We start from the raw sequence: 56,115 nt of genomic DNA on the forward strand, positions 1-56,115 counted from the left end.
CTGCGCTTTCGCTCCTTGCCGCTGGTCAAAACGATCCAAACCAAATTGACTTCATTTATGAGTCCGTACCCTAGGGTCCGAACCCGTGAGTTAGCGGTCGCGATCCTGCGGTTGCAGCCGGGCGGGTTGTGGAGATCCGCTTCGGGCGTCGTGTAGCATCCAGCCGCTCGGTGTTTTGCCTGTGACGCGCGAAAACTCCCGATTGAAATTCGACTTGGTGTTAAATCCGCTTTCCAGCATCGCGGTCGTGACCGTCGCGCCGTCCTGAAGGCATTTGCAGGCGTGCTGGATCCGGTACTTGTTGATGTAGCGGGACACGTTCTCGCCGGTTGCCTTGTTGATCGCCGTTGACAGTTGTTTGGCGGGAACCCTGAGACGATGCGCCAGAGCAGCGAGGGTCAGACCTGGATCAAGATAGAGTTGTCTTGCAACGAGCAACGCGTCGAGGCGCTCGACAAGGCTGATTTCAAGCTCCGTGACTGGTTCGTTGAGTGCCTGTGTCCCGGTCTCACCCGCCGGGTCGGGGCTGGCCTGTGGTCTTCTCAAGTCCGGTGACAGGCTGAGCAGTCCGATCGCAAGCAGCGAGGCGACCGATCCGGCACTGATGATCTTGGGGGTCCAGCCCGGGCTGCCGCCTTGAACGGCGAAGGCAATTATGACGTCTGTCAGGGCGGAGAACAGCAATGCAATGGCAATGGCTGCCCAGATCCGCTGGGGGATCGCGCCGGATCCAAGACTGACCAGCGGGAGCGCGTCTTTATGGACCTGAAGGCTAACAAGCAAGGCCAAACCGTAGCCCAGGAAGGTCGCGACAATGACCGTATCGAGGGTGACCGGCGCAAAGAGAGCGCAAAAGAAGACGAACGCGGGGCCCAGCAAATGCAGCCAGTCGCGGCTCAGCGCGATCGGGCGAACGGACGCAGTGACAAAGGCGACGTAAGCAAGGGGCGGGATTGTTGATGCCAGGACCGGCTGCAGCTTGAAGGCGGCAGACAGGCCGTAATACTGGCCGAGAGCGACCACAAGGTTCTGCAGGGCGCATACCAGCAAAAGCGCAGAGAACAGCACCGGCCGGTTTCCTGCGAGCATTGCCTGGACGAACAGAAAGCCAAGCACAAGAGCAACGATCAACGGCAGGGGCAAAACAATCATTTTCGTCTCGGATAAAACAACGACAAGACAACGCGATAGGACAAATACCGGTTCAAGGCGACCTAAATCCGGATTTAGGACGCCAGGTCAGGGCGGTGGTGCGAGAGAACGATCATCCAATCCTCAAATGCACACTGAAAAGGATGTCTGACCATGAAGCGTTTTCTATTTGCTCTTTCCGTGTTGTCGGCAAGCTTCGCCGCTGCAGATGCCAGAGCCGACGATGGCGAGTTGGCCGGTTTTGATCGGTTTGCGGTCTCGGCCACACACAGGCCGTCGCTGATGCAGGGATCGATCTGGTATCCCGTAGGCACCAGAACCTACGCCGGGTTTGTCGGCAAAAACCCGGTTTTCAAAGGTGTCAAGGCGATGGTGGGTGCCGGCGTGAAAAGGGGCCGGTATCCCGTCTTGCTGTTTTCGCATGGGTCGGGCGGCAACATGGACGTCTTGTCGTGGATGTCGTCGGCGCTGGCAAAGCGTGGCATCATTGTTGTTGGCGTCAATCATCCCGGGTCGACCTCCGGGGATTCTTCGCCGCGCCGGTCCCTGCAGCCTGCCGAGCGCGCGGCCGACCTCAGTGCTGCTCTCGATCATCTGCTGGCCGATCCGTATTTTTCGCGATTCGTCGATCAGGACCACATCGTTGCGGCAGGTTTCTCGCTTGGAGGCGCCACAGCCCTGTCCCTGGCCGGTGTCTCCTTCGATGCGAAGGCTTATGCCGGTTACTGCGAACGTCTTGAGGGCAAAGCCCAGGACTGCCTGTTTTTTGCCAAAGGGGGCGTGGACCTCAAGACAATGGCGGATGGCCTGGAAGAGAGTGGGTTGGACAGCCGTGTCGCAGGCGCAATTGCGATCGATCCCGGTTTCACATTCGCGGTCGACGAAGACGGCCTGGCAGAGGTTTCAATCCCCATACAACTGATCAGCCTGGGCCGGGAGAACCTTTGGCCGGCGACGAATGTCAGCGAGACAGGCAGCAATCTGATCGGCAAACTCAAGAGCGCGAGCCACGTCACTGTGTATCCCGCGCACCATTTTACCTTCCTGCCCGAATGCACGGAGCGAGGCGCCATGTTGCTTGAAGAGGAACAGGACGACCCGGTCTGTGATGATCCCGAAGGAACAGACAGGGCCGACATTCACAAAAAGATCGCCGACGCCATGAGCGATTTCGTGTTGCAGCTCAAATAAGCAGCTGCGGCATGGCGCCGGATAGGAGCTGATTAAGTGCTGTAGACGGCCTTGTCCGGCTGCTCTGCCAGAAGGGCTGACTTCAGCTTCTCCATGGCGCGGCTTTCGATCTGGCGCACGCGTTCCTTGGAAATGCCAAGCTTTGCGCCGAGCGATTCAAGTGTCGCCCCGTCTTCGGACAGCCGGCGTTCCTTCACGATCCTGAGTTCGCGTTCGCTCAGCACCTTGAGCGCGGATCTCAGCCATTTGCTGCGGCGCTCGGCATCGATGTTTACGGTTACGATCTCATCCGGCAGCGGTGCGTCCGACACCAGAAAATCCTGGCGATCGGCGCTGGAGCCTTCGCTGTCGGTGACTGGAGCGTTCAGCGATGTGTCCGGCCCAGACAAACGTGCCGTCATCAATGCGACGTCCGACTGCTTCACGCCAATGGCGTCGGCAATTTTCTGGTGCAGTTCGCTGTCCGTCAGTGGTGTCTGGTTGTTGGACAGTTTCGCACGCAATCTGCGGAGGTTGAAGAACAGAGCCTTCTGGGAAGACGATGTACCGCCACGTACGATCGACCAGTTGCGCAGGATATAGTCCTGAATGGACGCCCTGATCCACCATGTCGCATAGGTTGAGAAGCGCACTTCGCGAGCAGGCTCGAAACGGGCCGCAGCTTCCAGCAGGCCGACATGACCTTCCTGGATCAGGTCGCCGAGCGACAGGCCGAAATTGCGAAAACGCGAGGCAACCGCGATCACGAGGCGCATGTGCGAGAGCGAAAGTTTTTCCAGCGCCTTTTTGTCCCGCTCTTCCCGCCAACGGATGGCAAGTTGCTGTTCCTCTTCTCGCGAGAGATAAGGTGCCTTCATTGCCGCCTGGACCAATTGCCGCTTTTCGCTTCCGGACATGAGTGACGCTCCGATGTGTTATCGGGGTAAATACGTATTGAAACGTAGGTTAGATCACTTGACGGCCGCTATGGGGCAGAATTTTTGCACTTTAATGTGATCAGCGCGCGAGCGAATTGGTGCACCAAATGCGTGCTGTTCAGCGGCGAAAATTGGTCGGAAAGAAAAAGGCCCGGCGATTGCCGGGCCCTTGATGTGCTATTCGAAAGAAAGATCTTTCACTCTCAGGCAGCTTCTTCCTTGTCTTCGTCTTCGTCAGCCTCTGCTTCAGCGGCTGCCTTCAGGCGGCTCGGAGACTTTGCAAGGTTCTGTTCGATCTGCTTGACAGCCTCGGTTTCCGAACACTTGTTCACGGCTGCAATTTCACGCGCCATGCGGTCGAGGGCTGCTTCGTAAAGCTGCCGTTCGGAATAAGACTGTTCCGGCTGACTTTCGGACCGGTAGAGGTCGCGAACAACCTCGGAAATCGCGATCAGATCGCCGGAATTGATCTTTGCTTCATATTCCTGAGCGCGACGGCTCCACATCGTCCGCTTCACACGCGGGCGGCCGCGGACCGTCTCCAGGGCTTTCTTGACCGCTGCCGGGTCGCCGAGCTTGCGCATCCCAACAGATGCGATCTTTGCAACCGGGACGCGAAGGGTCATCTTGTCCTGTTCAAAAACAATGACGAGCAACTCCAAAGAGTGACCCGCAACGTTCTGCTCTTCTATAGCGGTAATCTGGCCGACGCCGTGCGCCGGATAAACGATGTACTCGCCCGTTTTGAAACCTTGACGCTGCGCGGTCTTTTTGGTGTTCGTTGCCATGCTCGTATTCTCTCCTGCGCAGTAATCGGTCCATTCGAACCGGTGTTGGGCCGTGATACGGCCCCCTGTTTTTATGCGACACGAACCCCGCCGAGCGATCCGATGTGGAACGCCTGTTGATATGCGGCGTGTCAGGGCTGGTCAGTCGTCGATTTCCACTATAGAACCTTGATCAGTCATAAAAGCTGCCGGGAGCCGACGTTTCCGGTTTCCAAGGATCCGGAACACGTTTTCAAAACTCCGTTTTGGGGGTTGTTCTCGTGGTTGGCGACTATCTTTTAGATATAACATACTTTTGTGGAAAATTAAAGCACTGCGCTTCCGTGGTGCACAATAGCCCTAGAATCAGGCATTCTGCACAAATATAGATCATTGAAATTTCTAATAGAATTCAGGTTGCAGGCCGCAAGTTTCCGCATGCGGCAGACTGCCGCATACGTAACTTCGAGCGAATCAAGCCGGCGGATTTGGAGAAAAATGCTCCGCAAGCTTGTTTTCTTTACCGTCGAATTCTTCAGCCTCGGGAAGCGGATCTTTCTTCTCTGTAATGTTCGGCCACTTCTCGGAGTATTCGGCGTTCAGCTCGATCCATTTTTCAAGCCCTGGCTCCGTATCCGGCAAAATTGCCTCGGCCGGACATTCCGGTTCGCAAACACCACAATCGATGCATTCGTCCGGGTTGATGACGAGCATGTTCTCGCCTTCATAAAAACAATCAACGGGGCAGACTTCGACACAATCGGTATATTTGCACTTGATGCAATTGTCTGTGACGACGTAGGTCATCGGGTTCCTCGCTGCGCGCCGTCGCGAACCGTTTGGGACGCGTAATCCCTGTTCACCCGGCAGTCGTTGTCGTGCGTCTCAGCCCGATATGGGGCGCACGGTTAAATCTCTGATCGGTGTTGCGTATCGTTTTTGGCTGGAACGCGCAAGCGCCCAGGATGACGCAATCAGTGCCGGAAAGAGAAAGTTATTCCGTTTTGGCGTTCGAAGCCGGAATTCGGTTTAGTTTTCACTCCGAAACGCATCCAGCTTGCGCCGGTCGCGTTTTGTCGGCCGTCCCGCACCCGCTTCGCGCTGCCCAGGCGGTGGCGGCGGCGGGTCCTTTTTCGGTGGCGGCGGTGGTGACAGATCCTCGTACAGCTTGCGGGCCTCCACAAACGGGCCGCGCCGGGATCCAAGCGCCACGATCTTCAGAACGAGCACCTTTCGTTCAAGCACGATCGTGAGAACGTCGCCGACCTTGATGGTCTTGCTGGCGGACGAAATCTTGTCCTTGTTGATGCGGACATGACCTGTTGTTGCGAGTTTTTGGGCAAGAGAGCGGGACTTGGTGACCCTGGCGTACCAGAGCCACTTATCGATGCGCAGGCTGCCGCCGCTCGTGTCGGTGGCGGGGTGTTTGCCGTCTGCCGAAATTACTTCTTGTCCTTGTTGTCCATATCCGCCTTGAGCGCCATCAGCGCCGCGAACGGAGAATTCGGATCGATCGGTTTGTCCTTTGGCGGGGCGCTGCGGCGGTTGCCGCCGTCAAATCCCCTGTTGCCGCCGTGCTGTCCGCCGCGATTGCGGTTCGGGCCGCCTTTGCCGCCGCCCTTGCCATGACGTTTTTCGCCGTGACCGCCTTTCGGGCCCTGGCCATGTCCCTTGCGGTTGTCGCCGCGCCGTTGGTCCTGCCGGCCACGCGGGCGTCGGTCGTGCCGGCCCGGGCGCCAGATCTCGATCGTCACGGTTTCCATTTCGACAGCGTCGGGCGCACCGGCATCCGCCGCTTCCGTGACATCGCCGGTTTCTTCCGCGACTTTCTCATCAGGCTTGTCTTCTTCGGCGGCCTGTTCCTGCGGCTCGTTGCTCTCGGAGACGGGTGCGTTTTCCTCAGCGGGTGCGGTTTCGGATGATGGCGCGGCGTCGGAATGGTCTTGCGGCGCCGACTCTTCGACGGCGGCCGCCGATTCCACAGCCGGGGCGTCTTCAGCCGGAGTTTCGGCCGCAATCGTTTCGGACACCGATGCTTCTGCTTCCGGAGCATCCGATGACGCTTCCGGTGCAGCAGCTTCAACCGCCTCCGGCGTTTCTGAGCCAGCATCCGTCGACGACGCGCTGGTGTTTTCCTCACCGGACGGCTGGTCTTCGGCAGATGGTTCCGTGGCCGGCTTCACCGTAACCGGACGCTGAACTTCCTTTGTCTCGACACGGTAGCCGAGTGATTTCAGCACGGCTGAAAAATCTTCCCCGGCGCACCCAAGTAGCGAGGTCATGGCAACGGTCACCATGAAGCCGCCGCCTTGCTCGATGGCGCCTTCAGGCGGGCTGACCTCCGCGTCGAGCGGTTTCCAGGCGATCAGCGGCCGGATCAGGTCGGCCAGGCGTTCCAGAATATCGACGCGGACAGCCCTCGGGCCGCAGACCCGGAAGCCGACGACTTTGTAAAGGGCTTTGTCGACGGTCTCATCGACCGGGATTGAGGTCCGCCCGGACGCGGAAAGCTGCGGCAGGTCGGTCATGCCGTTCATATCCAGCGAACCGTGCTTGAGCGCCCAGAGCTGGGCAAGCAGCTGGCTTGGCGCCGGTTTCAAAAGCGCGGGGACAAAGACAGTATAGGCACCAAAGCGCACGCCGTGCTTTCTCAGGGATGCGCGCATGTCCTGATCCAGCTGGCGGATTTCGTCTGCAGCGTCCTGACGCTCGAGAATGCCGAGACCCTCGACAATGCGGAATGCGATCCCGCGTGCCAGCCCTTCCAGGCCCTCACCGGTCTTGAGGTCAACAAGCGGCTTCAGCAACGTATCGACCTGCGCCTTGACCCAAAGATCCAGCCGGTTCTGCACGGTGTCGCGCACCGGGCCGGTCAGGTGCTCGTCAGCAAGCAGCAGAACGGTGGGAGCAAGGACCTCCTCGCCGGCAACAAGCTTGGCAACCGGTTCACCGCGCCAGCGGATTGCGCCTTCGGACGTCAGCACGAAGTCGCTGTTTTCCGACTTGCCGAGTTTTTCAGCGCGGGATTCGATTTCAGTCGTCAGCGCCTTTTGTGCCGCAGCGCGAACGGTTTTGCCGTCGGGCCCTTCTGCCGCGGCGTCGGGAGCGAACCGGAAGCCAAGCAGGTTCCCGATGTGCTGACCTTCCACGAGCACATCGCCGCTCGATGTAATTTCTGCTTCCAGCATTGCGTTCTCTCTCAAACGTCGCATCAATACGCTCGTCCGCCGGTCCACAAAGCGCTGCGTCAAGCGCTCGTGAAGGGCGTCCGATAACTTGTCTTCAATGTCGCGCGTTTCACCCTGCCAGTGGGCCGGATCGGCCAGCCAGTCGGGACGATTGGCGACATATGTCCAGGTCCGGATATGTGCGATCCGGTTTGCAAGTGTGTCGATATCACCATCTGTGCGGTCTGCGAAGGCCAATTGACGGGCGAACCAGTCATCCGCAATCCGATTGTCGTCGATGAGATGGGTGTAAATGGTGTTCAGCAACTCCGCATGGTTTGCCGGGGCAATCTTGCGATAGTCGGGGACCTGACAGACATCCCATAACAATTCGACCGCTTTTGCACCCTTTGCCTTGTCAGAAATTGCGGGATCGCGCAACAAATGTTCAAGAGCAACGATGTCGACACCAACCGGTGCCCTGGTAAGGCCGTCCTCGCGAGGGACCAAATCGAGGCTCTGCCGGAGCGTGTCCTTGGACGAAAAATCCAGCGAACTGTTGCGCCATTGCAGCACTTTCAAGGTGTCGAAGTGATGACTTTCAATCTGTTCGATCAGGTTGTCGTCCAAAGGATCGACCCGCCCGGTAACGCCAAAGGTACCGTCCTGGGTGTGGCGCCCGGCACGTCCGGCTATCTGTCCAATTTCCGAAGGTGTCAGTTGCCGGTACTGATAGCCGTCATATTTCCGGTTGCCGGCAAAGGCGATGTGGTTAACGTCGAGGTTGAGGCCCATACCGATGGCATCGGTCGCCACCAGGTGATCGACATCGCCGTTCTGAAACAGTTCCACCTGCGCATTTCTGGTGCGCGGACTGAGCGAGCCAAGGACGACCGCCGCGCCGCCGCGCTGGCGCCGGATGAGTTCGGCAATCGAATAGACTTCGTCTGACGAGAAGGCGACAACTGCAGACCGGGCCGGAAGGCGCGACACCTTTTTCGAGCCGGCATATTCCAGGATCGACATGCGCGGGCGGGTGACCACGTTGAGCCCGGGAAGCAGTTTCTCAAGCAGCGGACGCACTGTTGCGGCGCCGAGCAGCAGAGTTTCCGACCTGCCGCGCAGGTTGAGAATCCTGTCCGTAAAGACATGGCCCCGGTCCAGATTGCCGGCCAGTTGCACTTCGTCGATCGCGACAAATTCTGTCTCCAGATCAAGCGGCATGGCTTCAACGGTGGAGACCCAGAAACGCGGGTTCTCCGGGATGATTTTTTCCTCGCCGGTGATCAGCGCGACCGCGTCCGGGCCGGCCCGTTCGGCGACGCGTCCGTAAACCTCGCGCGCCAGAAGGCGCAGCGGTAAACCGATCAGACCGGATTGCTGCGCCAGCATGCGCTCGATGGCCAGGTGAGTCTTTCCGGTGTTGGTGGGACCAAGAACTGCCGTCACGGTGCGGGACCTGGCTGACGGTGGCAGCGGCATCGTTTGAGGACGGGGCATGGAATTGATTGTATTCGGCTTTCTTCGGGCTCTGCGCCTAGATCTAGTGCCGCGTATCTAGCATAGGCTGACCGGCGATGTCGCCATTTCTTTTGCCAAATCGCGGCATAAAACGGCGGGGTAATTTTCCTGTGGAGAACGACTCTGGAACAAACCGAAACCGAATCGCTGACTCTCGGTGATTCAGGATTTGTTCCCTACGATATGTGGTCTGTTTGCTGCGCCATGGTACAAAATCGTGAATCTGCTCAACAGTTTGAGTCGTCCCTTCAAATCAGTCCCGATTTTTGCGAAAAGGCTGTCAAGCCTTAATTTGGCGTTAATTGCCGAACCGGCCGGGTTCAGGCCTGCGTTTACCTCAGGACATGACGTGAACGAATCCCGGACGAATCGCTGACTCTGCAATGTATCGGGTTTGTTCACGCTACATCTAGTAGGTCAGGGCGTCCGTGCTTCAATCAGGAGAGCTCTCGCCACAAGCGAATTCGTCACGACGGGGTTTGCGTGCGGAAATTCGTGTCCGGGCGTCCCAATCCGGTGCACGTTGTTTACGCTGTTTTTAGGGCGGTTTAAACGCAAGTTCGATCCGTTTTGCTGCAGTGCAAATTTTTTGTAAGTCTGGTTACATTCGTAACTTTCGGCAATTTCGCCCGCATTTTCCGGGGGTTACCCGTGCACGCGCAAAATATTTTCCAAGTTAAAAAAAAGGACACTCTTTCTGCCCCTTTCCATCTGCTTTCGACCAAAGTAGAAAACGTTCCAAAATCGGCCTTGCATTTGCGTAAAATTAGGGGAGAGGGCGTTTGGCGATAACAAAAATTCTCGTTGCGAACCGGTCCGAGATAGCGATCCGTGTCTTTCGGGCGGCCAATGAACTCGGTCTGAAGACCGTTGCGATCTACGCCGAACAGGACAAGCTTGCGCTGCATCGCTTCAAGGCGGACGAGGCCTATCAGGTCGGCAAGGGTCTTGGTCCGATCGAAGCCTACCTTTCCATCGACGAGATCATTCGTGTTGCCAAGCACGCCGGAGCCGATGCGATTCACCCGGGCTACGGCCTGTTGTCGGAAAGCCCGGAATTCGTCGATGCCTGCGAGACGGCAGGCATTACGTTCATTGGCCCGAGATCGGAGACAATGCGCCGACTTGGGAACAAGGTCGCGGCACGCAACCTTGCGATCGAAGCCGGTGTTCCGGTGATGCCGGCGACCGATCCGCTTCCGGACGACATGGAAGAGATCAAAAGCCAGGCCCAGGACATCGGTTATCCGGTGATGCTCAAAGCCTCCTGGGGCGGCGGTGGCCGCGGCATGCGGGTCATCCCGGATCAGGCAACGCTGGAAAAGGAAGTGCTGGCTGCAAAGCGTGAGGCCAAGGCCGCTTTCGGCAAAGACGAGATTTATCTTGAAAAGCTTGTGCAGCGCGCGCGCCATGTCGAGGTGCAGATCCTCGGCGACGGCGAGAATGTCGTGCATCTTTTCGAGCGCGACTGCTCCATTCAGCGCCGCCACCAGAAGGTGGTCGAGCGCGCACCGGCGCCTTATCTGGACGAAGCCAAGCGGCAGGAACTGTGCGAATACGGACTGAAGATCGGCCGCGCGGTGAACTATCGGGGTGCGGGCACGGTGGAGTTCCTGATGGATGCCGACACGGGCTCCATTTACTTCATCGAAGTCAATCCGCGCGTGCAGGTGGAGCATACGGTGACCGAAGAAGTCACCGGCATCGATATTGTGCAGGCCCAGATCCACATTGCTGAAGGCGCCAAGATCGGAACGCCGGAAAGCGGTGTTCCCGCACAGGAGAACATCCGCCTCAACGGCAATGCCCTTCAGTGCCGCATCACCACGGAAGATCCGGAACAGAACTTCATTCCGGACTATGGCCGTATCACCGCCTATCGCGGCGCGACCGGCTTCGGCATTCGACTGGATGGCGGAACAGCTTATTCCGGAGCGGTGATTACCCGCTTTTACGATCCGCTTCTTGAGAAGGTCACGGCCTGGGCGCCGACAGCGGAAGATGCGCGCAAGCGCATGGACCGCGCGCTGCGCGAATTCCGGATCCGCGGTGTGGCGACCAACCTCGTCTTTCTGGAAAACATCATCGACCACGCGGACTTCAGGGCTAACAATTACACGACGCGGTTCATCGACGAGACGCCAGCGCTGTTTGAACAGACCAAGCGCCAGGACCGGGCCACCAAGCTGTTGACCTATATCGCCGATGTGTCCGTGAACGGGCACCCGGAAACGAAAAACCGGGCGCGGCCGCCGAAGGATGTCGCAGCCCCGATCATTCCCGATTTCGGCGACGACAAACCTGCCGGGACACGCCAGTTGCTCGACGAACTCGGGCCAAAAGGTTTTGCAGACTGGATGAAAGGTCAAGAACGCGCGCTGATCACCGACACGACGATGCGTGACGGTCACCAGTCACTCCTGGCGACCCGCATGCGCACCCATGACATCGTCAACATCGCGGACGCCTACGCGGTCGGCCTTCCAAGCCTGTTTTCGCTCGAATGCTGGGGCGGAGCGACGTTCGACGTTGCCATGCGTTTCCTGACCGAAAGTCCCTGGGAAAGATTGCACCTCATTCGCGAGAAGGCGCCGAACATCCTCTTGCAAATGTTGCTGCGCGGCTCAAACGGGGTTGGTTACACCAATTATCCGGACAATGTCGTCAGGTTCTTCGTGAAGCAGGCCGCAGAAAACGGCATAGACCTCTTCCGCGTGTTCGATTGTCTCAACTGGGTTGAGAACATGCGCGTTTCTATGGATGCCGTGCAGGAGGCAAATAAGCTTTGCGAGGGCGTTCTTTGCTACACCGGCGACATGCTGGACAGCGCCCGGCCGAAATACGATCTGAAGTACTATGTCGGGCTGGCGAAGGAGCTGGAGGCGGCAGGCGCTCATATTCTCGGCATCAAGGATATGGCCGGCCTGCTCAAGCCTGAGGCGGCCAAGGTTCTGATCAAGACCCTGAAGCAGGAAACCGATCTGCCGATCCATTTCCACACGCACGATACGTCCGGCATCGCAGCGGCAACTGTTCTTGCAGCCGTCGATGCAGGGGCCGATGCGGTCGACGCCGCAATGGACGCCCTGTCCGGCCTGACGTCGCAGCCATGTCTTGGCTCGATCGTCGAAGCCCTGCGCGGCAGCGAGCGTGACACGGGGCTCGATGCGAAAACCATTCGCCAGATTTCCTTCTACTGGGAGGCCGTGCGCACCCAGTACCGGGCCTTTGAAAGCGATCTGCGCTTCGGCGCATCCGAGGTTTACCTGCACGAAATGCCCGGCGGCCAGTTCACCAATCTGAAAGAACAGGCACGGTCTCTCGGACTTGAGACCCGCTGGCACGAGGTCGCCCAGGCCTATGCCGACGTCAACATGATGTTCGGAGACATCGTGAAGGTGACGCCGTCTTCGAAAGTTGTCGGCGACATGGCTCTGATGATGGTCAGCCAGGGGCTTTCGGTTGAAGAGGTCGAAGATCCGGGCAAGGACGTCGCGTTCCCGGACAGCGTCGTAAAGATGCTTCACGGTGACCTCGGGCAGTCACCCGGTGGCTGGCCCGGCGCGTTGCAGTCCAAGGTGCTGAAGGGCGAAGAGCCGATCACGGTGCGGCCGGGATCGCTGCTGGAAGACGCGGATCTTGAAGCGGAACGGGAAACGGCGGCAGCGGCGACTGGGCACGACATCGATGATATCGAACTTGCCTCCTACCTGATGTACCCGAAGGTTTTCACTGATTTTGACAAGGCACAGCAGCAATATGGGCCGACCTCGGTTCTACCGACGCCGGTCTATTTCTACGGACTGGAATCAGGCGAAGAAATCTTTGTTGACCTGGAGCCCGGCAAAACACTTGTCGTGCGCTGTCAGGCGGTCGGCGAAACCGATGAGAAGGGCGAGAAGAAGGTTTTCTTCGAGCTCAACGGCCAGCCGCGCAACGTCAAGGTTCCGGACCGCGCCCACGGTGCGACCGGCGCCGCGGCCATGCGCAAGGCAGAAGACGGTAACGCGGCGCATGTCGGTGCACCGATGCCTGGCGTCATTTCCACGGTCGCCATCGCTGCCGGTCAGGACGTGACGGCGGGTGACGTGCTTGTTTCCATCGAGGCCATGAAAATGGAAACCGCGCTCCACGCGGAACGGGATGGCAAAGTCAAAGAAGTACTGGTCACGCCTGGTGCGCAAATTGATGCAAAAGACCTGCTTGTGGTCTTCGATAACTGATCGAGAAAAGGTGAGCAGATCGCACTTTCATGCGATCTGCTTGCTATTAAATTGTATTTTCAAATCAAATACTAATCGTTCACGTGAATTCACGTCACATCACGCCTTATGTGAATTGTAAACAGCCTCTCTCAAGCCGGAAACTCTTGCCGCCAGGCCTTTGAAAAAAGGCGTTAGCTTAGGGAGAGCACAATGAGGAAGCTATCAGTTTGGCTGGGCGGTGCAATCGCATCCCTTGTTTTCACGACATCTGCACATGCAGCATGTGATGTTCAAAAGCCGGGTTATGAGTTGACCGGCGACGAAGCAGAGGCCGTTTATGACTGCCTCAAGACCGACCTGCAGGCCGGTTATCAGAAAGGTCCCAAACGGTGGATCCCGGAAGCCTTTGTCAAGGACTACCCGGATTGGACCAAAGCGAGCGCGTTTCCGGCTGCGCCCGGGTTTCATGGCGGCCGCTTCCTGGTGACCTACGTGAATTCCATCGGCGCCGACGAATACCTGAAATACAAGCCTGAAAACGTCGTTGTTCCGGCGGGAACACAGATCGCAAAGGAATCTTTTGCGATTGACGATGATGGCAAGGTTACAAAGGGCCCGTTGTTCCTGATGGAAAAGGTTGCAGCCGGCAAATCGCCGGAAACGGACGACTGGTACTACATGATGGTCGCGCCCAACGGATCTCCGCAGGCGGTCAACGTCATCACGGCCTGTAGCGAATGCCACCAGGGGAACTTCGGTGAGCAGGGCGGGCTCGGGTATCCGGTCGAAGACGCCCGGATCAAATAGTCTTGTCTTTAAATCCCTGAACCGGGGAACGGCAGTTCGCGGAGACACCTCGCGGCCGTTTCCCGGTTGCTTTGATGTGCCGGGAGGAAGGTTTTTCCGGCTCATTCTGCCAATAAAGATTCGGGCTTGCATGATACATAAGTGAATGCTTATATGTTGTCATGATTGAGAACGACATTTTCCGTGCGCTCGCCGATCCGACCCGGCGCAGTATTTTTGAGAAGCTTGCGAACGGCGGCAAGAACGCAAGTGAACTGCGGCAAGGTATGGAAATCAGCCAACCCGCAATGTCCCAGCACCTCGCCATTCTTCGAAAAGCGCAGCTTGTAAGAGAGGAGCGCCAGGGTCGGTTTGTGAATTACTCAGTTGATCCCAAGGGTGTGACGCATATTGCGCAATGGTTTGCGAAGTATCGAGCCTTCTGGCCAGCACGGGTGGAGGCGCTCAAGGATTTGCTAAAGGAAATGGACCAATGACCGGCGTTGAAAGTGGCAACGAGGCAGATGGAATCGAACTCGACTTCGAAATCAGCGAACCTCCGCAAAAGGTCTGGAGAGCGCTGAGCATTCCGGAGTTTCGGGAAAAATGGCTTCCGGCAGAAAGTCTTGCAGAGCCTACGGCCAGCCGCGTGGTGCCCGGCCGGGAGCTTTGTTACCAATTGCGGGAGGACACGCCGCCATTTCTGGAAAGCACGGTAACGTTCCGGATCTCACCGGGTCCGTCGGGTGGAACCAGATTGCGCATAATACACCGACTGAATGATGCGAGGGCGGCGTCTTTGTCCATGGCTGCGGCCAACACGAACACCCTTCCGCTCAAGATGTCTGCCTGAAACGGCGGAAACCTGAACCAAATTGAAATGTCTGGAGTTCACCGATGCGCGAAGCGATGCAGCTCGTCCCCATGGTCGTTGAGCAGACCAACAGAGGAGAAAGGTCCTTCGACATCTACTCCCGCCTATTAAGGGAGCGGATCATTTTTCTGAACGGGGAAGTAAATGACGCGGTGTCGGCGCTTGTCTGCGCACAGCTGCTCTTTCTGGAGGCGGAAAATCCTGAAAAGCCAATCAGCCTTTACATCAATTCTCCTGGTGGTGTGGTGACGAGCGGGTTCGCGATGTACGACACCATGCGCTTCATCCGGGCACCGGTGGAAACCCTTTGCATGGGCACTGCGCGCTCAATGGGGTCTTTTCTTCTGATGGCAGGCGAACCGGGAAAACGCGCGGCGTTGCCCAATGCAAACATTCTCGTTCATCAGCCGTCCGGGGGTTTTCAGGGTCAGGCCTCTGACATTTTCATTCATTCGGAAGAAATTCAGCGGACCAAACACCGGATGACGCGGCTCTATTCGGAGCATTGCGGACGCTCATACGAGGAATTTGAGCAGGCGATGGACCGGGATCGTTTCATGACCGCAGAAGAAGCCCTGGACTGGGGCCTGATTGACCGGATTTTGAGCGAGCCTCGGGCAAGTCTGGAACCAACAGCCGAGCGCTAGCCTGGCGACCTACTCCGCCGCCTTCAGCTGTGAGTGCTGAACCGGTGCCTCGGCGGTTCCGATCCAAAGATCCAGAAAATCGTCGAGCCACGACTTCACAGCCGGGTCATAGACGAAGCGGCCGGCAAAATGGTCGCGGCGCTGTTGAGCACCGGGCAATTCCATGCGCGGGGCCGCTTTCGTCGTCCACTTGACCATCATCTGATGGGTGATTTCGGGGTGAAACTGAATGCCATAGGCAGCCGGGCCGACGCGTATGGCCTGGTTCGGATAAGTCGGGCCGGCGGCAAGGAGCTCCGCACCGTTTGGACAGTCAAATCCCTCGCGATGCCACTGATAGACTTTCTTCGGCCATGACATCAGCGCCTTACCCGCCTCCGTTGGCAGAAGGGGGTAATAACCGATTTCGACGAGATCATCCCGATGGCCGGCGACCGTGCCACCAAGATGCTTGACCATCATCTGGGCGCCGAGACAGATGCCGAGGAAGGGTCTTTCTTCCTGGAGGGGGACCTTGATCCAGTCGATTTCCTTTTGAACAAACCCGTCGGGGTCGTTGGCGCTCATCGGCCCGCCGAAAATCACTGCGCCGGCATGGCCTGACATCGTGTCGGGCAGGGTGTCGCCGAAGCGGGGTTTGCGGACATCAAGTGTAAAACCACGCTTGACGAGTTCCTGACCTACGCGACCTGGAGAGGACGCTTCCTGGTGAAGGATGATCAGGACTTTTGGGCGGTTGCCGACAGGATCGGATTGAAATCTCATGAAATGAATATGAGGGACGCTGCGAAAAAAATCGAGCCCCGGGCGCCCATCTGTTCAAAGAAATCGCTTCGATCAGAACTGCTTGCCGCGTTTCGGGTCCCTACCCTAGTCGCGGTCGGCGTCCTCAGGCGCTGTTTGGGCGACCTTGTGCCGAAGGGTCATGCGGTCGCGCGTGGACACGCCGAGGAGTTCGGCAACGCGCCAGATGGTGTTGTCCTCAAACTCGTGAACGTGGCCGTCTGCGTAGACGATCTCCCACATCATCTCGACAATGGCGAGGCGTTCGGTCTCGTCGGCAGTGCGTTTCAGAACTGACGTGAAACCATAAAGGTCGACGGCCTCTTCGTCGCGCTGCTTGGCAGCTGAGATCAGTTCCGTGGTTTCTTTTTCCGTCAGATCGTAATGCCTTTGGAGGATCTCGCGAAGTTTACTGCTTTCGCTTTCTTCGACGATGCCGTCGATATCGATCAGGTGGAACAGCAGAGCCGCGGCAGCAAGACGCTTGTCGTCTTCCGCAAACGTCTTTTTGCCGCTGTCACCGAACGTGATTTCCCGCACGAAGCTCTTGAGCGCATTCAGCATGTGTCTTTCCCCAGAGGACCGTTCAAGTGGCCTCTTTGCTAGCTATACCAAAATTTCCGTATCATCAAAGATTTGAGATCTGCTTCGTCTCCAAAATATGAGTAGTTTACCTTACAACAGCCAGTTAATTTTTTGGAATGTTTCTAAACTATTGATTTTTCTCAATTTAAAACTTGACACTAAGGCTCATGAAATGTTTTGACCGAAAGGCAGTCGGCGCTTTCTCGCGCTTCGAAATTTTCAAAACAGCAAACACAGGGCGGCGTTTTCCAGCCCGGTCGTGTTCGAAGGGGATGGACCCATGAAATCAATTAAATTTGGATTGTTGACAGCGACAGGCCTGTTCGTAACGCCTGCCATAGCTGCGGCACCGGCAGACATTTTGTCGAATTACGGCGATATTGCCCAGGCGAGCTACGCAGATTCTCTTGCAACGGCAAAAACGCTGAAAGGTGCTATCGACAAATTCCTGAATGAGCCCACCGAGGCAAATCTTGAAGAAGCGCGCTCGGCCTGGATTGAGGCCCGCAACCCCTACCAGCAAACGGAAGCCTACCGTTTCGGCAATGCCATCGTCGATGACTGGGAAGGCAAGGTAAATGCCTGGCCGCTCGACGAAGGCCTGATCGATTACGTTGATGCGTCCTACGGCACCGAGTCTGAGGAAAACCCGTTTTACGCAGCCAACCTGATCGCAAATCCGTCACTCAAGGCAGGCGGCGAAACCATCGACGCCAGTGAGATTACCGCCTCGCTTCTTGCCGACCAGCTTCAGGAAGCAGGCGAAGTCGAAGCGAATGTCGTCACCGGCTACCATGCGATCGAATTCATGCTTTGGGGGCAGGACCTGAACGGAACCGGTCCGGGTGCCGGAGCACGTCCGGCAACCGATTTTGACCCGGCCAACTGCACGGGCGGTAATTGTGAGCGCCGCATTCAATACCTGCGGGCCGTGACCGACCTGCTGATTTCCGATCTGGAAGAAATGGCCTCTGCGTGGGAGCCGGGCGGAGCGGCGCGTGAAGAGCTGGCGGCAAAAGGTGAAAACGGCGGTCTGGCGACGATCCTGACCGGCATGGGCTCGCTGTCTTACGGTGAGCTTGCTGGTGAACGCATCAAGCTCGGCCTGCTGTTGCACGATCCGGAAGAAGAGCATGACTGCTTTGCCGACAACACGCACATGTCGCACCTGAACGACGTGATCGGTATCCGGAACGTTTACTTCGGTTCCTATGCAAGCCCACTTGGAAACAACGTTTCCGGCGCGTCCCTTGCGGATCTCGTGGCTGAAAAGGACCCGGCGCTTGCTGAAGAAATGAAGATCAAGCTCGATGCCACGCTGGCAGCCTTCGAAGTCATGAAGGCGCGTGCGGACGGTGGTGAAGCCTATGACCAGATGATCGGTGAAGGCAACGAAGAGGGCAACGCCGTCGTTCAGGCAGCCGTTGATGCACTGGTCGACCAGACAGCTTCCATCGAGCGTGTCGTCAAAGTGCTCGGCCTCGACGAGATCGCGTTTGAAGGCTCCGACAGCCTCGATAACCCGAACGCTGTTTTCCAGTAAGCAAAGCCCGTCAGGCGGCTGACCTGCCGCCTGACCTTTTGCCTGCGTATTGGGGTGCACAGGTCACAGTCAGGATGCGATTCATGAGGCTGGGCCTCCCTTCGAGCGCGGTTAAGGGCGCTCTTTTGTGCGTGCTTGTCGCCGCGGTTCCCGCCGCCGCAGACGGCCCTTTGTCACATAGAGACGATTTGTCAGAAAAGGACAAAGCCAAGGTTTCCAGGGTGCTGCAAGCGCCGTCCGATTTCGAAACTCCCGAGTTGTTCGAGCCGATGCAGGGCGGTGCCGGGACATCAACCCGGCGGCCGAACCGGGACGCGTTTTCCCATTCGAACACAAACCTGACCTTCGAAGAACAGCATGATTTCAGGGTCGGTAACGGGCTTTTCAAGAAGCTTTGGGCGTCATCTCCCTCATCGACGCGCGCTTCCGACGGCCTTGGGCCGCTCTATAACGCGAGATCCTGCCAGGGGTGTCATCTGAAGGATGGTCGCGGCCGTCCGCCTCGACCTGGCGACAAGGCCGTCTCGCTGTTCCTGCGGCTCTCAATTCCCCCGCAAACGGAGGCGCAGGAAAAAGCGCTGGCAGCGCGCGAGATTCTGCGCGTGCCGGAGCCGACCTATGGCGGCCAGTTCCAGTCCTTTGCCGTGCAGGGCCTTCCGGGCGAAGGTCGGTTCGATATCGAGATTGAGGACATCGAGGTTCCCCTGAATGGTGGGGAAACTGCTATCCTCCAGAAACCAACCTACAAGGTGCGCGACCTTGGTTTTGGCGCCCTGCATCCCGACACGCTGATTTCTCCCCGCGTCGCGCCACCGATGATCGGTCTGGGTCTGTTGCAGGCCATCCACCCCGGAGATCTTGAAGCGCTGGCAGATCCCGATGATCTGAACGGTGATGGCATCTCGGGAAAAATCAGCCGTGTTCGGGATCCGGCATCAGGCGAACTCACGATCGGCCGGTTCGGCTGGAAAGCCTCAAACCCGACGATCAGGGCACAGACCGCGGGAGCGTTTTCCGGTGACATCGGCATCAGCACGCCGGACAAGCCGGACAACTACGGCGATTGTACAGAGGCGCAAACAGCGTGTCGGGCAATGCCGCATGGTGAACAGGAGCACCTGGGTGTTTCTGAGGCGCCCGATCCCGTCATGGATCTGGTGACGTTTTATTCAGAAAATCTCGCGGTGCCGATGCGCCGGGATGCTGACGATCCGGATGTCCTGAAAGGCAAGCGCATCTTCTATGAAAGTGGCTGCGTCTCGTGTCATCAGCCGAAATATGTCACCAGCCGGGATGCGGCAAATCCAGCTCACCGGTTTCAGTTAATCTGGCCCTATACGGACCTTTTGCTGCATGACATGGGCGAAGGTCTGGCTGATGACAGGCCGGTTGGAGATGCGAACGGCCGCGAATGGCGCACGCCGCCACTTTGGGGCATCGGACTGACGGAAACAGTGAACAATCACACCCGGTTTTTGCATGACGGGCGTGCGCGCAATCTTCTGGAGGCTGTTTTGTGGCATGATGGCGAGGCAAAACAGGCAAAGGACAAGGTCGTCGCGCTATCCCCGAACGACCGCCGGTCGCTTATCCGATTTCTGGAGTCGCTATGATGCGTTTTTTGGTGTTGGCAGCCATTGCCGCCAGTTTCTCAGTTCCGGCATGGGCAGTGGAAGTGAAGGCGCCGCTGGAGCGGATCATTTCAGACTACATTGTTCCGGCAAGTGCACAGTTTGCAAACACGGCCGCAGGCTTGCCCGACGCCGTGATGTCGGTTTGTGAGACTCCCGGTGAAGGCACGGTTGCATCGCTTGAGAAGGTCTATGCGCAAACCGTATTCGATTTTTCCAGAATTCACTTCCTGAGATTTGGGCCGCTTATTGAAAACGACCGTCTCAGCCGGCTGGCCTTTCTTCCTGATCCGCGTGGGATCGGACAAAGGCAGATCCGCAAGGTGTTTGCGTCCAGGGACGCCGGTGTGCTTTCGCCAGACAGTCTTGGAAGCAAGAGTGTCGCGCTTCAGGGATTGACCGCGTTTCAACTCATCGCATTTGACAAGAACGGAAGCATCGTTCTCGGCGCTCCGGGTGAGAACAAAGACTTCACCTGCGGCTATGCTGCGGCAATCGCACAAAACGTTGCGGCCATTGCAGAAAGTGTTGCGCGCGATTGGGCAAATCCGGACGGGTACCGGGCCCTTCTGCTGTCCGCAGGACCAGACAACGAGCGGTTCCGGACGACAAAAGAAGCCGTTGAAACTGTCTTCAACGGCCTGGTGACGGGGCTGATCGTTGCGCGTGATCAGAACATCTTGCCGGCGCTGGGCTCATCAGAAGCCAAAGCCAAGCCGCGCCGCTTTCCGTTTGCCCGGTCCGGGAACAGTATCCTGTTTTTGAAAGGCGAATTGAGCGGTCTCCGAGAAGCGCTCTTCAACATGAACCTCCAAGACCTGACGCCGGAAGACTTCCAGTGGATTTTCGGATCCCTGAGCTTTGAGTTCGCCAACGGCGAAAATTTGCTTGAACAGTTGAAGCCTCCCTTGCGGGAAACGCTTGGGGAGGACGGCAGCTACGCCAAGGTGTCCCTGCTGGCGATCACGATCAAATCGATCCGCGATACATTGGCCCTGGAACTGGCCGGTGCGTTGGCGCTCTCCGGAGGATTCAATGCGCTGGACGGCGACTAGCAAGAAGCCATTTTCCCGGCGCGGATTTCTCTCCGCGCTCGGCGGGCTGGCGGCTTTGCAGACCTTCACCAACTCTCCCTTGGCGGCAAACTTGCTTGACAAAAGGGCCGGTGACGATGCGCTGCTTTTTGCCAGCGCCTACAAGAACACAGACGGCACCTTTGGCATCGGAATTCTGGACGATTACGGCCAGGTCCTGGCCAGGATCTCGCTTCCCGGACGTGGTCACGGGATTGCCGTTTCGCCTGACAAAAGCCGATTTGTCGCCTTTGCACGCCGCCCAGGAACCTTTGCCATCGTTGTGCGTCCGTTCAAGGACGCGAAACTGGACGTGATCGTTTCAGAGCCGGGAAGGCATTTCTACGGGCACGGCTGTTTTTCGACGGATGGCCGGTTGCTCTATGCGGCCGAAAACGACTTCGCCAACGCAAAGGGTGTGATCGGCGTATATGACATGAGTGGTGACAGCGCAGTCAGGATCGGTGAATTCAGCACTTACGGGACTGGTCCTCACGACATCGCGCTCACGCCCGATGGACGAACGCTTGTCATTGCAAACGGCGGCATTGAAACCCATCCTGACCGGCCGCGCGAAAAGCTCAATCTCGACACCATGGCGCCTTCGGCCGTATTCGTTGACGTCGAAAGCGGTGATCTTGTTTCAGAACATGTCCTGGACAAGACGCTGCACCAGCTCTCCCTGCGGCACATGGCGCTGGACGCGTCAGGCCGGGTCTGGGTCGGCGGGCAATTCGAAGGACCGTTGTCCGAGACACCGCCACTCGTCGCTGTCTTTGAGCGTGATAAAGTGCCGACGGTGACACGAATTCCGGACAGCCTTGCTCCCATGCTTCAAAATTACATAGGTTCAGTCACTGCCAATCGCGCCGGTGATGTGATCGCCACTTCCGCACCGCGCGGTGACCGGACCCTCTTCTGGCGAGCCGAAACAGGCGCATTCTTGGGGGCCCAGACCATCGCCGACGGATGCGGCGTTGCACCGATCGACCAGGGCAATTTTCTGATCTCGGACGGCAACGGCGCGCTCTCCGTTGTTGTCGAACCGGACGAGCCCGCTGAAATCCTGGCACGTCCACCGGGCATTTCCTGGGACAATCATATGGTTGCGCTTTCTTGATTTAGCGGTTGTCCGCAGATCTCGCGGGCAGAAGCTTGCGAAAACGCCCTGTTTCCTGCTTTTGTCAAATTCGCGGTGCAGTGTGGGTGCGGACCAGTGCATGATTGGTCTACATTGGGGCCGATTCGCGAAGGGAGAAGCTCAACATGCGGCGGCTTTTGATCGGACTGGGCAGTCTGGTGATCCTGCTGGTGACGGTCGTTCTGGTCGTCCCGCTGTTCCTGCCCAAGGACGAGATCAAACGTCAGGTGGTGGAACAGGTCGACAATCGGCTCGGCTGGCGTGTCCGGCTCGACGGACCGGTTTCCCTGTCCCTGTTCCCCGGGTTTGCACTCGACGCGCAGGATATCGGTGTCTCTGGCGAAGCCGGCGCGGACGGGATCGAATTTGCCAAAGCCGATCGCATCACGTTCGGGCTTGGCTGGGGAGGACTGCTGTCCGGCAATATTCAGGTGACCGGCATCACCCTCGACAATCCGGACATTTATCTTGAGGTCGGCGCCAACGGGTCGACAAGCTGGGAACCGCGGCGCGCGCTCGGATCCGAAGCAACCGCAACGGATACAGCATCGGCGGATGCACCGGCGCCATCTGAAACAGCGCCCGAGGCGCAGGCGCAATCGGCTCAACCTTCGGGCTCCTATCTCAAGAGTGTCGGCGTTGACAGTCTCCAGATCAACGGGGGCACGCTCACCTATAAAGATGCGTCCTCCGAGGAACCGGTCAGGATCACAAGCCTCGATCTTGCCCTGACCGCTCCGGATCTGAGCGGCGACGTCGAGCTGACCTCCAGTTTTGTTTTTCAGGACACTCCGATCAGCGTTTCAGGTGGATTGACCAATCCGCTTGGCCTCACTGCTGGAGAGCAGGTCCCAATCCTGCTGACGGTCGCCACAGGCGAAAACACGTTGAGCGTGAGCGGCGAAACCGGTCTTGAGCCGGTCCGTGTGGAACTCGCAATCGACGCGGGCGGGCCCTCCCTCAAGGCACTCGCAGCGCTTGCCGGTCAGGAAATAGACGCAGATCCCGGCGCCTTTTCCTTTGACGCAAAGGTAACAGGCACGGAAGCGGCGATCTCGGTCGCGGATTTGCACCTTGTGCTTGGCCAGTTGTCTCTTGGCGGGGCAGCAGATGCAGACCTGTCCGGGCTCATTCCCGAAGTGTCCGGAAGGATCGTTCTGAAAGACGGCTCGATCAAGGATCTGTTGCTGTTTGCCGGACAGGACCTTCCTGCCAGCGGTAAACTGAGCGCGGATCTGGCGTTCGAAACCGTTGGTATCACCGGTTCGGAGCTTGTTGCAGGCCTCGACATGAACGGATCGATTTCGATTGCGGATGGTGAAATTGGCGGGTTGGGACTCTCTTCCACCGTTGGCGATGCCGACGCGGACCGTTTGACGGATCTGGCGCTGGACGTCGATCTTAAGGGGCTCGAAAGCCCGATTGCGATGAGCGGAGCGGTTTCCTGGCGCGGCGAGGCGTTCAGCATTACAGGCGAAGCAGACACGGCGAAACTGCTTGGTGGAACGTCTGCGCCTGTGTCCATGACCTTGAAAGGCAACCGGTTCGGTGCCGGGTTCAACGGTTTGGTGGCGCTGCCGGGCAATATTGATGGCGCGGTCAACATTGAAACCGCCGACCTTCGCGGCCTGATGGCCTGGATGGGCCAGCCCCTCGGCCAGGGCGGTGGTCTCAAGACCTTCAAGGCATCCGGCATCTTCGGTGTTCAGCCAGACGCGATCACATTCGAGGAAACGCGGTTCACGCTTGATGATACGTCCGGCGAGGCGAACGGCCGGATAGACCTTGGGGGCAAGCCCAAGGTGAGCGCACAACTGGCCTTAAGGGAGCTCGTTCTCGATCCCTATCTTGGCGATGCGCCCGGTTCCGGTGGCAGTTCGAACAGCAGTTCCGGGGGGAGCAGTAGCGGATCTTCCGGCGGCGCGAGTTCCGGTGGTGCGCCAGCTTCTACCTCTGGATGGAGTGCTGAACCGATCGACTTCAAGGGCCTCCAGGCTGTTGACGTCGACTTCAAGGTCACGACCCGGGAAATCCGCTGGGACAAGGTCAAGATCGACGAAAGCAGCCTTTCCACGACCATTCAGGACGGCGTCCTTACCGCAAATCTGGAAAGGCTTGCGCTTTATGATGGGGCGGGAACCGGTTTGGTGACCCTCAATGGAGCGAAGGAAACGCCGGAGGTTGCTGCGAAGTTTTCCCTCTCCGGTCTCAATGCCAACCCGCTTTTGAGTGACGCGGCAGACTTCGACTGGATTGAAGGCAAAGGGGCAATAAGCCTTGACGTGACCTCGGCAGGAGCATCGCAAAAGGCGCTCGTCGAAGGGCTGAACGGCACGGCCGATTTCGAATTCGTGGATGGCGCGATCCGGGGCATCAATATTCCGAAAATGGTGCGCGGCCTTTCGGTCGAGACTCTGCTGGGATGGCAGGAAAACCTGTCTGAAAAGACGGATTTCAGCTCGCTCGGAGCGACATTCGGCATCGAGAATGGAGTCGCCCGGACGGACGATCTTGCCATGGTTGGGCCCTTGCTGCGCATGAGCGGTCAGGGAACGACGGATCTGCCCAAGCAAAGCCTTAGCTGGCGGGTGGAGCCGAGCATCGTTCCGACCCTTGAAGGCCAACCGCCGATGCCGCGCCGGAAAGGCGAAGACAAGAAGATGGCCGGTCTCGGTGTACCGATCGTCATCGAGGGACCCTGGAGCGATCCGCGCATCTACCCGGATATTGCCGGGATCCTGAACAATCCGGAGGCGGCCTACAAGCAGCTTCAGGAAACGGGTGGCGAGCTGATGTCCATTCTGCAGGGCAACAAGGATGCACCGCAGGAACTCGTCGAAACTGCGAATGAAGTCATCGAGCGGGCCACCGGCGGGCGGACACAAATCGATGTTCAGAAGGTGATCGACGGCGAGGTGGACGACGAGGAAGTGCTCAAGGCGGTTGAAGAGGGCTTCGGCCTGCCAGCCGGTCTGCTCGGTTCGGTGCTTGGCCGGGACAAGAAAGAGGAAAATGGCAACTGACACTGCGTAGCCCGCTGCATTGACACTCCGCTTCCTGCGGCAGGTTCAGGATCATTCAAAGAGATCCACGCATTGTGAAAATCAGCAATGCAATTCTGAGGTATAGTGCGGTCGAAAGCACCACCTCTCATTGTTGGTTGGAGTGTCTCAATGCTGTTGCCAAATTCAGTTTCTGCAAAATTCATATTCCTGCTTGCCGCGTTTATTGCCGTTCAAACCTCACCATTGGCGTTTGCACAAGACGCATGGACGCCGGAGACGAGTTTGAAGGTCAATCGCCTGTCAGACCTTTCGTTTTCTCCTGACGACACAAAGCTGCTTTACGGTGTGAACAGCGTCGACCTCGCTTCAGACGCTTATCAGGCCGAATTCTTCGTTGCGCAGTCAGATGGCACAAATGCCAGAACCTTGCTGGAAAAGTCCGCAGATCATTCATCCCCGCAATGGTCGCCGGACGGGCGCTTCGTCGCCTACCTGTCCACCTCCGGCGGCACCAGCAATATCTGGCTTATCGATGCCGCCGGGGGCGACGGTAGACAGCTGACAGACCTCTCGAGCGAGGTGTCCAGTTTCAAGTGGGCACCAGACGGGAGCTCAATCGCATTCGTCATGGCGGATCCGGATTTCGTTCCGCCTCCGGTGCAGGATTCTGATGTTTTTGCCAAGAACCAGCTTTGGCTTCAAAAGCTGAAAGACAATCAAGCTGATGGAGCGGCGATCAGTCTGACGCCGGATGCGGATTTTTCTGTCAGTGAATGGAGTGGGAACTGGTCCTATGACTGGGCTCCTGACAGCAGCAGGATAGTTTTTGCCCATCAGGAACGGCCCGGGCTTGACTACTGGACGAAGGCCCAACTTTCCATTGTGGATGTCGAAACAAGAAAAGTCCGCAGCATCGATGCCGGGAATGAGCATTGGAAGTATTTTCCAAGATACTCACCAGATGGAAAGTGGATCGCGTTCATTAACGCGCCTGGTCCGTTCAAGTGGTCTTTCCTGTGGGATATCAAGTTGTTCCCGGTTGGTGGCGGGGATGTCGTCGACCTGCATCAATCCAAAAATCGGCTGCCGTTTCCCTGGGAATGGGCGTCTGATTCCCAAAGCCTTTACTACATTGAAAACGATCGTGTGACCTATTCCTTCTACACGATGCCAATTGACGGATCACCTTATTCAAAGGTGTTCGGATCGCCGCAGGATCTTGGCGTTCCGGGCCTCAATACGTATCTGACTTCGTCTTATGTGGACGTCAGTTCAAGCGGCGACAAAGTCGCTTTCATCGGCCAGACACATGCGCAACCTCCGGAAATTTACGTCAGTGAGGTCGCTCAATTCGAGCCTGCGAAGATTACCCGGCTGAATGGTGAATTTGAGGGTATCGGGGCACTGCGGACGGAACTGGTCGAATGGAGATCGCTCGACAACACACCCGTCGAGGGGCTTCTGAGCTACCCCGAAGACTTCAGGGACGGAGAAACCTACCCGCTCGTGGTGCAAATACACGGTGGTCCGAATGGCGTTGATTTCAACGAATACCTGCCGCTGATGAAGTTCTTTGCCACGGCGGCGTATCTTGAAAAAGGGTATTTCGTCCTGCGCATCAACTATCGAGGTACACTGGGCTACGGCAGGGCCTTCCGGGAGGGCCTGGTCGGCAATTTCGGTAGGCCGGATTTTCAAGATATCATGTCCGGCGTCAATCATGTGATTGCAGGGGGTCAGGTTGACCCAGAACAATTGTTTGTCGTTGGCCAGAGCAATGGCGGAACCCTAACGAGCTGGATCATCACGCAGACTGATCGGTTCAAGTCTGCTTGTCCGATTGCAGGTGAAACGGATTACATCAGTCTGGAGGGCACCAACGGGTACTTTCAGACCAGCTGGTATCTGGGCGGCAGCTTCATTGACAATCTGCAGATGTTTCTGGATCGGTCACCGATCTTCCACGTAAAGAATGTGCGGACACCGACTTTGATCCAGGGCGGCCTGCTGGATGACAATGTGCCCCATACGCAGCTGGAAGAGTTCTATCGTGCGCTGAAGCGGGCTGGCGCGGACGCGCAGCTTGTGGGGTATCCCAAGTCCGACCACGACTACTATCCGCCAAATCTTTACCTGCGGCTGTTGCACTCATGTCTTGATTGGACCGAAAAACACCGGGGTTCCAACCCCTAGAGCCTTGGCAGAGCGGGGAACAGCTGATCTTCTACGGCGCGGGGCTCAGAATCGACCGGCCTGGCGGGCAAGCTCGATGCCCGGACTGACGCGCATCAGCCGCATCTCGCCGAAGCTGCGGATCTCCTGTTTTCCGAGATCGTCCAGATGAAACTCTTCGACGAGGTATTCTTTCATGGTATCCGGCGCGACGACGGCCATGGGTTTGGCAAAGGCCTGGAGGCGCGCCGCGAGGTTTACGGCGGATCCGAAGACGTCATAAACATATTTCTGGATGCCGACGACTGACCCGACGGCAGAGCCTGTGCCCAGTCCAATGCGTGCTTCCCACTTGTACTGATGGCTTTGATTGCGGCGTTCCAGGTAGCGGATAAAGCGCACGGCGCAGTTGGCGACGGCACGCATGTGGTCAGGAGACGGCTCCGGCATTCCGGAGACAGCCAGATAGGCATCACCAATCGTTTTGATCCGTTCGCAGCCGAACTGCTCTGCGATCCGGTCAAACGCGGTGAAAATATCGTTCAGTTCTCCAAGCGTGACTGTTGGGTCGTGTGTCGATGAAAACCGTGTGAAATCAACGAAATCCAGCATCACCACGGAGACGCTCTCGTAAAGCTGGGGCGTGACGACACCGAATGTCTTGAACTCTTCGTAGACGGAGCGTGGCATCAGGTTCAGCAACAGGCGCTCAACGCGTTCCTTTTCACGCTCCAGTTCGCGCGTGTTGCGCTCAACCATCGACGAGTAACTGTCGATCATCGATTCCAGTTCCCTGATCCGGGTAATGTTCTGGCATTCGACCACGAAAAGATTGTTGCCTTCCGCATCAGCGCTCGAAATCGAGAGCGCGATCACCAGTGTCCGACGCTTCAGCTTTACGGAAATTTCTCCGGTAAACCGCCCTGTCTCGTTCACCGACTCGCGCACTTTCTCCATGTCGATGTCCATCAGGACATCCGGCAATGTCGCGTCCGGCTCGGGCTTGCCGAACCATTCCGCAAAAGGTTCATTGGTGAACAGGAATTGCAGGTTGTCACCGCGCACGACGGCTATTCCAACGCCAATGGCACGCAACAGCTGCTGGTTGATTGCCGTAATGCTCATACGACGCCCGCCGAGAGAATACTGGACCGCCGCGCTTCAATCTCCGAAATGACGATTTTGATGTCTTGCGGCTCGAAGCCATGCTCGGCGAGCGATTCCTGCAGGAGCCGGCTGACTTCGTCGAAATCCTCGTGGGTCAGCTGCAGGGACGCGTGAGCCCGTCTGAGACGCTCGTCGGAATAGGAAACCGGCCCGCCCAGAAGGGCGGAAATAAATTTGGTCTGATGATCGATGAGCTTGGGCATATCGATTTCGTCGAAATAGTCGCCGATCTGGTCGGAATCGAGAACCTTGTCATAAAAGGCCATTACGATCCGGCTGACAGATTTGAAGCCGCCATATTTATCAAAAAGCGCCTTGCTCATGCCAATGAAACTCGATTGATTACAAATTACAAAGAAGTAGAGACAGAGTAGGCCACAGGGGCCGTAAAGGAAAGTTGTTTAGAACTTTCTCGAAAAATTTAATTTTGCCTATTTCTTGATCATTCGGTTCCGATTGCTTTGAATGAACAAAACAGACCGTGTAACGGTTTGGCTGTGGTTGGGAAACGGCGCGAAGCGTGTTTTCTCAGTTTCCAGAGCAGACTTCATACATTCGCCAACAAGGATCCCAGCAACGCCGCAGGCTCGTCCTCGTGGACAAGATGGGCTGCGTTCTCGATGGGTGTGAAGGACTTTGCATTGAGAAGTTTGAGAAGCTGCCGTCCCTGTTCAGGGGGGATGAATGTGTCGCGCATCCCCCAGGTGATGTGAACGTCGAAATCGGTCGGTCCGTAAAGCTTCTGCGCTTCTGCTATGTTGCCATCGTCCGCCTGCGCAATCTGGCGGTAGAAGGCCGCCTTGCCGAGCTCGCCAGACCAGGGTCCGAAATAGATCTGGACCGCGTCTTCGCGAAGCGGATGATGTGCGGCTGCCTGGATGTAAGCGCGGAACAACGCTTCGTGGGCGTAATCCGGCAGGCCCGCAAATGCGGGCTCGTAATTCGCGACATGGGCATAAAACGGTGAACCGGAGGGCAGCACTGCCACTGCGTTCACCAGATGCAGCTTGCCGTACTCAATGCCATTGACAAAGTGCCCGCGCAGCGCCGCAAGGCCTCCAAAATCGTGGCCTATGACTTGCGGCCGGACAAGAGACCACTCCGCAATCAATGCTTCCAGGAGGTTGCTCTGAACAGATTCAGTCACGTTTTGAGAAGGCCCCTTTTCAGACAGGCCGGTCCCAAGCATATCGAAGTAGTAGACCTTGTGCGTCTTCGCCAGCCAGGGCGCAATTGCGCGCCAGGCCTGCGATGACCAGGGGAATCCATGGACGAGAACGATCGGCTCACCTTCGCCAATGGCACCCCAAGCGACGGACTGACCGTCAAAGACAAACCGTTCATTGAGGGGTAGCATCTGTTTCTCCATCAGATTGACAAATAGCAAATTTGCTATATGAATATAGATATGTCGAATCGAGAAGATCAAGTCAAGGCGCTTGCAAACGAAACCCGGATTGAAGTCCTGAGATTGCTGGATCGGCCAATGGATCACTTTGCCCATCAGGAGTCGGCAAACCCCGTTGAAACAGGGGTGTGCGTCCAGTTGCTTGCGGAACATTTCGGGATCAGTCAGCCGACGATGAGCCGGCATATTGAATTGCTGAAGCGTGCGGGTTTTATCCGTGCGCAGCGCAAGCAGAAATGGACTTATTGCAGGCGAGATGAAACAGCGCTTGCGGACTATGCAGGCTGGTTGAAATCCAGCTTGAATATCAAATCCGACTGACCGTCGTTCCCGCGCGAAATGCGGTGAGGACGGATCGGATTTTCAGTCGCAGAAAGCTTCGCGGAAAAGAAGGAAGACGTCCACGTCAGTTCTGAATCGACAGCGCTGCCATCATCCTGGAAACACCTTCACCGATCGATCCCGTGTTTTCGATCCGGACAAGATTCGGCACATCCTGTGGTTCCAGATCCGCGCGCCGAAGGCGGTTTTCAATGGCCTCGCGGCTCTCGCGGCCACGGGTGGCGAGGCGCGCCGCAAGGATGTCGACAGGCGCGGTGATCAGCAGAACGATCGCCGTTTGATACTTGTCCGAGGCCTGGTGAAGAACACGGCGCGACCCGTTTGCAATCACCGTATCGCCGTTCCTGATAAGGTCGTCGTAATTCGCCGGGATAACGTAGCCGAGACCATGTGCTTCCCAGGAAAGCGCGACTGTTCCGTTGGCGACCATGCTGTCGAATTCGGGGCGGGTCAGCGTGTCGTGGTCTTCCGCATTCGGGTCGGCATCACGGGTAATTGCGCGCCGGGCGAAGTGAACGCCGGTCTTGTCCTGGAGCCTTTGCCTGAGTGCGGACATGAGCGTGTCCTTGCCCGCACCGCTTGGGCCGACAACGAGCACCATTCGGCCCGGTCCCAGTTTTCCTGCCGATGTTTCCGTATCAGGCAACCCGTCTGCCCTCGCGCCAGACACCGCGCACGATCGGCACGCTGCCGACGAGCTTCACCTGGATCAGGTCTGCACGAAGACCCGGCGTCAGGGAGCCGCGGTCGTCCAGGCCGATCGCCCTGGCAGGGCTTGATGTGACCATGGCAGCGGCCTGTGGCAGATCGATTGCCTCGATCTCGTCGGCAAGCTGGAACGCGGCCTGGATCAGGGAGACCGGCACATAGTCGGAGGACAAAACGTCGAGATAACCTGCTTCCGCCAGTTCCCCTGCTGAAACATTGCCCGAATGGGAGCCGCCGCGGACGACGTTGGGGGCACCCATCAGAACCGCCATTCCTGCTTCATGCGATGCCTTGGCAGCTTCAACCGTTGTCGGGAATTCAGCGATCTTTGTGTTCAGCGCAATGGCCTCTTCCACGTGGCCGATGGTGGCATCGTCATGGCTGGCGATGGCTATGCCCTTGCCCTGGGCGATGTCGGACAGTTTCCTGCGGTTGTCCGGGGCAAGCCCACTGGCGCGTTCCTGCCGGCGCCGGATGAACTCGTCCATCTGGGCATCGGTGAAGCCCTTCTTGCCCTGATAATAGGTTTTGTACGCATCGAGGGAGACGAACTGGCGTTGTCCGGGCGTGTGATCCATCAGGGAAATCAGCCGTATGCTGTTGTCGTCCTCAAAGACCTTGTAGGCGTTCAGCACATCGGGTGCGGAAACTTCGCAGCGCAGATGAATGAAATGGTCGGCCCGGAGCCGGTGTTCGCGCTGACCGGTCTCGATCGCATCCGCAAGGGCGCGCATATCCGAATAGCGCAGGTCCGCATCTTCATCCATGCCGACGCGAAGCGCGTCAAAGACGGTGGTGATGCCGGCGCACGCGATTTGTGCATCGTGTGCCTGAACAGCGGAGACCGTGTTCCAGCGCACCTTCGGGCGCGGCGCATAGTGTGTTTCCAGGTGATCTGTGTGCAATTCGATCAGGCCGGGGAGGAGAAAATCGCCTTCGCAATCGTGTCCATCAACGTTGGTCGGTGTCTCGATGGCCTCGATCATTCCGCCTGTATTCACGCTCAAGGAGCCATTGATCACCTCGTCCGCCAGAACCAGCCTGGCGTTCTTGAAGACTTTCAAATGCGTGCTCATGCATTCTCCTTGGGGGTCAATAGGGCGGCATGCGATTCTGCCGTCACAGGCGACGTCTCACCTGTCAGATGGAACACTGTGTGAACGTCAAAGGGGGCATTGCGTTCCGGTTCGACATAAAGCGCAAACGAATTGCAGATGCGCGGTTCACCTGTCACAGCCGAAAAATAGTCCCTAGCCGCCGCAGCGATCTTGCCGGCCTCTGTTTCATTTTCCAGCTTGTTGGACAGGGTCATGTGGAAGCGAAACTCATCGAAGATGTAAGGGTAGCCCCACCCGGTCAGATAGGCGTCCTGCTTCTGCGTGAGGTTGCTTCTGCGGCGCCGTTCCAGGTCGGCTTCGGACAGGGGTGCCCGGAACATCTCGAAGCGGTGGACGCAGATGGCAGCGAAGGCGGCAAGTCCCGGTTCGTTCTGGTCCGTCGTAAGTGCAAGGAACTTCCCGAGACGATTGACGCCAAGTCCCTTGATTTCGAAGGGTGCGATGTCGTCCGCGAACGCCTTACATGCGTCCAACAGCGCGGCTTCGCTGACATCGGGATGAAGGTGAAACGGCGCCTTGAGGGTCCCGTGAAAACCGTAACGCCGGGGGCTGTCGGTCAGATCCTGAAAGCGCGACGCGTCGACGCCGTCGACGTCCGGCTGGCGCAGCGAAGAGCCGGTAAACGGGTCGCGGCCCAGCCAGGCATTGCCCAGTTGCATCAGAGGATCGTCCGCACCGGCGGCAAAATAGATGGCATAGCGCATAACAGAATCACGGGTCGTTTTCGTCTGGCCGGGAGGTTGGCCTAAAGGCGAGCGGTGACTGTTCTGTGACAGTTTCCGTCCGTCTGCAACTATTTCTTCAAAGGTTCTCCATCGGCCTCAGGCAGCCACGTCGGCCGCAAAAGTGGTGACGTCGATGATGCGGTCGGCAATCTCCTCGCGCACATCCTGATCGTGCAGGATGCCGACCATGGCGACGCCCTGTTCCTTCTTTTCCTGTACCAGCCGCACGACGACAGCGCGGTTGGCGGCGTCGAGCGACGCCGTCGGCTCGTCCAGAAGCAGGATCGGATAGTGGGCAATGAAACCGCGGGCAATGTTGACGCGCTGCTGTTCGCCGCCGGAGAAGGTTGCCGGAGGCAGGGTCCAGAGACGCTCCGGAACGTTCAGCCGGGCAAGGAGCGAGCGCGCCTTCTCCACGGCCTCCTCTTCGCTGGCGCCCTGGGCGACCAATGGCTCGGCGACAACGTCTTCGGCGGAAACACGCGGAATCGTGCGCAGGAATTGGCTGACATACCCGATCGTATCTTCGCGCAGTTTCAGCACCTGCCGCGGTTCGGCACCGGCGACATTGACAATGTCGTCACCGATTGTGACCAGGATCTGGCCCTTGTCGCAGCGATAGTTGCCGTAGATCATTTTGAGAATTGAGCTTTTGCCGGCACCGGACGGACCGCCAAGCACGACGCACTCACCAGCGCTCACCGAGAATTCGACTTTCTCCACGACCGGAATAACCGTGCCGCCCTGCAAATGCATGGTGAAGGACTTGCCGACATTGTTGAGATAGAGACGGACAGGCATTTCGGACCTCACACCTGCAAGATGGATGAAACGAGGAGCTGCGAATAAGGCTCGCGCGGGTCGTCAAGAACCTGGTCTGTGAGACCGGCTTCAATGACATTGCCGTAGCGCATCACCATGATGCGGTGTGACAGCAGGCGGGCGACCGCAAGGTCGTGGGTGACGATCACGACGGAAAGACCCAGATCGGAAACGAGTCTGCGAAGCAGGTCGAGCAAGCGTGCCTGTACGGATACATCCAGGCCGCCGGTCGGTTCGTCCATGAAAACGAGGCGCGGGCGTGTGACCAGGTTCCGTGCGATCTGCAGGCGCTGGCGCATGCCTCCGGAAAAGGAGCGCGGGTCGTCGTCGATCCGGTCGCTGTCGATCTCCACGCGGCCGAGCCAGTCGTCGGCCGTTGACCGGATGTTGCCGTAGTGACGGTCGCCGATTGCCATCAACCGCTCGCCGACATTGGCGCCGGCAGAAACATTCATGCGCAATCCGTCGGCTGCATTCTGGTGGACGAAACCCCAGTCGGTGCGCATCAGCAGGCGCCGCTCCGCCTCGGTGAGCTGATAAAGATTGCGCATGGTGCCGTCGCGCATGCGGTACTCAATCGCGCCTGCTGTTGGGGCCAATCGGGTGGAGAGGCAGTTGAGAAGCGTCGTTTTGCCGGATCCGCTTTCGCCCACGATAGCGAGCACTTCACCGGGCCAAAGATCGAAAGAGACGTCGGAACAGCCAACACGATCGCCGTAGTAACGGGTGACGTTATGAACCTGAAGGAGCGGTTCGTCCGATTGAAAAAGGCTCATCGGGCTGTCTCCTCTTGTGATGATCCACCGATCTGGACAGCTGCGGGGTCGGCCGCCATGGGTCCGACATGTCCTGCCGCGCGGCGCTCCTCGCAGAAGTTGCTGTCAGAGCAGACGAACATGCGCCCGCCGCGGTCATCGAGAATGACCTCGTCGAGATAGACGTTCCGCGCCCCGCAGAGGGCGCAGGGTTTGTCGAATTTCTGGACCTCGAACGGGTAATCCTCAAAGTCGAGGCTCTTCACCTTCGTGTAGGGCGGAATGGCATAGATCCGCTTTTCACGGCCCGCCCCGTAAAGCTGGAGCGCGGCCATCTCGTCGATTTTCGGGTTGTCGAACTTCGGTGTCGGCGAGGGGTCCATCACATATCGGTCGTTGACCTTGACCGGGTAGGCGTAGGTGGTCGCGATGTGGCCGTTCTTGGCAATGTCCTCATAGAGTTTCACATGCATCAGGCCATAGTCCTCGAGTGCATGCATTTTTCGGGTTTCAGTCTCGCGCGGTTCCAGAAAACGGAGCGGTTCGGGAATCGGGACCTGGAATACGATGACCTGGTCGTCCGTCAGGTCCTTTTCCGGAATGCGGTGGCGGGTCTGAATGACAGTCGCCTCGGACGTCTCATATGTCGTTCTGATACCCGCTGTCTTTTCAAAGAAACCCCGGAGCGAAACAGCGTTGGTGGTGTCGTCCGAGCCCTGATCAATCATCTTCAGGCAATCATCCTTGCCGAGGATGGCTGCGGTCACCTGCACCCCGCCCGTGCCCCAGCCATAGGGCATCGGCATTTCGCGTGAGGCGAAAGGCACCTGATAACCGGGAATGGCAATCCCCTTCAGGATTGCACGGCGGATCATTCGTTTGGTTTGTTCGTCCAGATAGGCGAAATTGTATTCGCCCTGGTCATAATTCTCAGCCGTGTCGCTCATTCTGCGGCCTCCTGGGACGTGTCGCCGTTTTCTTCGCGGGCGCGCTTTTCAAACCACTCGCCGCGCATGCGGCGGACAAGGTCGAGTTCGGCCTGGAAATCGACGTAGTGGGGGAGTTTCAGGTGCTCGACGAAGCCGGTCGCCTGGATGTTGTCTGAATGGGAAAGGACGAATTCAATGTCTTGTGCGGGGGCCGTCTGTTCCTCGCCCAGCTCCTGCCAGCGCATGGAACGGTCGACCATCGCCATCGACATGGCCTTGCGTTCGACCTGGCCGAATACGAGACCATACCCCCGGGTGAAGGTCGGTGCCGCCTTGGCCGAGCCCTGGAACTGGTTGACCATCTGGCATTCCGTGACCTTGATGGCGCCGAGCGTCACGGCAAAGCCAAGCTCTTCGGCGAAGAACTCGACCTCTACTTCGCCGTACCGGATTTCGCCGGCAAAGGGGTGCGTGCGGCCGTAACCGCGCTGCGTCGAATAGGCAAGCGCCAGAAGAAATCCCTCGTCGCCGCGTGCCAGGTTTTGAAGGCGCAAATCCCGGTCGGCCGGAAACGCCAGCGGTTCGCGCGTCAAGTCGCCGACAGGAGCGTCTTCGTCGGTCACCGGATCCGGTTCCATCAGGCCCTCGTCGCCGAGCAGGTCGGTCACGCGCGGCATCGCTTCGTCCGAGGTTTCGGCGGTTTCCGCAACCGGTTCGACGCTGCCTTCTTCTGCGGCCAGCTTGAAATCGAGCAGGCGGTGGCTGTAGTCGAAGGTTGGACCGAGAACTTGTCCGCCGGGCAGGTCCTTGTAGGTCGCAGAGACGCGGCGCTCGACCAGCATCTTTGCCGTGTCCACCGGCTGGCTGTAGCCGAAACGCGGCAACGTAGTGCGGTAGGCGCGCATGAGGAAGGCAGCCTCAATCAGATCGCCGCGCGACTGTTTGATCGCCAGTGCGGCCAGTGTCTCGTCGTAAAGCGACCCTTCGCCCATGACGCGGGCGACCGAATGAGAGAGCTGCTCGGCAATCTGCTCCAATGTCAGTGCAGGAACGGAGGTGTCACCTCTGCGGCGCTTGGCGAGCAGCTTGTGAGCGTTCCGGATGGCTTTCTCGCCACCTTTGACGGCAACATACATGACTCAGGCCTCCGTAAGCGTGATGCGGGTGGACCGGGGCAACGCGGCAATTTCCTTTTCGCCGGCAAAGACAAGGTCGATACCGCGCGGGAACTGCCGGTTGTTGGACACAACCTGGTCCCAGAAAATAGGCGGGGTCGGTCCGGTGCTGAAAGAGATCTTCTCCTTGATGCCGGGGCCTTCCAGGGTTACCGCCTGGGCCTTGCCGAATACCTGACCTGTCAGGATCACCGTGGTCGACTCGTCCGGATATTCGGCTGATCCCTGGTTGAAGCTCGTCAGCGGGATCATCGATCCGGGTTCGCTGACAAGCGCAAAGGCCGCTTCAACCGGCTCGCTCAGGATCGGTGCCACGGTGTGAAAGCGCAGGAACGCCTTGACCGCATCGGACTGCATCAGCGGCCGGTCAAGCCAGACCGGCGTATCGTAGTCGAACAGCGTCAGCGCGATCGCTGCTGCGGCCGGTGTCAGGGGCGCCGGCGGGGTGAGCTTTCCGAGTTCAAGTGTCTTGCGGGTTCCGGGCCGCGCCATGACATCCATGATGGCGCGAAAGCAGCCTTGTGCGTCATGAACCGGATCAGCAAAACCGGCGGCAAGCGGCGCGGTCCGGATTGCTCTGTTTTCCGTTGTGATTGACGGTTCCATCAATTGTCTCCCCGCACCATGGTGAAGAAGTTGACTTTGGTGGCCTCGGTTTCTTCCTTGACCGTCTCGTTCATGGCCGTCTGTGCGTCGGCAAGCGGCGCGATGATGTCCCGTTCGATGCGGTCTCGGTCGCCGCTGCGTTGCCACAGAGCATCAATCACCGCGGACTGGAGCGCTTTTTCCTTGTTGCGTCCAAGGCTGTAGGAACTGCCCGTTTCCCCCGTGGTGAGCCGGACAACGCAGCGCGTCACCGTCACCTCACCGAGATTGAACGGGCTGCCGGTGCCGCCCATTCGGCCGCGCACCATGACAAGGCCCGTCTCGGGCTGGCGCACCAGTTCGTAAGCCGGAGTGTCAAGCGCGTGGAATTTTTCGGCGACGGCCGCAGGCTTTGCTGCAGCAAGCGTTGCCATGACTTTCTGGCGTGCAGCCTGCGCGCCATCTGGGGAATTCTGGTGGGAGTCCTGGGGAGTGGTTTCGATCATGAGTCGCGCCTTCGGGTTGGCGATAACTGAAGAGAGGTCAGAGACAGCTTGTCTCTATTCCAAATTTGTCTATTTGTCTATACAAATAATCCAGTTGACTCTGTGGTACCGAAATTTGATGACGTGCACATGACGAACAACACCATTCTCGATCGCAGCGCCGGCATTGCGGTTTGGCGCCAGATCATGGAAACGCTGAAGGCGGAAATCGTCAGCGGTGCCTTTGAAGAAGGCAGCCGTCTGCCCCCGGAATCGGATCTGGCTGCGCGCTTCGGCGTCAACCGCCACACCGTTCGGCGGGCGATTGCTGCCCTGACCTCGGAGGGGATCCTCAGGGCCGACCAGGGCCGGGGAACATTTGTCGCCTCGGCTCCGCTCAGCTATCCGATCGGTCCGCGCACAAGGTTTTCCGAAATCGTCTCAGGTCAGGATCGCGCCCCGAGCGGCCGCTTGATCGGATCAGCGCTGGAAGAAGCCGATGCGCTGCTCGCGAACCAGCTTGAAGTCCCGCTCGGCACGATGCTCATCCGTCTTGAAACCCTGCGGGTCGCCGATGGCGTTCCGATGATTGTCGGCACCAGCTGGTTCGAGCAGTCTCTGGTGCCGAATTTCGTGGCTGATTACGCGGAAAGCGGTTCTATCACCAAGGCTCTCAAAAAAGCGGGCATTGAAGATTACCGGCGCAAGGAATCGCGCATAACTGCCGAACTCGTCGAAGCAAAGGACGCACAGCAGCTGGGGCTTGCGCTGGGTCAGCCGGTTCTCGTCGTTGAAAGCGTCAATCTCGACATGACAGGCAAGACGATCCAGTACACGCGGGCGCGCGCAGCAGCGGACCGGTTGCAGCTTGTGGTGAATGGGGAGGTTTGAGCAAACGTATCGAGCCTTGCCGGGATCAGCGACTCAATGCGGGACATCATCAAGTTCAGAATGCGGCTTATTGGCCGGTTGAATTCCTGAAGCCCGGTTTGAACGGCGGGCAAGGGTTTGCCCGCCGCCACATCGTTTTTATTCCATATCCATCTTGGCGCGCTCGGCCCTGAGTGCCAGCCATAGGCAGTAGCACATCACCAGCACGACAAGCGTGAAAGGAATACCCGTCGAGACTGCTGCGCCTTGCAAGGCCGCGAGGCCGCCTCCAAGCAGAAGGGCGATGGCGACCAGTCCTTCCAGCGTGCACCAGAAGACGCGCTGAATAACCGGAGCATCCATCTTGCCGCCAGCGGTGATCGTGTCGATCACGAGCGATCCGGAGTCCGAAGATGTCACGAAGAAGATGACAATCAGCAGCAACGAGATCGGTGCGACGATCTGATAGAACGGCAGTTCTTTCAGGAAGCCGAACAGGGCGCCTTCCGGCTTGTAGGCTTCGATGACCGTTGCCCTGACGCCGTCCGCGCCACCGGCATTGAGCATGTCGATGGCTGCACCGCCGAAGGTGGACATCCAAAGTGCACAGACAGCGGTCGGTGCAATCAGCGCGCAAAGCACGAACTCACGCACCGTGCGGCCCTTGGAGATCCGGGCAATGAACATGCCGACGAACGGCGACCAGGCAATCCACCATGCCCAGTAGAATGTCGTCCAGCCGTGGAAGAAACTGGTGTCCTCTCGTCCGAACGGGTTAGAGAGCGCCGGAAGCATCATGATGTAGTCCGTCATCACCGAGAAGTACCGGGTGGCCGCCGCGGCAACGCCGGTCGTAACGATGACAAACAGGAACAGACCGACCGCCATGATCATGTTGATTTCAGACAGTCTCTTCACGCCTGCGTCCATGCCAAGCAGGACCGAGCCGAGCGCGATCGCGGTGATGCCAATGATCAGAAGGACGACGACAGTCGGAGACTGCTCGATTCCGAAGACCTCATAAAGGCCTGCGGCAACCTGCTGTGCGCCGAGACCGAGCGACGTGGTCAGGCCGAACAGGGTCGCGAAGACGGCCAGTGTATCGATAGCGTGGCCCCACCATCCCCAGACGCGTTCACCGAGCAGGGGATAAAAAGCGGAGCGCAGGGTCAGCGGCAGATTGAGATTGTAGGCAAAGATTGCCAGCGACAGGCCGACCGCGGCATAGACCGCCCAGCCTTCGAGACCCCAGTGGTGAATGGTGCCGACAATACCGGCATACTCATTTCCAGGCTGAGTGATGTCGATGCCGAGTGGGCTCGCGTTCCCGCTTTCCGCAAAGTTATAGTAGACCGGCTCAAGAACGCCGAAGAACAGCAGGCCGATGCCGATACCGGCTGCGAACATCATCGCAATCCAGCCGGCATAGGAATAGTCAGGCTTTGCGTCCTTGCCGCCGATCCTGACCGAACCAACCGGCAGGACGATGAGCACCAGACAGAACAGCGTGATGGCATTCACGGACAGGACGAGGAACCAGTCGAAAGTGCTGGTCAGCCACGGTCTCAGCCAGCCGAAGAACGAAGCGGCAGATTCCTGGTTGGCCAGCGAGATCAGGACAAATGCCGCGATCACGATACTTGAAACCAGGAAAACAGGATTGTGCAGGTCCAGACCAAAGGGCCGGATATTGTCCTGTCCCAGTTCGTATTCTGTCTCGAAATCCCAGACCCTCGGGTCGGGATCGAGCATCTTCTTGCCAGTTTCGGGTTTTGCGTCAGACATGTCCCCTCCATCCGTTAACAGTCCACCCACCGACAGCGTTGCATAACTTAGGGGCAGGTGTCTAATGATTGTGCGAGCAAATGTCGCATTGAAACGGTCGAATACGTCACGGGGTATCGCAGAGCCGACTTACAACTGGCATGCACGCAATAAAGAACTGCCGGTTTTCAGGTTTTGTTGCCGTCTCGACGGATTGGGGTCGGGACCTCGGCGGTCGGGCGTTCAAGTTCAAAGCCGGATATGGCCGAATACCGGACGCGGCCTAAATAGGGACGCAACGCACAAAACGAACTGATCCCTCACGTCCCAAGGTAGCTGCTCTCATGATCACCCTTCCTCCGTTGCCCTATGCGGAGTGGTCCGATACCAAGGACACACTTCACCTTTTCCTGCAGATCATTGGCAAGATCCGGCTGAAAGCTCACCCGAAGCTGAATCACTGGTGGCATGTCACGCTTTATCCAAGCGTTCGGGGACTGACGACCGGACGTATTCCCTACCAAGGAAGCGGCTTTGAGATCCTCTACGACATGGTCGACCACAAGGTTGTTGTCAGCCGCAACGATGGCCAGCAGCGCGAGTTTGCGGTTGCTGGGAAATCGGTGGCCGCGTTTTACGAGACCTTGTTTTCCTGCCTTGAAGCGCTGGACATCTCGGTGAAAATCGTCGCGGTTCCCTATGACAACAAATCCAAAACGCCTTTCCCGGAAGATACCGCGCAGCGCGCCTACGACGCTGCTGCGGTGTCGCGGTTCTGGCAGGCGCTCTGTTCCATTTCCAGCGTGTTTGAGACCTACCGCTCGGGCTTTGCCGGCAAGCAGACGCCGGTGCAGCTCTATTGGCATTCCTTCGATCTGGTTGTGACCCGGTTTTCAGGCCGCGCGCATCCTCTGGAAGGCGGAACGCAGTCCGACCGGGAAGCCTACTCGCACGAGGTGATCTCAATCGGTTTCTGGCCCGGAGACGACACGTTTCCGGAAGCCGCGTTCTACGGATATGCCTATCCGGAACCTGCAGGAATGAACCAGGCAGCGCTTCAGCCGGACGAGGCCTTCTGGGCAGAAAAGAATGGCGGCGCGCTGGCGATCCTGAAATACGCCGATGCGAGCGCTGCCGACGATCCGTCAGCTGCGATCCTGTCCTTCCTTGACAGTCTCTACGATGGCGCGGCGGCCAAAGCCGATTGGCCGGCTTCGGAGCTCAGGCATGCCTATGCGTAGCGTGTCTCCAGTGGCTGAATGGCGCCCAAACTAGAAGCGTTCGACCCATGGCCGGATTTCAAGCTCGCTCGACCAGGTGGAGCGATCTTGCCGGATCAGCGCCAGGTAGTTTTCGGCAATCGCGTCCGGATCGAGCATCGAGCCAGGGTTGTCGGCAGGTTCCTCCCGGCCGGGATTGCGGATCGCTCCGTCAATGTTGATCCAGGCAACATGAATGCCCTTGGGGTGCAGTTCACGGGACATGGATTGCGCCAATCCCCGCTGCGCGAATTTTCCCATCGCGAAGGGTGCCGATTGCGGAAAGCCCTTCACGCCGGCGGACGCTCCGGTGAACAGGATCGTGCCACGCACACCGTTCTCCGGGTCCTGCTCCAGCATCATCCGCGTTGCCGCCTGGCCAACGAGAAACGCGCCATATGCGGTCACCTGGATCGACGTTTGAACAGCATCCGGGTCAAGATCCACGAGTGGACCCCTTTGCCGGGCGGAGGGATTGTAGACGGCAACCCGAAGCGGTCCCTTGAGCGCCGAGAACAAACTGTAGACCTCTCCCGGTTTGGAGGCATCACAGGCAATCGTTTGCGCGTCGGTTTCGCTCGCGAGCTGGCCAATCTTGCCGACGTCGCGAGCGGCCAGAGCTATCCTGTAGCCTTCTTTGTGGAGTTTTCGGGCCAGCGACGCCGAAGAACCATGGCCGACGCCGACAATTAATGCCAGAGGTGCGCTCACTCGGAAATCTCCTGCTTGTCTTTGTTGCAGCTAACGCGCTTTCCGGTCAGTCTGCTTCAGGCCCGTTCCGATCACAAGTGGGGTGGCGCAGTCTGGCGATCCGCCTGTGGTGCAGGATCCGACTCTCTGGGTGACCTTCAAGGCGGTTTCCGTCTTAACGTTCTGAACTGCCTGCATTTTTCTGGGCAAAACGTTTTTTCGTCTACATTTTGATTGACGTATGTCAGTTGGGCGCGTCAGATTGGCGGTCCGCCGGAGGAGTAGGGTGAAGCCGACCGTCCACGATATCGCACGCGAAGCGGGCGTCAGTCTTTCAACCGTTGATCGGGTATTGAACGGTCGTGCGGACGTGCGTCCGAAAAACGCCGAACGGGTGAAGGACGCCGTCAAGCGGCTCGGGTATGTGCGCGATACGAATGCGGCAAATCTTGCGAAAAAGAGACGCTACAAGTTCGTCTTCGTTCTTCCGGACGGGCCAAACCATTTTGTCGAGACAGTGGTGGAGGCAGTCAGGGAAGCGTCCGGTGCCCAGGTGACCGATCGTGCCGACGTCGATGTTCTGTTTGTGAATACAGCCGATCCGCACGCTGTGGTGAAACGATTGATGTCGCTCGATCTCAGCCAGCTTGATGGTGTTGCCATCATGGTGCCCGAAACGCCGCAAGTGCGTGATGCCATCGCCCATATCAAAAGTGCGGGTGCTTACGTCGTTGCCCTGGTCTCCGACCTGCCCAACTCCAGGTGCGATCACTTTGTTGGAATTGATAATTTTTCTGCCGGTCAGACGGCAGGTGCTCTGCTCGGGCGGTTTCTGCGCAAGGAAAGAGGCAGCATTCTTGTTGCGACCAATTCCATGGTGTCGCGCGACAGCATCGAGCGCCGCTACGGCCTGGACAAGGTTCTTTCCCGGGATTTCCCCGACCTGACCGCATTGCCGACAATCGAGTTTCACGACGACCCGGACAGAATACGTGACACGCTCGAACGTTCGGTCGCCACGCATCCGGAATTGAAGGCCGTCTATTCCATGGGTTCCGGAAATGCCGCGATGCTGGATGCCTTGCGCCATTGTGCCCGGGACCGGGATCTCGTCGTGATTGCGCATGACCTGACATCCGTCACGCGCCAGGCGCTGATCGACGGGGAAATGGATGCGATCATCGTCCAGAATGTGGGTCACCTTGCCAGAAGTGCGCTCCGCGTTCTTCGCGCCAAGTGCGATGCAGCCGAGATTTTTGAGGCACAGGAGCAAATCCGCATCGAAATCATCATGCGGGAAAATCTTTACTAGGGTTTGGACCCATGCATGACGCCACGCCGGTGTCCGCGCCGCAGGTCATCTGAAGTCCCGCTTTGTTGAAAATATTAATTGTTATAAGTGGTTAGCGATCATTCCATCGTTGCAATCTTCTGCGATTGACACAAAAAGAAAGACGTATGTCAGTTTTGCGGTTGACGTGACATACGTATGTCAAATAAGGTCGGCGCGCACTTGGAGGAGTGCCGCCGTCCGGTGCAGGCCGGTGAGCGACCATTTCGGGAGGAAATCAGCGATGAAAACTGCGAAACTTCTCGCGGCGACCGCTTTTGTGGCGGCGAGCGGGCTTACCGTGTCTCAGGCTCAAGCCGACGAACTGACGCTGTGTTGGGCCGCATGGGACCCGGCCAACGCTCTTGTTGAACTTTCCAAGGAATTCGAAGCCCAGTCCGGCCACACGATGAAATTCGAGTTCGTGCCCTGGCCGAACTTCGCCGACCGCATGCTGAACGAACTGAATTCGGGCGGCAAACTGTGCGATCTGCTGATCGGCGACAGTCAGTGGATCGGCGGCGGCGCGGAAAACGGCCACTACGTCAAACTCAACGAGTTCTTCGACAAGGAAGGCATCAGCATGGACGACTTCGCCCCGGCGACCGTCTATGCCTATTCAACCTGGCCGAAGGGCACACCGAACTACTATGCGCTGCCGGCAATGGGCGACGCCAACGGCTGGTTCTACCGCAAGGACTGGTTCGCGAAGCCGGAAATCCAGGAAGCTTTCAAGTCCGAACATGGACGTGACCTGGCACCGCCCAAAACCCAAATGGAGTTGCTGGAAATCGCGAAGTTCTTCCAGGAACGCGAGATTGACGGCCAGAAACGCTACGGCGCTGCGATCTTTACCGAGCGCGGGTCCGAGGGCATCACCATGGGTGCGACCAGCGCCATGTATCCGTTTGGCTTCAAGTATGAAAACACGCCGGGCAAATACGACATGGAAGGTGCGGTGAACTCAGCGGACGCTGTTGCCGGTCTGGAATTCTACAAGGAGCTCTACAAGACTTCGACACCCCCGGGCTATACCGACAGCTACATGGAGCAGTCGCTAGACGCGTTCAAATCCGGGCAGGTGGCGATGGCCATGAACTGGTTCGCGTTCTTCCCGGGTCTTTATGCCGATCCGGATGTGGGTGGTGACAAGATTGGTTTCTTTGTCAATCCCGGCCAGTTGAAGGAAGCGTCCACCCTTGGCGGTCAGGGCATATCGGTGGTTGCTTATTCCGACAAGCAGGATGCCGCACTTGAATACATCAAGTGGTTCGCGCAGCCGTCGGTGCAGAAGAAGTGGTGGGACCTCGGGGGCTATTCGTGTCACGTCAGCGTGTTGAACGACCCGAATTTCGCCGACAGTGCACCGTTCGCAGCAGACTTCCTGCTCGCCATGGATGGCGTCATGGATTTCTGGCAGGAGCCGGCCTATGCAGAGCTGCTGCTGGCGATGCAAAAACGCCTGCATGACTACGTCGTGGCCGATCAGGGTACAGCAAAGGAAGCCCTGGACAAGCTCATCGAAGACTGGACGGAAGTCTTTGAAGATGAGGGCAAGCTCTAGGCTTGCAGGACATAGCCGGCCGGCTTTCCGCCGGCCGGTTGCCTGAGCCGAAACTCCGGCGGGCTACACCAAGGCACGCAAAACTGCCAAAATGCCTGCCGGACTTTCCAGACGTATTCTTCGAACGGGCCAAAGATGTCAGACACCCCTATCGACCGCGTGGCGAAAGCGACGCCGCCCTCGGTTGCTGCCAAAATCCGGGGCCTGAGCGATCGCGCCATAGCCTGGCTTTTCGTTCTGCCGACGATCTTTCTGCTGCTGGCGGTGAACATCTTCCCGCTGATCTGGACGATCAATCTGAGCTTCACCAATTTTCGCGCCAACCGGCCCAACCGGGAGGTCGACTATATCGGCCTGCGAAACTATGAGCGCATTCTGACGGATGAAGACATCTGGCTGACGATGCAGGCCACGGCCCATTTCCTGTTCTGGACCATTTTTTTCCAGGTCCTGATCGGTTTCACGCTGGCCTGGCTGATCAACCGGAAATTCAAGGGCAACGATCTGTGGACCACCCTGATCGTGCTGCCGATGATGCTATCGCCCGCGGTGGTCGGCAACTTCTGGACCTTTCTCTATCAGCCGCAAATCGGCCTCTTCAACTACGGCATCTCGTTTCTGACCGGCATCGACCCGTCGTCCTTCCAGATGATTGGCGATGTCAGCCTTGCCCCCTGGTCGATCGTCATCGTCGACACGTGGATGTGGACGCCATTCGTGATGCTGATTTGCCTAGCCGGGTTGAGGTCCATTCCCGACTACATCTATGAGGCGGCGGAAATCGACCGGGCCAGTCAGTGGCGTCAGTTCTGGACCATCACCGTGCCGATGGTGCTGCCGTTTCTGATGCTGGCGGTTCTTTTCCGCGGGATCGAGAACTTCAAGATGTTCGACCTGGTGGTGCAGCTGACCGGCGGCGGACCCGGCTCGGTCACCGAACTCACCTCGATCAACCTGAAGCGCGAAGCTTTCGAGAAGTGGCGAACCGGCTATTCCTCCGCCTACGCGATCATCCTGTTCGTAACGGTGTTCGGACTCGCCTCAATTTACGTCAAAGCCCTGAACAAGGTGAAGGAAAGATGAGCAGTTACTCCATCACCGAACCTTCGGCGTTCCAGAAATGGCTGGCAGGCACGCTGGTCGTGGCCTATGCCATCATCACGCTGCTGCCACTGGTCTGGATCCTGACGACCGGGTTCAAATCGCCGGTCGATGCGATCGCCTATCCGCCAAAAGTGTTCTTCGAACCGTCGCTTGAAGGCTACGTGAACCTCTTCACAACGCGAACGCGCGTCTCGCCGGAACAGCTCGAGGCGCTGCCTGAGCCCGAAACCTGGTACGAGGAAATTGTGCGCAACCGCGACATGGTGATTGCGGGGCCATCACGCTACGGCGAACGGTTCCTGAACTCTGTAATCATCGGCTTCGGCTCGACATTCCTGTCCGTTTTTCTTGGAACGCTGGCCGCCTATGCCTTTTCCAGGTTCAAGGTGCCGCTGAAGGACGATCTTCTGTTCTTCATCCTGTCGACAAGGATGATGCCGCCGATCGCGGTCGCCATCCCGATCTTCCTGATGTTCCGCACGCTCGGCCTGTCGGACACGCATCTGGGCATGATCCTGCTTTATACGGCGGTGAACATCTCGCTCGCCGTCTGGCTGCTCAAGGGGTTCATGGACGAGATACCGCGAGAATACGAGGAAGCGGCACTGATCGACGGCTACACGCGATTCCAGGCCTTCTACAAGGTGGTGCTGCCCCAGGCGGCGACCGGCATCGCGTCAACGGCGATCTTCTGCCTGATCTTTTCCTGGAACGAATATGCCTTTGCAGTGCTCCTGACCTCGGGCACGGCGCAGACAGCGCCACCCTTTATCCCGACAATCATCGGCGTTGGCGGTCAGGACTGGCCCGCGGTTGCCGCAGGAGCGACGCTGTTCCTGGTGCCCGTGATGGTCTTCACAATCCTGCTTCGTAAACATCTGTTGCGCGGCATCACGTTCGGGGCGGTACGCAAATGAGCGGGTTCTTCAACGGTTTGATGCGGTTCCGGCGCGGCCCCTGGGAAATGCTCGCGTCCATCCTGATTGCGGTCGGTGTGATCATGCTGATGCAGCCGGTCGTTTTGTGGGCCTACACCTATTCCTTCATTGTCACGCTGACGGGAACAGTGATGTTCATCGTCGTCAGCCATTTTCCGGACTAGAGCGCGAGGCGGCATGGCTGAGATCGTAATCAGGAACCTCAGAAAGGACTTCGGTGACTTCACCGCCGTCCAGTCCTCGTCGTTCAAGATCGAGGACGGCGAATTCTTCATGCTGCTCGGTCCGTCAGGATGCGGCAAGACGACGACCTTGCGCATGATCGCGGGCCTGGAACTGCCGACCTCTGGCGAGATTTATATCGACGGTGAAGAAGTCGGTCAGAAACCCGCGCGGCAACGCGACATTGCGTTTGTGTTCCAGATGTTTGCGCTCTATCCGCACATGAATGTGCGGCGGAACATCAGCTATCCGCTGGTCAGCCAGGGCATGTCCAAAAGGCAAGTCAGCGAAAAGGTTGCCGAAGTCTCGCGTATCCTTGGCATTGAAGACATTCTCGACCGCTCGGTGAGCGGCCTTTCCGGCGGAGACAGGCAGCGGGTCGCACTCGGGCGGGCGATCGTGCGCGAGCCCAAGGCCTTCATGATGGATGAACCGCTCGGGGCGCTCGATGCGGAGTTCCGCGAGCACATGGCCGAGGAACTGCGCGCCTTGCACGACCGGATGGGTGCCACGACTGTCTATGTCACGCATGACCAGCTTGAGGCCATGCAGATGGGTGACAAGATCGTTGTCATGAACCACGGTGTCATCGAACAATTCGGGACACCCCAGGACATTTACGACAAGCCGGCAACCATGTTCGTGGCTGATTTCATCGGGTCTCCGTCGATGAACTTTCTCCGGTTCCACGGCGAAGTCCATTCCGGATCCTCGAGCGTCAAGTTGCATCACGCCGAGCTTGCTGTCCCAACACTTCGCGAGCCGTTCGAAGGGGATCTTGTCTACGGCATCCGGCCAGAACATGTGTCCCTGGTTGATGCAGGCGAAAGCCGCGGTGAAGTGGTCGCGGCGGAGTATCTCGGGACCACGCAAATCGTGACCGTGAAGACAGCAGGCGGCGATCTCAAGGCGCGGATTGCCTCCAACCAATCCGTGCGATCCGGCGAAAATGTCGGTTTGGCTTTCAATGGTTCAGCGGCCACGCTTTTCGACAATCAGACAGGGCGGGCTCTGAAGTCCGACCTCAACGAGGGGGTGCTCGCCCATGTCTGAAGTGCAGCTTTCGAACCTTTCCAAGCGATTTGATGACACGGTTGCCGTTGATGATGTGACGATGACGGTGCCGAACGGGGCGTTTGTCACGCTGCTCGGACCGACCGGCGCTGGCAAGACCACAATCCTGCGTCTGATTTCAGGGTTGGAACAGCCCGACAAGGGAGATGTTTTCATCGGCGGGCGATCGGTCGTCAACGAAACGCCGGCACAGCGCAATGTGGCAATGGTGTTTCAGCAATATTCGCTCTATCCGCATATGAGCGTACGCGAGAACCTTGCCTTCCCGCTGCGCTCACCGCTCCTCAAGACACCGGAGGAGCAGATTGAGCGCAAGGTTGCCGAAGTTGCCGAAGTGTTGAAGATTCCACACAAGTTGAACAACAAGGCGACTGCGTTGTCGGGCGGTGAAATGCAGCGTGTTTCAATCGGCCGGGCCCTTGTGCGCGATCCTTCCATCTTCCTGATGGATGAACCGCTCAGTTCGCTGGACGCAAAATTGCGCTCAGACCTGCGGATCGAGTTGAAGCGTATTCAGGAGAGTCTCGGCGCAACCCTGCTTTACGTGACCCATGACCAGATCGAGGCAATGACCATGTCGACCCATGTCGGCGTTCTGGACCACGGCCGGCTGGTGCAGTTCGGGTCCCCGCGCGAGATCTACGAGAATCCCGTCAATCTCTACGTGGCCGGGCGGCTTGGGCAACCCAGGATCAATGTCCTGCCGGCGGACATGTTTGCCGGCTCGCCAGCGGGTGCCAGGAAGATGGGGTTGAGGCCCGAACATATCCAGCAGGGCGAAGGCAAGGAATCGACCGTGAAACGGATCGAACATCTTGGCGACCAGATCAGGCTTCACCTGACGCTGGAAGGGCATGAAGTGGTCACGCTCTCAGACCCGCACGCGGACCTTGAGCCCGGTGACACCGTCGCGATACAGCCCCGAAATCCCCTGTTCTTTGACGCCAGTGGCGCTCGTATTACCTGAGGAGAAGGAACATGAAGCAGTTCATCAACTCAAAGGAAACACTCGTCACGGAAGCCATAGACGGAGCCTTGCGAACGGCGGGCGGGCGCCTCGCCCGGCTGGACGGATATCCGCATATCAAGGTGGTCGTGCGCACGGACTGGGACAAGTCGAAAGTGGCTTTGGTTTCGGGCGGCGGATCCGGTCACGAACCCAGCCATGCGGGGTTTGTCGGCCAGGGCATGCTGACGGCCGCCGTGTGCGGTGAAGTCTTTGCCTCGCCATCCGTCGACGCCGTGCTCGCGGGGATCCTCGCCGTCACCGGCAAGGCCGGATGCCTCGTGATCGTCAAGAATTATACCGGTGACCGGCTGAATTTCGGTCTTGCGGTGGAAAGGGCGCGCGCATTCGGCCGCAAGGTCAACATGGTGATTGTCGACGACGATGTCGCGCTCCCGGATCTGCCGCAGGCAAGAGGCGTTGCCGGTACGCTGTTCGTGCACAAGATCGCCGGCGCCTTGGCCGATCAGGGCGCTGATCTTGAAACGGTGACCGACGCCGCACAACGGGTTATCTCGGGCGCCGTTTCCATTGGCATGTCGCTCGACACCTGCACCATTCCCGGATCACCGAAAGAAGATCGGATCGGGCCCGGAATGGCGGAACTCGGTCTTGGTATTCACGGAGAAGCCGGCATCGAACAGGTTACCTTCTCGAACGCCAAGACGGCGATGGCCATGGTTGTCGACCGGCTTGAGCCGGCGCTGGCGCCCGGGCCGCATGTCGCGCTTTTGAACAATCTCGGCGGCACGACACCGCTTGAAATGTCGGTTCTGGCAGAAGAGCTCACACATTCACGGATCGGAGGCCAGATCCGCTGGCTGGTCGGCCCGGCGGCGATGATGACCTCGCTCGACATGCATGGATTTTCCGTGTCGCTGTTGCCTGTCAGCAAAACCGAAGAGGCCCTTTTGCAGGCGCCGGTCGCGCCGTGGGTTTGGCCCGGCTGCCTGGCGCTCGGCCCGGTTTCGATCCTACCTCTGCCGGACGGCTTGTCTCCGATCCAGCCGCTTCCGTCCAAGAACGAGGAGACGCGGAAATTCATCGAAAGATGCTGCAACATCCTGATCGCGGCGGAAGAAGACCTGAACGCGCTGGATGCCAAGTCGGGTGATGGCGACACGGGCAGCACGCTTGCGACCGCTGCGCGGGCGCTGATCACGGCGCTGGACCGGATGCCGCTCGCGGACCTGACCCAGCTCTACCGAGCCATCGGCCTGGAGTTGAGCCAGACAATGGGCGGGTCGTCCGGCGTGCTTCTGGCCATCTTCTTTGCCGCGGCCGGTGACGCTTCGTCCAGCGGACGGGACTCCATCGGTGCCTTGAAAGCGGGCCTCGACCGCGTGATGCAGGTTGGCGGCGCCGAGCCGGGCGACCGGACCATGATCGATGCCCTGATGCCGGCATTGAACGCGTTGGAAAGCGGGATTGAAGACGCTGCCCGCGAAGCGCGCCAGGGTGCGGACGCCACGTCCCGCATCACGCGCGCACGCGCTGGACGGGCAAGCTATGTCTCGGAAGCAAGCCTGTCCGGGCACAATGACCCAGGCGCGGAAGCTGTTGCCCGCCTGTTCGAGCACCTGGCGACGGAGGCTGCGCTCACCGCTTGAGAACAGCGACCAACATTTGAGCGTTGAAGCCTGCCGATGCGCCTTAAAAAGGCGCACCGGTGGTTGGTGCCCGTCCCAAGCCGTATCTCGATGAAGCGGGCTGCGATGTGATCGCCCGGGCATTGACATCGCAAATCGAATCCATAACCATGTTGTTATGAATTCAGAAAATCTTGACCTCGTTTTTTCAGCTCTCTCCGACGCGACTCGTCGCGGCATCCTGGCCAATCTTGCCAAGGGTGAACGCACGGTTCACGAAATCACGGCTGCGTTCGATATCTCGCAGCCGGCGATTTCCCGGCATTTGCGCGTGCTGGATCACGCCGGATTGGTGCGGCGGGAGAAACGCGGCCGGGAAACCTATGTCATGGCAAGTGCAGAAACGGCCGCTCACGCAGCCGACTGGCTTGCGCATTACGTCAACTTCTGGACGGCGCATTTCGAGCGCATGGACCAAATCCTTTTCAGCAACGAGGAGTAACCCGATGACCGTTGAGACCCGATTTTCCGATGGTGTACTCACAGTGCGCAAGGAATTTGCAAAGCCCATCGACGTTGTCTTCGACGCCTGGATCGACGCCGCCAAAACCACGCATTGGTGGGGATGCGCCGACACAACACAGGTTGTTTCCGAAATTGAAACCAAAGCTGGTGGAAAATACTGCCACACGATGACGATCACCAATGTAGGAGATCACACAATCAACGGCAGCCTTGTTGAATTCGACCCGCCAAGAAAGCTGGTCTACTCGATGCCTGCAAGTGAGTTTGCCCCGGCCATGCTCGTGTCCGTTGCGTTCGGGGAAACCGCCACCGGCACTGTCGTGACACTGACCCAGTCGGAAATCCCCGATCCTATGAAGGATGTCATTGGTGCGGGATGGACGGCTTCGTTCAACAGGCTGGACGCGTACTTTCAAGGACAGCGTCGCGCGGCCTGAGGATTGTGGATCTCCCTCCGAATTTTGGAGGTGCATCATGAGGAAAATGGTTTTGGCGCTTGGCGCCGTCGGCCTCGGCCTTGCTGCTGCCGGCAGCCTATGGCTGACGTCGAAAGGGCAGGAGCCCTACACGCCGAGTACGATCGAAGGTGCCTATGTGCACCTTGCTTTCGAAGATACGCTGGAGACGATCGGGTCTGCCAGGGTTGCACCGCAAGCCCGGGACGGAGATGCCGTTTTTGCCCCGGGACCGACAGGATATGCCTATCACGCCCAGGGTGATGGCGGGCATCTGGAGATCACGACGAGCGATCTGGCCGTTCTGTCCGAAAAGGTGGAAATTTCGTTCGACTTGAAAGCGGAGGATTGGACAAACCCTTATAAGAAGGGCGCGCCGATCAAGACGCTTGCTGTGGTCAGCGGCAAAAGTGGCGACCGGATCCGGCACATCGTGTTTAACCTCAGCAATGGCAACGAACCGGTCCTGTCTGTTGCGCTCCAGGACAAAACCGGGGCAAAGGACAAACTGAAGTCGTCTCCCGGTGTGGTGACGATGGACTGGCATCATGTCAGGCTCGTGGTCGACCAAACGAGTGAAACCAGCGAATTGTTTCTGGACGGCGAATTGGTCGCAAAGTCCGAAATCGTGCCGTCCGTCGTCAGCGACGGCGTGGATCGCGTCAGGATCGGCACCTGGCACCGGCAGAACCAGGCCTTCCGCGGGCTCATCGACAATTTCGTCATTCGTGATGCGGCGGCGGGCGTCAGCTGAGGTGAGCCTGGGTTTTCGGCAACGTGCCGGTACGTCCAAAAGATCCAATTCCGAGCGTGGTTTGCGGAGTTAAACCACCCATCCCGAACTCACATCGATGTGGCGGAGCGAGTGTTCCTCGATCAGGTCTTCATACCCTTCGGGCAGGAACGATTGCTGCCATTTGTCCCCGAACCGCGTTTTCACCGCTTCAAGATCCTCCCAAAGGGAAGCGAACACCAGATACCCGTCATCGGAGGCGATGCCGCGGCCAAAGAAATACCCCGCGTTGCCCGGTTCGTGCCGGACGACATCTGCTGACGTCGTTGCAAATTTCTCCATCAGCGTTTCGGCGTGGCCTTCTTTGATCTTGACCTGAAACAGTCTCAGGACCGGACCTTTTCCGGAGTTGTTTGCGTCCATGGGTTTCTCCTTGTTCAAGCATTTCAAACGGGATGCGGGAAGGTGGCGCCTTGCGGAAGGTCTGCAAGGCAGATGAATTGAATGACGGCAAGATCCATGAAAAGTTTCAGGTAAGCGTGCGCCGTCAGCGTCCAGAGCCAATAGACAGCCAGGAGGACTGACAGGCTCAAAACGCTCCAGAAGATCCAGGACCGGTCAGGCATTGCCCAGCGCGTTCCTGAGGACGCCGTTTCCGCCTGCCAGGGGCCGCTCGTTGATCGGGACGTGTATCAAGGCTGCGAGGACACCGGTTGCCACGACGCTCCACCACATGATGTCGTAGTTGCCCGTGTGTTCAAAGACGAGGCCGCCGAGCCACGCGCCGAGAAAACTGCCGACCTGGTGCATCAGGAAAACGATGCCGACAAGCGTTGCCAGGTACCGGGCGCCGAAGATCTGGGCAACGATGCCGGTTGTCAGCGGAACCGTCCCGAGCCAGGTAAATCCCATCACCGCTGCGAACAGCAAGGTGGAGATATCGGACGGTGGAAACATGACGAAGAGTGCCACGGCTGCTGCTCTTGCCAGGTAGAGAACAACCAGGATCTTTTTCTTGCTGAGAAAGTCGCCAAGCACGCCGCAGACAAACGTTCCTGCGATATTCGTCGCACCGATGGTCGCAAGGGCAGCACCGCCTAGCCAGGGCGCAAGTTGCCTGTCCAGGAGGTAGGCAGGCAGATGCGTGCCGATAAAGGCGAGCTGAAACCCGCACACGAAAAACCCGAGCACGAGCAGTACAAATCCGCGATGAGACAGGGCCTCGGCAAGTGCTGCTTTCAGGGATTGATCTACACCGGGTTCCACGGACCGTCCGCTCAGCACCGGGGCCAGAACGCATATGATTGCCGCGATGAAGGCTAGGCTGACGAGAGCAATCGGCCAGCTCAGAGACTCAATCAGGCTGAGCGTAACCGGAACCGACAGGAAAATCCCCAGTGACCCGCCAAGCGAGGCAATGCCAAGGGCTGACGTGCGGCGTTCGGGGGGAAACCGCCGTCCGACGGCCCCAAGAACAACAGCATAGCTCGTGGCACTCAAACCGATGCCGACGAGCACGCCGAAGCCAAGCACCAGACCGAGAGAGGTTGAGGCTGCCGACGCGCAGAGCAACCCGCCCGCGTACAGCATGCCGCCGACAAAAATCACCCTGGCGCTGCCGAACCGGTCTGCAATCATGCCCGCAAACGGTTGTGCGACGCCCCACATGAGGTTCTGCAGGGCAATCGCAAACCCGAAGCTTTCCCGATCAACGCCAGGAAGACCGCTGGTGATCGGGTTGAGAAACAGGCCGAAGGAATGCCGCATCCCCAGGGCCACGAGCGCAATCAGCGATCCGGCGAGCAGGACAAATCGCGGATCGGTCAGAATTCTGGGCACCTGGGAATTGGTCGCTGCCATATGTGGTCTCCGATGAATTGAGGGAGGCGATGGAATGCGCCTTGGCTTCAGTCGCCATGATTGCGACGGCGTTCGTTTGAGCCCGCATGGATGATCGATGTGATCTCGCTGCGGTCGATCGCCAGATCCTTGAGGGCGGATTTCCCGAGCGCATCCAATTCCAGACGATCGCGCCGCTTCTGGCGCCATGCATGGAATCGCCTCAGCCAAATGGACAGCTGCGCTCTGGGTATTCCCGAGTGCAATGCAGGAAAAACTTCCGAAGCCTTGGCCATCTCTCTTTGCCGCCAGTTGCAGGGGTCTGAGAGATATTTGCGTCCTGCTTGTTATTGATCAAAATGTAATATTCAATAAATGTTATGGCGAATCTCAATATCAGAAATGTCGATCTCAATCTGCTGGTCGCGTTTGATGCGCTTTACAAGGAGCGCAGCGTTACCAGGGCAGCCGCAAGACTGTCCCTGACGCAACCGACCGTGTCGGGCATGCTGAAACGTCTTCGGGACTCGTTTGATGATGATCTGTTCGTGCGGACATCCCACGGGATTGTGCCAACGCCCAGGGCAGATGGTATTGCTTCGAAAGTCGCGGATCTTCTTGAAGAAATCGGCCTGCTTCTGGCGCCAGATGAATTCGATCCGGCCCGGACTGCATTTACCGCCAGAATCTGCGGCAGTGATTACCTGCAGCACACGATCCTGGAGCGCTTAACCGAAGAACTGCTCCAGACGGCGCCCCAAGCGCGTATCTCGATCCTTCCACGGCCGGCCGAGGGGGTTGCGAGACAGTTGGAGAGCGGAGAAATCGATCTCATACTGAGCGACCGCGAATTGGCGGTGCCCGATCTGCCGGCACGTGTCCTCTACAAGGACGACTTTGTCTGCCTTTCCAGTTACCAGGACTTTGAAAACGGTGCGGAAATTTCGCTGGAGCGGCTCTGCGCGCTCAACCATGCCTTTGTTGACCCGACCGGAGGCAGTTTCCATGGACCAATTGATGACGCCCTGGCGACGGCAGGAAAGGAAAGGAACGTGGTGCTCGCAGTGCCGACCTTTTCCATGCTGCTGCAGCTGATGAAATCGAGGGAGCTGCTGGCCTTTGTGCCCGGCCGGATCGCCGACACCTTTGACCATGGATTTGCCCGGGTCTGGACGTCGCTGGACTTGCCTTATCTTGAAATCGTTGCCATCTGGCATCCCCGCATGACACGAGACCCCAAGCACAAGTGGCTTCGCGAAACGCTTGTTTCAATTGCAAGGGACTAGGGTGCAATTAGACCCAGAAACGCGGTGTCTTTACGGTGGCTTCCCAATACCCCTTGGCGTGCTGCCACATGCTCTGGCACTGGGATTCGTGCCAGCCAACAACAAAACCGACAGCCTGACTTACAGCCAATGCGTCCTTGCCGCTGACCTTGCATCGCTCAGGAAGCGTCTCGGCCATGGCGACATCATTCAGATAGCCGAAAATGTCCTGAAGCTTTTTCATCCGTTTCAGGAAGGGTTTCACGGTGTCATGAGGATAAAGACTGCCGTAGAACTCTATTCCGTAACGCATCTTTTTCATGGCCTTGCGCATGTCGTGACGTTCGGGGATCGTCAGTTCTTCCAGGCGTTTTCCGTAACGGAGCACCTTTTTCCACTGCCGGGCGAGCGCCTTTGAGGAAAAGGCTTCTATCGGTTGCGCCAAGTGGGTGGTCTGGTCGAAATTCTCCGGGTCAAGCCAGCCCCGGCCTTCGGTGTAGGCAGCCAGA

At 58.2% G+C, this 56,115-nt stretch carries 54 protein-coding genes (1 of these 54 only partly in view); 27 read left to right on the forward strand and 27 right to left on the reverse strand.

Features of this window, described 5'->3' with window-relative positions; translation table 11 throughout:
• Nucleotides 1–90: 90 nt before the first annotated feature.
• On the reverse strand, nt 91–1,152 hold the full coding sequence (locus RBB47_RS20825; RefSeq protein ID WP_305987812.1) for an AraC family transcriptional regulator: 1,062 nt from the start codon (nt 1,150–1,152) through the stop codon (nt 91–93).
• Between the two features lie 153 nt (nt 1,153–1,305).
• On the opposite strand from RBB47_RS20825, the gene RBB47_RS20830 reads away from it, so the two are divergent.
• Nucleotides 1,306–2,343, forward strand: a complete 1,038-nt coding sequence (locus RBB47_RS20830; RefSeq protein ID WP_305987813.1) for an alpha/beta fold hydrolase — start codon at nt 1,306–1,308, stop codon at nt 2,341–2,343.
• Between the two features lie 32 nt (nt 2,344–2,375).
• Here RBB47_RS20830 and RBB47_RS20835 read toward each other — a convergent pair whose 3' ends face one another.
• The 5 genes from RBB47_RS20835 to RBB47_RS20855 form a co-directional block, all read right to left on the reverse strand.
• The gene (locus RBB47_RS20835; RefSeq protein WP_305987814.1) at nt 2,376–3,239 is read right to left on the reverse strand and encodes an RNA polymerase factor sigma-32; all 864 of its coding nucleotides are present in this window, start codon (nt 3,237–3,239) and stop codon (nt 2,376–2,378) included.
• Between the two features lie 224 nt (nt 3,240–3,463).
• A complete protein-coding gene (locus RBB47_RS20840; protein WP_305987815.1) occupies nt 3,464–4,048 on the reverse strand; it encodes a CarD family transcriptional regulator in 585 nt (194 codons plus the stop codon).
• Between the two features lie 453 nt (nt 4,049–4,501).
• Nucleotides 4,502–4,834, reverse strand: coding sequence for a ferredoxin FdxA (gene fdxA / locus RBB47_RS20845; protein WP_305987816.1), 333 nt, complete (start codon nt 4,832–4,834; stop codon nt 4,502–4,504).
• 222 nt (nt 4,835–5,056) lie between these two features.
• On the reverse strand, nt 5,057–5,422 hold the full coding sequence (locus RBB47_RS20850; RefSeq protein ID WP_305987955.1) for an RNA-binding S4 domain-containing protein: 366 nt from the start codon (nt 5,420–5,422) through the stop codon (nt 5,057–5,059).
• Between the two features lie 47 nt (nt 5,423–5,469).
• The gene (locus RBB47_RS20855) at nt 5,470–8,694 is read right to left on the reverse strand and encodes a helicase-related protein (RefSeq protein ID WP_305987817.1); all 3,225 of its coding nucleotides are present in this window, start codon (nt 8,692–8,694) and stop codon (nt 5,470–5,472) included.
• Nucleotides 8,695–9,497: 803 nt separating this feature from the next.
• On the opposite strand from RBB47_RS20855, the gene pyc reads away from it, so the two are divergent.
• The 5 genes from pyc (at nt 9,498) to RBB47_RS20880 (ending at nt 15,227) form a co-directional block, all read left to right on the forward strand.
• Nucleotides 9,498–12,938: a pyruvate carboxylase gene (gene pyc, locus RBB47_RS20860; protein ID WP_305987818.1), complete on the forward strand. Its 3,441-nt coding sequence runs from the start codon at nt 9,498–9,500 to the stop codon at nt 12,936–12,938.
• Between the two features lie 192 nt (nt 12,939–13,130).
• Entirely contained in the window at nt 13,131–13,727 is a 597-nt protein-coding gene (locus RBB47_RS20865; RefSeq protein ID WP_305987819.1) for a cytochrome P460 family protein, read from the forward strand.
• Between the two features lie 161 nt (nt 13,728–13,888).
• Entirely contained in the window at nt 13,889–14,203 is a 315-nt protein-coding gene (locus RBB47_RS20870) for a helix-turn-helix transcriptional regulator (protein WP_305987820.1), read from the forward strand.
• Nucleotides 14,200–14,559: an SRPBCC domain-containing protein gene (locus RBB47_RS20875; protein WP_305987821.1), complete on the forward strand. Its 360-nt coding sequence runs from the start codon at nt 14,200–14,202 to the stop codon at nt 14,557–14,559. The genes RBB47_RS20870 and RBB47_RS20875 overlap by 4 nt, the downstream gene beginning before the upstream one ends.
• A gap of 44 nt (nt 14,560–14,603) precedes the next feature.
• A complete protein-coding gene (locus RBB47_RS20880; protein WP_305987822.1) occupies nt 14,604–15,227 on the forward strand; it encodes an ATP-dependent Clp protease proteolytic subunit in 624 nt (207 codons plus the stop codon).
• A 9-nt stretch (nt 15,228–15,236) separates the two neighbouring features.
• Here RBB47_RS20880 and RBB47_RS20885 read toward each other — a convergent pair whose 3' ends face one another.
• Together RBB47_RS20885 and RBB47_RS20890 are read right to left on the reverse strand one after the other, a co-directional pair.
• Nucleotides 15,237–15,992, reverse strand: a complete 756-nt coding sequence (locus RBB47_RS20885; protein ID WP_305987823.1) for a glutamine amidotransferase — start codon at nt 15,990–15,992, stop codon at nt 15,237–15,239.
• A 105-nt stretch (nt 15,993–16,097) separates the two neighbouring features.
• On the reverse strand, nt 16,098–16,574 hold the full coding sequence (locus RBB47_RS20890) for a TerB family tellurite resistance protein (RefSeq protein WP_305987824.1): 477 nt from the start codon (nt 16,572–16,574) through the stop codon (nt 16,098–16,100).
• A 301-nt stretch (nt 16,575–16,875) separates the two neighbouring features.
• Between RBB47_RS20890 and RBB47_RS20895 the strand changes: the two genes are divergently transcribed.
• The 6 genes from RBB47_RS20895 to RBB47_RS20920 all read left to right on the forward strand — a co-directional run bounded on the left by RBB47_RS20895 (nt 16,876) and on the right by RBB47_RS20920 (nt 27,181).
• On the forward strand, nt 16,876–18,138 hold the full coding sequence (locus RBB47_RS20895) for an imelysin family protein (RefSeq protein WP_305987825.1): 1,263 nt from the start codon (nt 16,876–16,878) through the stop codon (nt 18,136–18,138).
• An 83-nt stretch (nt 18,139–18,221) separates the two neighbouring features.
• The gene (locus RBB47_RS20900) at nt 18,222–19,751 is read left to right on the forward strand and encodes a di-heme oxidoredictase family protein (protein WP_371932823.1); all 1,530 of its coding nucleotides are present in this window, start codon (nt 18,222–18,224) and stop codon (nt 19,749–19,751) included.
• A complete protein-coding gene (locus RBB47_RS20905) occupies nt 19,748–20,824 on the forward strand; it encodes an imelysin family protein (RefSeq protein WP_305987827.1) in 1,077 nt (358 codons plus the stop codon). Before RBB47_RS20900 ends, RBB47_RS20905 begins: the two co-directional genes overlap by 4 nt.
• Nucleotides 20,805–21,962, forward strand: a complete 1,158-nt coding sequence (locus RBB47_RS20910; RefSeq protein ID WP_305987828.1) for a DUF1513 domain-containing protein — start codon at nt 20,805–20,807, stop codon at nt 21,960–21,962. Before RBB47_RS20905 ends, RBB47_RS20910 begins: the two co-directional genes overlap by 20 nt.
• A 146-nt stretch (nt 21,963–22,108) precedes the next feature.
• Nucleotides 22,109–25,006 carry an AsmA family protein gene (locus RBB47_RS20915; RefSeq protein ID WP_305987829.1) on the forward strand — a complete coding sequence of 966 codons (2,898 nt, stop codon included), beginning with the start codon at nt 22,109–22,111 and terminating at the stop codon, nt 25,004–25,006.
• 150 nt (nt 25,007–25,156) lie between these two features.
• Complete coding sequence (locus tag RBB47_RS20920) at nt 25,157–27,181, forward strand: S9 family peptidase (RefSeq protein WP_305987830.1); 2,025 nt, start codon at nt 25,157–25,159, stop codon at nt 27,179–27,181.
• Nucleotides 27,182–27,226: 45 nt separating this feature from the next.
• Here RBB47_RS20920 and RBB47_RS20925 read toward each other — a convergent pair whose 3' ends face one another.
• The 3 genes from RBB47_RS20925 to RBB47_RS20935 all read right to left on the reverse strand — a co-directional run bounded on the left by RBB47_RS20925 (nt 27,227) and on the right by RBB47_RS20935 (nt 29,684).
• Nucleotides 27,227–28,285 carry an adenylate/guanylate cyclase domain-containing protein gene (locus tag RBB47_RS20925; protein WP_305987831.1) on the reverse strand — a complete coding sequence of 353 codons (1,059 nt, stop codon included), beginning with the start codon at nt 28,283–28,285 and terminating at the stop codon, nt 27,227–27,229.
• Nucleotides 28,282–28,650 carry a group 1 truncated hemoglobin gene (locus RBB47_RS20930; protein ID WP_305987832.1) on the reverse strand — a complete coding sequence of 123 codons (369 nt, stop codon included), beginning with the start codon at nt 28,648–28,650 and terminating at the stop codon, nt 28,282–28,284. The genes RBB47_RS20925 and RBB47_RS20930 overlap by 4 nt, the downstream gene beginning before the upstream one ends.
• A gap of 224 nt (nt 28,651–28,874) precedes the next feature.
• Entirely contained in the window at nt 28,875–29,684 is an 810-nt protein-coding gene (locus tag RBB47_RS20935; RefSeq protein WP_305987833.1) for an alpha/beta fold hydrolase, read from the reverse strand.
• A gap of 129 nt (nt 29,685–29,813) precedes the next feature.
• On the opposite strand from RBB47_RS20935, the gene RBB47_RS20940 reads away from it, so the two are divergent.
• Nucleotides 29,814–30,056, forward strand: coding sequence for an ArsR/SmtB family transcription factor (locus RBB47_RS20940; protein ID WP_371932824.1), 243 nt, complete (start codon nt 29,814–29,816; stop codon nt 30,054–30,056).
• Between the two features lie 85 nt (nt 30,057–30,141).
• On the opposite strand, the gene phnN is transcribed toward RBB47_RS20940, so the two are convergent.
• From phnN to phnG, 9 genes are all read right to left on the reverse strand, one after another.
• Nucleotides 30,142–30,723, reverse strand: coding sequence for a phosphonate metabolism protein/1,5-bisphosphokinase (PRPP-forming) PhnN (phnN, locus tag RBB47_RS20945; protein ID WP_305987835.1), 582 nt, complete (start codon nt 30,721–30,723; stop codon nt 30,142–30,144).
• The gene (locus tag RBB47_RS20950; protein ID WP_305987836.1) at nt 30,716–31,861 is read right to left on the reverse strand and encodes an alpha-D-ribose 1-methylphosphonate 5-triphosphate diphosphatase; all 1,146 of its coding nucleotides are present in this window, start codon (nt 31,859–31,861) and stop codon (nt 30,716–30,718) included. Before RBB47_RS20950 ends, phnN begins: the two co-directional genes overlap by 8 nt.
• On the reverse strand, nt 31,858–32,607 hold the full coding sequence (locus RBB47_RS20955) for a DUF1045 domain-containing protein (RefSeq protein WP_305987837.1): 750 nt from the start codon (nt 32,605–32,607) through the stop codon (nt 31,858–31,860). The genes RBB47_RS20950 and RBB47_RS20955 overlap by 4 nt, the downstream gene beginning before the upstream one ends.
• A 117-nt stretch (nt 32,608–32,724) precedes the next feature.
• Nucleotides 32,725–33,429 carry a phosphonate C-P lyase system protein PhnL gene (phnL, locus tag RBB47_RS20960; protein WP_305987838.1) on the reverse strand — a complete coding sequence of 235 codons (705 nt, stop codon included), beginning with the start codon at nt 33,427–33,429 and terminating at the stop codon, nt 32,725–32,727.
• Between the two features lie 8 nt (nt 33,430–33,437).
• The gene (phnK, locus tag RBB47_RS20965) at nt 33,438–34,226 is read right to left on the reverse strand and encodes a phosphonate C-P lyase system protein PhnK (RefSeq protein WP_305987839.1); all 789 of its coding nucleotides are present in this window, start codon (nt 34,224–34,226) and stop codon (nt 33,438–33,440) included.
• Complete coding sequence (locus RBB47_RS20970) at nt 34,223–35,152, reverse strand: alpha-D-ribose 1-methylphosphonate 5-phosphate C-P-lyase PhnJ (protein ID WP_305987840.1); 930 nt, start codon at nt 35,150–35,152, stop codon at nt 34,223–34,225. Before RBB47_RS20970 ends, phnK begins: the two co-directional genes overlap by 4 nt.
• A complete protein-coding gene (locus RBB47_RS20975) occupies nt 35,149–36,270 on the reverse strand; it encodes a carbon-phosphorus lyase complex subunit PhnI (RefSeq protein WP_305987841.1) in 1,122 nt (373 codons plus the stop codon). Before RBB47_RS20975 ends, RBB47_RS20970 begins: the two co-directional genes overlap by 4 nt.
• Before the next feature lie 3 nt (nt 36,271–36,273).
• A complete protein-coding gene (gene phnH / locus RBB47_RS20980) occupies nt 36,274–36,915 on the reverse strand; it encodes a phosphonate C-P lyase system protein PhnH (protein WP_305987842.1) in 642 nt (213 codons plus the stop codon).
• Nucleotides 36,915–37,400, reverse strand: coding sequence for a phosphonate C-P lyase system protein PhnG (gene phnG, locus RBB47_RS20985; protein WP_305987843.1), 486 nt, complete (start codon nt 37,398–37,400; stop codon nt 36,915–36,917). The genes phnH and phnG overlap by 1 nt, the downstream gene beginning before the upstream one ends.
• 129 nt (nt 37,401–37,529) lie before the next feature.
• On the opposite strand from phnG, the gene phnF reads away from it, so the two are divergent.
• Complete coding sequence (gene phnF, locus RBB47_RS20990) at nt 37,530–38,270, forward strand: phosphonate metabolism transcriptional regulator PhnF (protein WP_305987844.1); 741 nt, start codon at nt 37,530–37,532, stop codon at nt 38,268–38,270.
• 138 nt (nt 38,271–38,408) lie between these two features.
• Here the strand turns inward: phnF and RBB47_RS20995 are convergent, their stop codons facing one another.
• Nucleotides 38,409–40,034 (reverse strand): BCCT family transporter, encoded by a 1,626-nt coding sequence (locus RBB47_RS20995; protein WP_305987845.1) that lies wholly within the window; start codon nt 40,032–40,034, stop codon nt 38,409–38,411.
• 323 nt (nt 40,035–40,357) lie between these two features.
• Between RBB47_RS20995 and RBB47_RS21000 the strand changes: the two genes are divergently transcribed.
• Complete coding sequence (locus tag RBB47_RS21000; RefSeq protein WP_305987846.1) at nt 40,358–41,254, forward strand: DUF5996 family protein; 897 nt, start codon at nt 40,358–40,360, stop codon at nt 41,252–41,254.
• A 30-nt stretch (nt 41,255–41,284) separates the two neighbouring features.
• Here the strand turns inward: RBB47_RS21000 and RBB47_RS21005 are convergent, their stop codons facing one another.
• Complete coding sequence (locus RBB47_RS21005) at nt 41,285–41,983, reverse strand: SDR family NAD(P)-dependent oxidoreductase (RefSeq protein WP_305987847.1); 699 nt, start codon at nt 41,981–41,983, stop codon at nt 41,285–41,287.
• Nucleotides 41,984–42,248: 265 nt separating this feature from the next.
• Here RBB47_RS21005 and RBB47_RS21010 point away from each other — a divergent pair, with 265 nt between their 5' ends.
• From RBB47_RS21010 to RBB47_RS21060, 11 genes are all read left to right on the forward strand, one after another.
• A complete protein-coding gene (locus RBB47_RS21010; RefSeq protein ID WP_305987848.1) occupies nt 42,249–43,274 on the forward strand; it encodes a LacI family DNA-binding transcriptional regulator in 1,026 nt (341 codons plus the stop codon).
• Nucleotides 43,275–43,536: 262 nt separating this feature from the next.
• Nucleotides 43,537–44,856 (forward strand): ABC transporter substrate-binding protein, encoded by a 1,320-nt coding sequence (locus tag RBB47_RS21015; RefSeq protein WP_305987849.1) that lies wholly within the window; start codon nt 43,537–43,539, stop codon nt 44,854–44,856.
• 135 nt (nt 44,857–44,991) lie between these two features.
• Nucleotides 44,992–45,939, forward strand: a complete 948-nt coding sequence (locus RBB47_RS21020) for a carbohydrate ABC transporter permease (protein WP_305987850.1) — start codon at nt 44,992–44,994, stop codon at nt 45,937–45,939.
• Nucleotides 45,936–46,877, forward strand: a complete 942-nt coding sequence (locus RBB47_RS21025) for a carbohydrate ABC transporter permease (protein ID WP_305987851.1) — start codon at nt 45,936–45,938, stop codon at nt 46,875–46,877. Before RBB47_RS21020 ends, RBB47_RS21025 begins: the two co-directional genes overlap by 4 nt.
• The gene (locus RBB47_RS21030) at nt 46,874–47,062 is read left to right on the forward strand and encodes a hypothetical protein (RefSeq protein ID WP_305987852.1); all 189 of its coding nucleotides are present in this window, start codon (nt 46,874–46,876) and stop codon (nt 47,060–47,062) included. The genes RBB47_RS21025 and RBB47_RS21030 overlap by 4 nt, the downstream gene beginning before the upstream one ends.
• A gap of 13 nt (nt 47,063–47,075) precedes the next feature.
• Nucleotides 47,076–48,173 carry an ABC transporter ATP-binding protein gene (locus tag RBB47_RS21035; RefSeq protein ID WP_305987853.1) on the forward strand — a complete coding sequence of 366 codons (1,098 nt, stop codon included), beginning with the start codon at nt 47,076–47,078 and terminating at the stop codon, nt 48,171–48,173.
• On the forward strand, nt 48,166–49,161 hold the full coding sequence (locus RBB47_RS21040) for an ABC transporter ATP-binding protein (protein WP_305987854.1): 996 nt from the start codon (nt 48,166–48,168) through the stop codon (nt 49,159–49,161). The genes RBB47_RS21035 and RBB47_RS21040 overlap by 8 nt, the downstream gene beginning before the upstream one ends.
• Nucleotides 49,162–49,172: 11 nt before the next feature.
• Entirely contained in the window at nt 49,173–50,810 is a 1,638-nt protein-coding gene (locus RBB47_RS21045; RefSeq protein ID WP_305987855.1) for a dihydroxyacetone kinase subunit DhaK, read from the forward strand.
• A 157-nt stretch (nt 50,811–50,967) separates the two neighbouring features.
• On the forward strand, nt 50,968–51,291 hold the full coding sequence (locus RBB47_RS21050) for a helix-turn-helix transcriptional regulator (protein ID WP_305987856.1): 324 nt from the start codon (nt 50,968–50,970) through the stop codon (nt 51,289–51,291).
• A 4-nt stretch (nt 51,292–51,295) separates the two neighbouring features.
• Complete coding sequence (locus RBB47_RS21055; protein ID WP_305987857.1) at nt 51,296–51,751, forward strand: SRPBCC domain-containing protein; 456 nt, start codon at nt 51,296–51,298, stop codon at nt 51,749–51,751.
• A 37-nt stretch (nt 51,752–51,788) separates the two neighbouring features.
• Nucleotides 51,789–52,523, forward strand: a complete 735-nt coding sequence (locus RBB47_RS21060; protein WP_305987858.1) for a LamG-like jellyroll fold domain-containing protein — start codon at nt 51,789–51,791, stop codon at nt 52,521–52,523.
• A 69-nt stretch (nt 52,524–52,592) separates the two neighbouring features.
• On the opposite strand, the gene RBB47_RS21065 is transcribed toward RBB47_RS21060, so the two are convergent.
• Genes RBB47_RS21065 through RBB47_RS21080 form a run of 4 tightly spaced genes read right to left on the reverse strand, consistent with a single transcriptional unit; the run spans nt 52,593 to nt 54,637 of the window.
• Nucleotides 52,593–52,925: an antibiotic biosynthesis monooxygenase gene (locus RBB47_RS21065; protein ID WP_305987859.1), complete on the reverse strand. Its 333-nt coding sequence runs from the start codon at nt 52,923–52,925 to the stop codon at nt 52,593–52,595.
• A gap of 23 nt (nt 52,926–52,948) precedes the next feature.
• On the reverse strand, nt 52,949–53,128 hold the full coding sequence (locus RBB47_RS21070; RefSeq protein WP_305987860.1) for a hypothetical protein: 180 nt from the start codon (nt 53,126–53,128) through the stop codon (nt 52,949–52,951).
• Nucleotides 53,121–54,362 carry an MFS transporter gene (locus RBB47_RS21075; protein ID WP_305987861.1) on the reverse strand — a complete coding sequence of 414 codons (1,242 nt, stop codon included), beginning with the start codon at nt 54,360–54,362 and terminating at the stop codon, nt 53,121–53,123. The genes RBB47_RS21070 and RBB47_RS21075 overlap by 8 nt, the downstream gene beginning before the upstream one ends.
• 47 nt (nt 54,363–54,409) lie before the next feature.
• Nucleotides 54,410–54,637, reverse strand: coding sequence for a DUF1127 domain-containing protein (locus RBB47_RS21080; protein WP_305987862.1), 228 nt, complete (start codon nt 54,635–54,637; stop codon nt 54,410–54,412).
• Between the two features lie 84 nt (nt 54,638–54,721).
• Between RBB47_RS21080 and RBB47_RS21085 the strand changes: the two genes are divergently transcribed.
• Nucleotides 54,722–55,627 carry a LysR family transcriptional regulator gene (locus tag RBB47_RS21085; protein WP_305987863.1) on the forward strand — a complete coding sequence of 302 codons (906 nt, stop codon included), beginning with the start codon at nt 54,722–54,724 and terminating at the stop codon, nt 55,625–55,627.
• 7 nt (nt 55,628–55,634) lie between these two features.
• On the opposite strand, the gene RBB47_RS21090 is transcribed toward RBB47_RS21085, so the two are convergent.
• A protein-coding gene (locus RBB47_RS21090; protein WP_305987864.1) for a CYTH and CHAD domain-containing protein crosses the window boundary here: on the reverse strand, nt 55,635–56,115 show its final stretch. The gene runs 1,085 nt beyond the window's last position; 481 of the gene's 1,566 nt are visible here — the last part of the coding sequence; its start codon lies off the right edge, out of view — the gene reads right to left on this strand; the stop codon is at nt 55,635–55,637.

This window comes from Roseibium sp. MMSF_3544 (assembly GCF_030732845.1).
Classification (GTDB): domain Bacteria; phylum Pseudomonadota; class Alphaproteobacteria; order Rhizobiales; family Stappiaceae; genus Roseibium.

Excerpts from the sequence above, each read along its gene's own strand:
- RBB47_RS20825 (WP_305987812.1), bottom strand. The coding sequence starts at position 1,152 with ATGATTGTTTTGCCCCTGCCGTTGATCGTTGCTCTTGTGCTTGGCTTT.
- RBB47_RS20830 (WP_305987813.1), top strand. The coding sequence starts at position 1,306 with ATGAAGCGTTTTCTATTTGCTCTTTCCGTGTTGTCGGCAAGCTTCGCC.
- RBB47_RS20835 (WP_305987814.1), bottom strand. The coding sequence starts at position 3,239 with ATGTCCGGAAGCGAAAAGCGGCAATTGGTCCAGGCGGCAATGAAGGCA.
- RBB47_RS20840 (WP_305987815.1), bottom strand. The coding sequence starts at position 4,048 with ATGGCAACGAACACCAAAAAGACCGCGCAGCGTCAAGGTTTCAAAACG.
- fdxA (WP_305987816.1), bottom strand. The coding sequence starts at position 4,834 with ATGACCTACGTCGTCACAGACAATTGCATCAAGTGCAAATATACCGAT.
- RBB47_RS20855 (WP_305987817.1), bottom strand. The coding sequence starts at position 8,694 with ATGCCCCGTCCTCAAACGATGCCGCTGCCACCGTCAGCCAGGTCCCGC.
- RBB47_RS20865 (WP_305987819.1), top strand. The coding sequence starts at position 13,131 with ATGAGGAAGCTATCAGTTTGGCTGGGCGGTGCAATCGCATCCCTTGTT.
- RBB47_RS20870 (WP_305987820.1), top strand. The coding sequence starts at position 13,889 with ATGATTGAGAACGACATTTTCCGTGCGCTCGCCGATCCGACCCGGCGC.
- RBB47_RS20875 (WP_305987821.1), top strand. The coding sequence starts at position 14,200 with ATGACCGGCGTTGAAAGTGGCAACGAGGCAGATGGAATCGAACTCGAC.
- RBB47_RS20880 (WP_305987822.1), top strand. The coding sequence starts at position 14,604 with ATGCGCGAAGCGATGCAGCTCGTCCCCATGGTCGTTGAGCAGACCAAC.
- RBB47_RS20885 (WP_305987823.1), bottom strand. The coding sequence starts at position 15,992 with ATGAGATTTCAATCCGATCCTGTCGGCAACCGCCCAAAAGTCCTGATC.
- RBB47_RS20890 (WP_305987824.1), bottom strand. The coding sequence starts at position 16,574 with ATGCTGAATGCGCTCAAGAGCTTCGTGCGGGAAATCACGTTCGGTGAC.
- RBB47_RS20895 (WP_305987825.1), top strand. The coding sequence starts at position 16,876 with ATGAAATCAATTAAATTTGGATTGTTGACAGCGACAGGCCTGTTCGTA.
- RBB47_RS20900 (WP_371932823.1), top strand. The coding sequence starts at position 18,222 with ATGAGGCTGGGCCTCCCTTCGAGCGCGGTTAAGGGCGCTCTTTTGTGC.
- RBB47_RS20905 (WP_305987827.1), top strand. The coding sequence starts at position 19,748 with ATGATGCGTTTTTTGGTGTTGGCAGCCATTGCCGCCAGTTTCTCAGTT.
- RBB47_RS20910 (WP_305987828.1), top strand. The coding sequence starts at position 20,805 with ATGCGCTGGACGGCGACTAGCAAGAAGCCATTTTCCCGGCGCGGATTT.
- RBB47_RS20915 (WP_305987829.1), top strand. The coding sequence starts at position 22,109 with ATGCGGCGGCTTTTGATCGGACTGGGCAGTCTGGTGATCCTGCTGGTG.
- RBB47_RS20920 (WP_305987830.1), top strand. The coding sequence starts at position 25,157 with ATGCTGTTGCCAAATTCAGTTTCTGCAAAATTCATATTCCTGCTTGCC.
- RBB47_RS20925 (WP_305987831.1), bottom strand. The coding sequence starts at position 28,285 with ATGAGCATTACGGCAATCAACCAGCAGCTGTTGCGTGCCATTGGCGTT.
- RBB47_RS20930 (WP_305987832.1), bottom strand. The coding sequence starts at position 28,650 with ATGAGCAAGGCGCTTTTTGATAAATATGGCGGCTTCAAATCTGTCAGC.
- RBB47_RS20935 (WP_305987833.1), bottom strand. The coding sequence starts at position 29,684 with ATGCTACCCCTCAATGAACGGTTTGTCTTTGACGGTCAGTCCGTCGCT.
- RBB47_RS20940 (WP_371932824.1), top strand. The coding sequence starts at position 29,814 with ATGGATCACTTTGCCCATCAGGAGTCGGCAAACCCCGTTGAAACAGGG.
- RBB47_RS20950 (WP_305987836.1), bottom strand. The coding sequence starts at position 31,861 with ATGAGCACGCATTTGAAAGTCTTCAAGAACGCCAGGCTGGTTCTGGCG.
- RBB47_RS20955 (WP_305987837.1), bottom strand. The coding sequence starts at position 32,607 with ATGCGCTATGCCATCTATTTTGCCGCCGGTGCGGACGATCCTCTGATG.
- phnL (WP_305987838.1), bottom strand. The coding sequence starts at position 33,429 with ATGCCTGTCCGTCTCTATCTCAACAATGTCGGCAAGTCCTTCACCATG.
- phnK (WP_305987839.1), bottom strand. The coding sequence starts at position 34,226 with ATGAGCCTTTTTCAATCGGACGAACCGCTCCTTCAGGTTCATAACGTC.
- RBB47_RS20970 (WP_305987840.1), bottom strand. The coding sequence starts at position 35,152 with ATGAGCGACACGGCTGAGAATTATGACCAGGGCGAATACAATTTCGCC.
- RBB47_RS20975 (WP_305987841.1), bottom strand. The coding sequence starts at position 36,270 with ATGTATGTTGCCGTCAAAGGTGGCGAGAAAGCCATCCGGAACGCTCAC.
- phnH (WP_305987842.1), bottom strand. The coding sequence starts at position 36,915 with ATGGAACCGTCAATCACAACGGAAAACAGAGCAATCCGGACCGCGCCG.
- phnG (WP_305987843.1), bottom strand. The coding sequence starts at position 37,400 with ATGATCGAAACCACTCCCCAGGACTCCCACCAGAATTCCCCAGATGGC.
- phnF (WP_305987844.1), top strand. The coding sequence starts at position 37,530 with ATGACGAACAACACCATTCTCGATCGCAGCGCCGGCATTGCGGTTTGG.
- RBB47_RS20995 (WP_305987845.1), bottom strand. The coding sequence starts at position 40,034 with ATGTCTGACGCAAAACCCGAAACTGGCAAGAAGATGCTCGATCCCGAC.
- RBB47_RS21000 (WP_305987846.1), top strand. The coding sequence starts at position 40,358 with ATGATCACCCTTCCTCCGTTGCCCTATGCGGAGTGGTCCGATACCAAG.
- RBB47_RS21015 (WP_305987849.1), top strand. The coding sequence starts at position 43,537 with ATGAAAACTGCGAAACTTCTCGCGGCGACCGCTTTTGTGGCGGCGAGC.
- RBB47_RS21020 (WP_305987850.1), top strand. The coding sequence starts at position 44,992 with ATGTCAGACACCCCTATCGACCGCGTGGCGAAAGCGACGCCGCCCTCG.
- RBB47_RS21025 (WP_305987851.1), top strand. The coding sequence starts at position 45,936 with ATGAGCAGTTACTCCATCACCGAACCTTCGGCGTTCCAGAAATGGCTG.
- RBB47_RS21030 (WP_305987852.1), top strand. The coding sequence starts at position 46,874 with ATGAGCGGGTTCTTCAACGGTTTGATGCGGTTCCGGCGCGGCCCCTGG.
- RBB47_RS21035 (WP_305987853.1), top strand. The coding sequence starts at position 47,076 with ATGGCTGAGATCGTAATCAGGAACCTCAGAAAGGACTTCGGTGACTTC.
- RBB47_RS21040 (WP_305987854.1), top strand. The coding sequence starts at position 48,166 with ATGTCTGAAGTGCAGCTTTCGAACCTTTCCAAGCGATTTGATGACACG.
- RBB47_RS21045 (WP_305987855.1), top strand. The coding sequence starts at position 49,173 with ATGAAGCAGTTCATCAACTCAAAGGAAACACTCGTCACGGAAGCCATA.
- RBB47_RS21050 (WP_305987856.1), top strand. The coding sequence starts at position 50,968 with ATGAATTCAGAAAATCTTGACCTCGTTTTTTCAGCTCTCTCCGACGCG.
- RBB47_RS21055 (WP_305987857.1), top strand. The coding sequence starts at position 51,296 with ATGACCGTTGAGACCCGATTTTCCGATGGTGTACTCACAGTGCGCAAG.
- RBB47_RS21060 (WP_305987858.1), top strand. The coding sequence starts at position 51,789 with ATGAGGAAAATGGTTTTGGCGCTTGGCGCCGTCGGCCTCGGCCTTGCT.
- RBB47_RS21065 (WP_305987859.1), bottom strand. The coding sequence starts at position 52,925 with ATGGACGCAAACAACTCCGGAAAAGGTCCGGTCCTGAGACTGTTTCAG.
- RBB47_RS21070 (WP_305987860.1), bottom strand. The coding sequence starts at position 53,128 with ATGCCTGACCGGTCCTGGATCTTCTGGAGCGTTTTGAGCCTGTCAGTC.
- RBB47_RS21075 (WP_305987861.1), bottom strand. The coding sequence starts at position 54,362 with ATGGCAGCGACCAATTCCCAGGTGCCCAGAATTCTGACCGATCCGCGA.
- RBB47_RS21080 (WP_305987862.1), bottom strand. The coding sequence starts at position 54,637 with ATGGCCAAGGCTTCGGAAGTTTTTCCTGCATTGCACTCGGGAATACCC.
- RBB47_RS21085 (WP_305987863.1), top strand. The coding sequence starts at position 54,722 with ATGGCGAATCTCAATATCAGAAATGTCGATCTCAATCTGCTGGTCGCG.